Source organism: Rhizobacter sp. Root1221 (genome assembly GCF_001425785.1).
Lineage (GTDB): Bacteria > Pseudomonadota > Gammaproteobacteria > Burkholderiales > Burkholderiaceae_C > Rhizobacter.
The window spans coordinates 57,672-115,342 of record NZ_LMDI01000067.1; the positions used below are offsets into that span (position 1 = coordinate 57,672).

Consider the following 57,671-nt stretch of genomic DNA (forward strand, 5'->3'; position numbering starts at 1 on the left):
TTTCCTTCGTCCCCAAGACCATCTCGTGCAAGACCTTGCCGTCGTTGTGCACGACGAACTTCACCGTCTCGCCGCGCTTGACGGTCACGTCCGGTGGTGTGAAACGCATGGCGTCGGTCATGCCGACCGTGATGGTCTTCGTGACCTTCTCCGGATTGCCTTCCTGGCCGAAGCCGGTGGGCTCGACCTTGCTCGCGTCGAACCGGCGAGCGGCAGCGTGTTCCCCATCGCCATGGGCCAACGCCGCGCCCATGCCGAGAGCGAGCGCGGCCAAGGTCAGTGCGTTCAATGTCTTCATGGACAGTTCCTTCAGTGGCCTTCGTGGCCGGTGGGTTTACGAACTTGCAGGGTCTTGGCATCAGCCTTCGGGGCCGGCGCCCTGACCGCCTCCGGCATCTCGGCCGTGTACTCGCTGGCGAGCGTGCCGGCGGGGTGCTTGTAGGGGCCCGGGTCGCTGAAGTCCCCGCGCTGGATGTCGTCGCGGACCTTCACCACGCTGAACATGCCGCCCATGCCCACCGGCCCGAAGGGGCCGGTGCCGGTCATCATCGGCAGCGTGTTGTCCGGGATGGGCATTTCCATCTCTGCCATCTCGTGCATGCCCTTGTCGCCCATGACCATGTAGTCCGGCACCAGCTTCGAAATCTTCTTCGCGACATCGCGGTGGTCCACCCCGATCATGGTCGGGACCGAATGGCCCATCGCATTCATCGTGTGGTGCGACTTGTGGCAATGGATGGCCCAGTCGCCCGCGAGCGCGTCGAACTCGAAAGCCCGCATCTGACCGACCGCGATGTCGACCGTGACTTCCGGCCAGCGCGCGCTCTTGGGCACCCATCCACCATCGGTTCCCGTCACCTCGAAGTGAGGTCCATGCATGTGGATCGGGTGGTTGGTCATTGTGAGATTGCCCACGCGGATGCGCACCCGCTCGCCCGTGCGCGCAACGAACGGGTCGATGCCCGGGAACGCGCGGCTGTTCCACGTCCACAGGTTGAAGTCGAGCATCGTGTTCACCTTGGGCGTCGCGGCACCCGGCTCGATGTCATAGGCGTTGAGGATGAAGCCGAAATCGCGGTGCACCTTGAACTGCTTCGGGTCCTTCGGATGCACGATGAACAAGCCCATCATCCCCATGGCCATCTGCGTCATCTCGTCGGCGTGCGGGTGGTACATGAAGGTGCCCGCGCGCTGCAGCACGAACTCATACATGAAGGTCTTGCCGACCGCGATGGGCGGTTGACTCAGCCCCGTCACGCCATCCATGCCGGACGGCAAGAGGATCCCATGCCAGTGCACGCTGGTGACCTCGGGCAGCTTGTTCGTCACGAAGATGCGGATGCGGTCGCCCTCGACCGCTTCGATGGTGGGCCCCGGGCTCTGGCCGTTGTAACCCCACAGGTTGGCCTTCATGCCAGGGGCGATTTCGCGCACCACCGGCTCGGCCACCAAGTGGAACTCCTTGACGTTCTCCTTCATGCGCCACGGCAGCGACCAGCCGTTGAGCGTGACGATGGGCTGGTACGGCCGGCCGTTCGGTGGCGGTGGCGGCAGTTGCATGGCCGCGGACGACTGCGTCACCGCCTCGGGAAGCAAGGCCGCCCCTGCGCGGCTGACGGCGGCGGCACCCAACAGGGTCGCGCCTGCCGCCTTGAAGAAAGTTCTTCGATGGGTCATTGTTCTTTTCCTTCAGTGGGCTGGCTGCGCAGAAGCCGCGGCACGGCTCGCGCCCATCGCCGGCGCCGTGGCCGGCGGGCGGCCCGTGAGTGCGGATTGCAGGTTGGTTTCGGCCACCCAGTAGTCACGCAGTGCCTCGACAGCGCCGGTGACGCCCGAAATCTGGTCCTTCGCGTCCGCCAGGAGTTCGAAGACGCTGGCAAGCATGCCGTTGTATCGAAGCAGGTTCTCGTCGGAGATGCGCTTGCGCAGCGGCACCACCTCGTCGCGGTAGTGCTTCGCCAGGTCGTAGGCGGTCCGGTACGCGGAGTAGGACTCGCGCACTTCGGAGCGGGCATTGATGGCCACCTGGGCGGTGCGGCTCACGGCCTGCATGTAGGTGGCCTCGGCCCGGGCGACTCGCGCCGAGCCAAAGTCGAACAGCGGCAGCTCGAGCTCGATTTCGTAGCCGTTGCTGCGCTGCTCGCCGGTAGCGCTCTTGTTCTGGTAGCCCGCGTGCAGCACGTTGATGAAGCGGGTGGTCTTCGTCAGACCCAGTGACTTGGCGGTGGACTCGGTGGCACGCCTGGCCATCAGCACGTCGAGGCGCATGTCCATCGCGGTTTGCTCGGCATCCTTGGGCTCGGCGGGCGCAGCTGGCAAATCCGGCAGTCGGTCCGGAAGCGTGAACGCAGGCGGGTCCCCGGACAACGCGAGAACCCGATTCAGGCGTTCACGCGCCGCCACGGCCCGATGCCGGGCTCGGGCCAGTTGCGCCGTGGCGTCCGAGTAGAACGACTGTTCGCGCATCTGCGCCAGCTTGCTGAAGTTGCCCGCGGCGGCCATCCGCTTCGCCAGTTCGTTGGCAGCATCCGCCGCCTCCTGGACCTGACCGAAGTAGCCAACCAGTTGCTGCGCCGCCACGGCGTCGAAGAAGGCCGTGCGCGCCTCGCCGGCAACACCGACCGTCACGAAGGCCGCCTGCAGCTGCGTCTGCTCGAAGCGCTGCTGTTCGACCTGCCTGGCCCATGGCATGGTGAACAAGCCCAGCACATCGAACAGCACGGCACGATCGATCTCCACGAGGCCGCCACCGCTGAGACGGCCGAAGCTGAACGAAGGGTTGGCGAGCCGGCCAGCTCGCACGAGGTCGGACTCGGCGATGCCAAGCTCGGCGTAGCTGGCCTGAAGGTCTCTGTTGTTCAGGAGCGCGATCTCCACCACGCTGTCGGCGGTCAGCGGTTGCGCCAGCAACTCGGCGACGCGTGCCTTGGCCGAGTCGGCCTGCTCGCCGGTGCGCTGGTAGTGCGGGGTCTGCCCGACGCGCTCCCGGGTGAGCTGCGCGACGGTATCGAAGCCGCCATCCTGGGAGAAAGAAGCGCAGCCCGCGAGCACGAGCGATGCCAGCGCCATGGCAGTCAGGCGAATCATCGCTGGCCTCCCGGCTTCGGATGACCCTCATGCATCGGCATGGGCTTCGTTGGTATCGCCGCGCTGGCAGGCGTCGCTGGTGCCACTGGCGTCTCCATGGCCTTCATGGCGTGCCCGGTGTGGCCTGGTGCACCTGCAACGGTGTCGTTCAGCTCTCGCCAGTTGGCGAGTGGCACGTCCTTGTAGGGCTTGTAGCCGGCGAAGGCTGACTGGTAGGACAGCTGCGGAGCCGGTTTCGGCTTGGCGGCTTGTGCTGTGGCCAGGAGAGGTACGCACGTGGCGAGGACCACAGCCCAGGCTGCTTGGTTGTTTTGCATGGTTCGAACTCATCCGACGCACCGCTGGTTTGACGCCAGCGGCGGAATTCCCGTGCGATGGACGCACGAGCCCTGTTCGGCCTCTCAGCGGAGGCCTGCCGGGGTCAGATGGTTCGTGGAGGACGGTCCTGGCCGTCCGATTGGAAGGCCGGGATGCGCGCCGTGAGCGCCGCGAAGATGACCGAGGAGGCCAGGCTCGGCTCCCCGAGGGACGGGCCCGTGCCCACGATGGAGGCCATGCAGCAACCGCTCGCGCAGAAGTGGCACGTGGTGGCGTGGTCAGCAGAAGACGCGTCTTCGCTGGAGGCCTCTGCGCTCGCATGATGGTGCGCCATCGCGTGGTCCGCGTGCATCTCCGGGTCCGCATGCATGCCGTGGTGTCCCTGCCCGGCGATCACCGCGGCTGTACGCGCGCCCTCACCTTCCGGGCACAGCATGGTCGCCGCCACCGCACCCCGGATGGGGAGCAGGATGGACATCAAGACCAGGATGAGGATGCGGAGGTGTTTCACTTGGGGGATTATCGGACAGGTGGGCTTTGCTGCTGTCCAGGCAGTCTAGACCTTCCCACTGTGACAAGGTCAAGGGGCAAGCACACGATCGGTTTCAGCTGAGTTGATCGCCCGCGCGTCGCCCGCGCAGATCGTCCACCAGCGCCGGCCCGGCAACCACGGCAAGCGCCACGGCGAGAGGCAAGGTTGCCGCAAAGCCCATGGCGCGAAAGGCCAGTGCGCCCACCACACCACCCACGAAGAAGAGCGCCAGCACGGTGAGATGGAGCCAGAGCCTGTCACGGTTTGCCTTCACCGGATGAACCTCATTGTGTGCCGCAGTTCTGTTCCAGTAGAAGAGGCGCCCCAGTTCGACGCCGATGTCGGTCGCGATGCCCGTCATGTGAGTCGTCCGAAGCTCCGCCCCGGACATCTTCGTCACCATCGCGTTTTGCAGGCCCATGACAAAGCACAGCAGCAGCGCGGTTGCGGGCAGCAGGAGCATGCCCGTTGAGCTCACACTTGCGCCCACGATGCCAAAGAGCAGCAGCAGCGCGGCCTCGAACAACAGCGGAATGGCATACAGGCCGTGAAGTCCGCGGCGCCTGGCCCAGTTGACCAGGACTGCCGTGCATGCCGCTCCGCTGGTGAACGCCCCGAGCAGCGCCCCACCGCCGAGCACAAGTGGCAACGAACCGGCTGCGAGATCGTCCGCCATGGCGGAAACAACACCCGTCACATGGGATGTGTAGCGATGGATCGCAAGGAAGCCACCGGCGTTCACGGCGCCGGCGACAAAGGCAAGCAATCCGCCCAACTGGCGATTCGCCATCCGGTCGCGCCGGCTGCCGGCCAGGCAACTGAGGTAGCGGAAAGCACGACCGAAGGCCGAACGCACGTGGCCAAGCATTGACATGCAGGGAGCGGGCCCTGGTTGAGCGCTCGGCAGGCCGGCGCCCCGTTGCCCGATGCCAGTGCCTTGATCCACGAGCCCTATCGCTTCACAACGAGTTCGACATCGTCGTCCCGGTCCGCGCCGGTCGGCACGAGCGACACCCCATGGTGCACCAAGTAGTCGCGAATCAACCGGCGCACCACCTGCGATGGCGTGACATCCTGCCGGGCGCACAACTCCTCGAGAGCCTTCTTCTTCGCCGGGTCTACCAGAACCGTGAGTCGTGCGGTCTTGAGTTCCATGATTGCTCCGTATTGCAATCACATTATAATGCCGTTCACATGTGGAAGTCGCAGAACCACTTCTCCCTGCCTTCAGCCGAAGGCGCCGAAAGGACTGCCCCGGTTCAATTGCTCGGTGCGCTCTCCATGATTCTCACTGCACATCGGGCGCAGGCGACAAACCAGTAGCACTTCGGCATGGCACACATCGGCGTTGATGCGGACTCCGAACTGGTTCACGGGCAAGAGACTGCACACGCCCCATGTTGAGAGAGCCATCGCGCAACGTGACACAAAATCCCGGGATGACCGTCCGACGTGTGCCAATCCCCCAACCCGTCTACGCCGAGCGCCACCGCACGGTGGAATCGGTCCGCGGCCTCGCTGGCGGCATCGTGGCGCTTGCCCTGGTGCTGCTGTTCGCCGGCGTCGCCGTTGTTCCCTTCGGTTTGGTGCTCAGCGCCCACGATGGCGGGCTGGGCCCGTGGTTCGCGGTCGCTGCGTTCGGGTCCGCCGGCGCGCTGGGCATGGCGTGGGTGGTGCGACAGTGGCGGCGCCCGGTGCCCCACACGGTGGTCTCGGACATCGGCGTGCTCGGCGACGCCGCCGCCGGGTGGTTCAACGACATCCGGTGGGACCAGTTGCGGCGCCACCCAAGCGGCGGCGTCGATGTCTGGGTGGCCACATCATCGCGAAGCGAGGAGACGCTGCAGTGGCTGCACTTCTTCACCGCGGAGCGCCCCACCCGCCCGCCCACCGAACGCAAGCTCAGGCTGCTCGTGCCGCAGACGCTCGGATGCCTGTGGTACGGCAACGCGTTCGCGCTGCGGCGCGCGCTGCTGCTGCAGCTGGCCACGCGCGCCGAGCCGCCGTTGCGTTTCGATCCGATGTTGTTCGTCCAGATGGGCCTGCACCCACAACGCTGGACGCGAATGCCGTGGCCCCGTCGTGTGTTCGTGCTGCTGATGCTGGTGCCCGTGGCAGCGCTGTTCGCCGCGTTCTTCCTGCAGCTTGACGCGCTGCCGTCGGTGTGGTGGGGCGTCGGCATCCTGGTGGTTGGCATGCTTGCCATCGCGTTGATCGCGGTCGCCGTGTTTTCCGCGCTGTACCCCCAGTTCAGTGGCGATCCGTACGTGTTCGACCCGCCGAACTGATGCAGACCCGCGGCCAGGACGCCGCGGCGCCTGATCGTCAAGTCCACGTTGATACAGCGTCAACCGCCAGCCGTCTATCCGCATTCCCGGCAAGCGCTTAGATTGAGCGCTCGTCCTCGAACGCGGCCGTGTGCCGCTCCGCATCGCGGCGCCGCCCCAGGCGCCACGCCCCCCACAACCGGCGCAGGGAGCCCCGATGACCACACCCCCGAATGACATCACGCTGTCCAGGCGGGACCTGCTCGCCGCCGGAGCGGCCGGCACCACGGCACTCGCCGTGCCGCGACCGGCGGCCGCGCAAGCCGCCCCTGTCCCCGATGCGAACGCCGAAACCGGCGTGCCGACGCACCAGGTCGTCTTGCACGTCAACGGGCAGGTGCACGAACTGGAACTCGACACGCGCACGTCCTTGCTGGATGCCCTGCGCGAGCATCTGCACCTCACGGGCACCAAGAAGGGCTGCGACCACGGTCAATGCGGCGCCTGCACGGTGATCGCGGACGGGCGCCGCATCAACGCGTGCCTGTCGCTGGCGGTCATGCACGATGGTGGCAAGGTCGTCACCATCGAAGGTCTTGGCACGCCGGAGCGCCCGCACCCGATGCAGGCCGCCTTCGTGAAGCATGACGGCTACCAATGCGGCTACTGCACGCCCGGCCAGGTCTGTTCTGCCGTCGCCGTGCTGGGCGAGATCCGCGACGGCATTCCGAGCCACGTGAGCGGTGACCTGACAACGCGCCCCCTCCTGTCACCGGCGGAGCTTCGGGAACGCATGAGCGGCAACCTCTGCCGCTGCGGCGCCTACGCCAACATCCTCGATGCGATCACCGAAGTGGCGGGGGTGACGCCATGAAATCCTTCACCTACGAACGCGCGCGCACGCCCGCGGAGGCCGCCGCGGCCGTGGCGAAGCGGCCCGAAGCCAAATTCATCGCCGGTGGAACGAACCTGCTCGACCTGATGAAACTGCAGATCGAGACGCCGGCGCACCTGGTCGACGTGAACGCGATCGGGCTGGACCGCATCGAGCCACTGCGCGACGGCGGGCTGCGCATCGGCGCGCTCGTGCGCAACACCGACCTGGCCGCTGACATGCGCGTGCGGCGTGACCACGCCGTGCTGTCGAAGGCGCTGCTGGCCGGCGCGTCGGGGCAGCTGCGCAACAAGGCAACCACCGCGGGCAACCTGCTGCAGCGCACGCGCTGCCCCTATTTCTACGACACGGCCATGCCCTGCAACAAGCGCCAGCCCGGCAGCGGTTGCGCGGCTGTGGACGGCGCGAACCGCTCACATGCGGTCATCGGGTCGAGTGCGGCGTGCATCGCGACCCATCCGAGCGACATGGCCGTCGCGCTGCGGGTGCTGGATGCCACCGTCGAGACGGTGCGGGCCGACGGTCGGCAACGCCGCATCCCGATTGCCGATTTCCATCGGCTGCCCGGCGAGACGCCGCACATCGAGACCACCCTCGAGCAGGGCGAGTTGATCACCGCCGTCACCCTTCCCCGGCCGGCCGGCGGCGTGCACCAGTACCGCAAGGTGCGCGACCGTGCCTCCTATGCGTTCGCGCTGGTGTCGGTCGCCGCCATCCTGCAAGAGGATGGCAGCGGCCGCGTGGCGTTCGGTGGCGTGGCCCACAAGCCGTGGCGAGTCGAAGCGGCCGAAGCGCTGCTGCCGCGGGGCGCGAAGGCCTTCGCAGACCGCGCCTTCGCCGGCGCACGGCCTGCCGCCCACAACGCGTTCAAGCTGGAACTCGCCGAGCGAACGCTGGCGTCCCTGCTGCCGCGCTCGGGGAGGACCTGACCATGAAGTTCGACACACCTGCAAGTGCCAATCCCATCGACCAGGGCCGGGTCGTCGGCCAGGCTGTCGACCGGGTCGACGGGCGGCTGAAGACCACCGGCCGCGCGCGCTACACGTATGAACTGCACGATGAGGTTCCAGGCGCCGCCTATGGCGCGGTGGTGGGCGCCACGGTGGCCAAGGGCCGCATCGTGTCGATGGACCTGGCCGCCGCGCAGCATGCGCCCGGCGTCCTCACCATCGTGACGGCGCAGAGCGCGGGCAAGCTGGGCAAGGCGGACCGCAACACGGCCCGGCTGCTGGCCGGCCCCAGCATCGATCACTACCACCAGGCGGTGGCCCTCGTGGTGGCGGAGACCTTCGAGCAGGCGCGCGCAGCGGCGCAGCTCGTCCGCGTGCAGTACGCCACCGCCCCCGGCAGCTACGAACTCGCCGCCGCCAAGGAGGGTGCGGCCGCCCCCAAGACCGGCCGCGGTGCCCGCGACAGCGTGCGCGGCGACTTCAGCGCCGCGTTCGCGGCCGCACCGGTCCAGCTCGATGCCCTGTACACGACGCCCGACCAGGCCCACGCGATGATGGAGCCACATGCCTCCGTGGCCGCGTGGGACGGCGATCGATTGACGGTGTGGACATCGAACCAGATGGTGGCGTGGGGCGTCTCCGATCTCGCCACCACGCTTGGCATCCCGAAAGAAAAGGTCCGCGTCGTGTCCCGCTTCATCGGCGGCGGCTTCGGCGGCAAGCTGTTCATCCGCACGGATGCCGTCCTGGCCGCGCTCGGCGCTCGGGCGGCGGGCCGGCCGGTCAAGGTCGCCCTGCCCCGGCCGCTGATGTTCAACAACACGCCGCACCGTCCCGCCACGATCCAGCGCATCCGCCTGGGTGCCGGTCCTGACGGCAAGCTCTCCGCCCTCGCCCACGAAAGCTGGTCGGGCGACCTGCCCGGTGGCAAGCCGGAGATGGCCATCCAGCAGTCGCGCCTGCTGTACGCGGCGCCGAACCGCCTGACCGCGACACGGCTCGCCGTGCTCGACTTGCCGGAAGGCAACGCCATGCGGGCGCCGGGCGAGGCGCCCGGGCTGATGGCGCTCGAGATCGCGATGGACGAGATGGCGGAGAAACTGGGGCTCGACCCGATCGCGTTCCGAATCCTCAACGACACGCAGGTCGACCCCGAGAATCCCGAGCGCCCGTTCACGCAACGCCAACTGGCCGAATGCCTGCGCCTGGGCGCGCAGCGCTTCGGCTGGCCGCGGCGATCGGCGGCGCCGCGCCAACGCCGCGAAGGCTCGTGGTGGATCGGCATGGGCGTGGCCGTGGGCTTTCGCAACAACCAGGTGATGAACTCGGCCGCGCGGGTGCGCCTCGATGCCCGGGGCATGGTCACGGTCGAGACCGACATGACCGACATCGGCACCGGCAGCTACACGGTGATCGCACAGACGGCGGCGGAGATGCTGGGCTTGCCCATCGAACGTGTGGTGGTCCGGTTGGGCGACTCCGCCTTCCCGGTGTCTGCAGGGTCGGGGGGCCAGTGGGGTGGCAACTCGTCCACGGCCGGCGTGTACGCCGCCTGCGTGCGCCTGCGCGAGGCGGTGGCACAGCGCCTCGCGGTGCCGGTCGACCAGGCCGGCTTTGCCGATGGCATGGTGCTCGTGGGCGACCGCCGGATTCCCCTGAACGCGGCCGCGGCCGATGGTGACCTGGTCGCCGAAGACCTCATCGAGTTCGGCAACCTGACGCAGAAGTTCCAACAGTCCACCTTCGCCGGGCACTTCGTCGAGGTCGGGGTCGACGTCGACACCTGCGAGGTTCGGGTGCGGCGGATGCTCGCGGTCTGCGCCGCCGGGCGCATCCTGAACCCCAAGACCGCCCGCAGCCAGGTGATCGGCGCGATGACGATGGCAGTCGGTGCGGCCTTGATGGAAGAACTGGTGGTGGACCCGCGGCGGGGCTTTTTCGTCAACCACGACCTGGCGGGATACGAGGTTCCCGTGCACGCGGACATCCCGCGGCAGGAGGTGATCTTCCTGGACGAGACCGACCCGGCTTCGTCGCCGATGAAAGCCAAGGGCGTGGGTGAACTGGGCATCTGCGGGGTGGGCGCGGCGATCGCGAATGCGATCTACAACGCGGTGGGCGCACGCGTTCGCGACTATCCCGTCACGTTGGACAAGTTGCTCGACGCGACCCGGCAGCGTGCTTGAGCGCTTGCGCGCCGGGCACCGCAATCACCGCGCGAGTCGAGCCCGGTTCCGCAGTGACGTGGCGCGCGATTGCCGGAAGCCGGCGCAGTGTTCCAGTTGCAGGCATGGCCGAGCCGGCACCAACCGCTACAACCACCCCGCACGTCGAAATCGCCAGTAGAGAACCGAACACGTCGCGGCGATCGAGGCCAAGGCGATCGGGTATCCCCACCGCCACTTCAACTCGGGCATGTGCTCGAAGTTCATTCCCCAGATGCCAGCAAACGCGGTGGCCACGGCAAAGATGCCTGCCCACGCCGCCAGACGCTTGGTGGTCTCCGATTCCTCGATCGTCGCCATGGACAGGTTGACCTGAATGGCCGTGCCAATGGTGTCGCGAAGGCTCTCGAGGGCGGCCTGCATCCGCTCGAGGTGGTCATAGACGTCACGGAAGTACTCCCGGCTCCCTTCGCAAACGGCCGGCACGCGCCCGCGCACGAGCTTTCCGCAGGCATCCAGAAGAGGGCCGACCGCATGCTTGACGGTGGTGATCCGCTGCTTGAGGCCATAGAGCCGCTTCACGTTCTCACGCGCGCTGCCGACTTCGAAGATGTGTCCCTCGATGGCTTCAAGTTCGCCCTCGAGCGCATCGATGACGGGAAAGTAGCGATCCACGACTTCGTCCATGATCGCGTAGAGCACATAGCCGGGGCCGGTCTTCAGCAAATGAGGCTCTCTCTCGGCGCGCTCCCGTACCGCGATCAGGGCGTGCTGGCTGTGGCTGCGGATCGACAGAACGAAGTTGGGCCCGGCAAAGACGGCCACCTCGCCGACGCGCAGATCGTCGGTTGGGGTGAACTCAACGGTGTGCATGGCCGCAAACACCGTCGACTCGTACTCATCGACCTTGGGCCGCTGATGCCCGTGCTTCGCGTCTTCGATGGCCAAGTCGTGAAGGCCGAACTCTTCTTGCATCCGGGCCAGTTCGGCGTCCGTCGCGTCGCGTAACGCCACCCACACGAAGGATCTTTCATCCCGAAGATAGTCGCTGATCTCCGCCGGTTGGATGTCCGCCAGCCTACGTCCACCTTGGTAGACAACACAGTTGATCAACATGCGGTGCGCCGCTCCATGCCAATGTTGCCTTGGCCGCCCGGAGAGCGGCTGTCCTTGGTTGAAACACTCGCAACGCCTTCCACTCGGGTCATCTCCCGGGAGTGCGGGCCAGGCGCCGGAATCACGAGATCACGAATCGGTACCCGATACCTGTCTCGGTCAGCAAATGCCGAGGCTGCGCCGGGTCCAGTTCGATCTTCTTTCGCAGCTGCCCCATGTAGACCCGCAGGTAGTGGGTGTCCTCCGCATGGTTCGGTCCCCACACGGCCTGAAGCAGTTGCTTGTGGGTGAGCACGCAATCCGGGTGGGCCGCGAGGTGGGTCAGCAAGCGGTACTCGATGGGTGTCACATGGAGACCCTGCCCGGCCTTCGTGATCGTGCGGCGTGCGAGATCCATCTTCACGTCACCGAACTCGACGACCGCCCCGCGGGCCACCGTGGCGCGCCGGCGCAGGTGGGCCCGCACCCGTGCGAGCAGTTCGCCAACGCCAAACGGCTTGATGAGGTAGTCATCCGCGCCCGCGTTCAACGCCTCGACCTTGTCGGCTTCATCCGTTCTCGCCGAAAGCACCAGCACGGGGATGTCGGACCACGTTCGCAGCTGCCGGATCAGGTCCACGCCTTCTCCATCGGGCAGGCCCAGATCGAGCACGACCATGTCCGGGCGGCGGGTGCTCGCCTCGATGAGACCGCGCTCGACGCTACCCGCCTCGAACACCTCGAAATTCTCGCGTGTCAGTGTCAAACACACGAAGCGGCGAATCTCGGTCTCGTCTTCAACGACCAGGATGCGCTGCATCGATTCGCTCATGACGGTTCTCCAATGGGCCCGTCGGCCTCGGGCATGTCCAGGCGCGGTGGTTCGCCGCGCGGAATGTCGATGATAAAACGTGCTCCGCCACCCGATCGGGTCTCGCCCCGGATCGTGCCGCCGTGCGCTTCGACGATCGCACGACAGATGGCCAGGCCGAGGCCCACGCCCGGGGTCGCACTTTCCTTCCTGCCGCGTTCGAACATCTCGAAGATGACCTCTTCCCGCTGGGCAGGCAGACCCGGCCCCTGGTCGTCGAGAACGATCCGGATGCGGTCACCCGCAACGGCTGCCCCGACATCGATCGAGGTACCCGGCGGCGTGTACTTGGCCGCGTTCTCCAGCAGATTGCAGAGCACGCGTTCGAACAGCGCGGGATCGACGTGGACCAAGGGAAGATCGTTCGGCAACCTGACCCTCACGCGGCCCGGGTCCAGCGTGCTTTGCATGGCACGGATGGCGCCGCCCAGGGCCTCTTCGAGAGGCAGCCATTGAAGGCGCAGCTGCACCTGGCCCGATTGCAGCCGGGCCATGTCCAGCAAGTTGGACACCTGCGAACTCATCCGGAATGCAGCCTCCCGCATGGCCTGCGCGATCTCCGCGGGACGCCCGCTCCCGCCTCCAGCGGTCATTGCCAGGGTATCGGCCATGCTGACGAGCGCGGCCAGAGGTGTGCGAAGGTCGTGCGAGATCGCGGCAAGCAACGAATGCCGCAATCGTTCCGACTCCATCTGCACGATGGTGGACTGAGCCACATCGACATAGTGGATGCGCTCGATCGAGATCGCGAGGAGAGAAGCGCACGTTTCCAGCAACTGCCGCTGCTCGGGACCCGCAAGCCGCGCCGGATCGCGGGGGCCGATCACGAGCACGCCGCGCATCCGCATCGGCGCCTTCAGGGGCAGGTACAGCACGGGTGACGCAGGCAGCGTGTTGGTGCCGTGCCCGGCAGCCTCGGCATGGTCGAACGCCCACTGGGCCACGCCGGCCTCGATGCCGTCGGGAAGATCCGCCACCGGAACGGGCGATGTCACGCGGTCGTCGGGCCCCGCCACCATCAAGGCCACACGGGCGCCGAACTCCGATTTCAGGAATCGCGCCGCGATTTCGGCGATCTGCTGCGGCATCAATGCGCCAGACAGGTCTCGCGACATCTCATAGAGCGCGCGAACGCGTTCCTCGCGAGACGTCGCGACGCTGGCCTGGAACTTCAGGCCGGCGGTCAGTTGCCCGATCACGAGCGCGACCACCAGCATGACCGCGAAGGTCAACAGGTACTGGGCGTCACCGACACTGAACGTGAACCGGGGCGGCACGTAGAAAAAGTCGAATGCCCCCACGCTGAGGAACGCCGCGAGCACCGCCGGGCCGCGGCCGAACCGCACGGCGACGAACACCACCGCGAGCAGGAAGAGCATCACGATGTTCGTCAGTTCGAGCATCGAGTGCAGCGGCGCGGTGAACAGTGCCGCGCCGCCGCAGACGGCTGCGCTCCATGCGTAGGGCAACCACGGCGACTTCGGTTGCGGCCCCGGTGAGGCGGAGGCGGCATCGACTGGCCTCTGGCTTCGTTCGCGCGCCGGCAAGGCGATCTGGATGACGTCCAGGTCGACCCCCATCGCGCCAACGGCTTCGGCTAGCGTGGATCGCCAAGGGGGGACGCGGCGTTGGGTATCCCGCCCAAGGACGATCCGCGAAAGGTTGTGCTCGTGGGCGTACTTGACCACGGCCGCCGGCAGCGAACTGCCGGCCATGGTCGCGGTGTCGGCGCCCGACTCCTGGGCCAGCTTCAGCATGCGGAACACGTACTGCCGCGAGGCCTCCTGCAGCCGTTGCAGGCGCGGGGTCTCGACGTAGATGCAATGCCAGGGAACGTCGAGCTGTGCCGCCATGCGCGCCGTGGCGCGCACCAGCTTCTCGGTGCGGTCATCCGGACCGATGCACAGGAGGAGTGCCTCCCGGGTCTGCCAAACGGGCGCCACCGACCGGGAGCGCCGGTAGTCCAGCATCTCGTCGTCGACACGGTCTGCGGTGCGGCGCAGGGCAAGCTCTCTCAGCGCGATCAGGTTGCCCTTGCGAAAGAAGTTCCGCACGGCCGTCGCTGCCTGCTGCGGCATGTAGACCTTGCCTTCCTTCAGCCGCTGCAGCAAGTCGTCCGGCGGCAGGTCGACGATGACCACCTCATCGGCTTCGTCGAACACCCGGTCAGGCACGGTCTCCCACACCTTGATGCCGGTGATGCCGCTCACCACATCGTTGAGCGTTTCCAGGTGCTGGACGTTGACCGTGGACCAGACGTCGATGCCAGCATCGAGCAGCTCTTCCACGTCCTGCCAACGCTTGGGATGCCGGGACCCTGCGACGTTGGAGTGCGCCAGTTCGTCCATCAGGATCAACTGCGGCGCCCGTTGCAGGGCGCCATCGAGATCGAACTCGGTTAGCGTCCGCTCGCGGTACGCCACCTGCCTGGGGGGAAGAATCTCGAGCCCGTCCACCAGGGCCTGCGTTTCGGCGCGGCCGTGCGTCTCCACGACCCCGACGACCACGCCGACGCCTTGAGCGCGGGCGGCCCGGGCGGCCGACAGCATCGCGAAGGTCTTCCCCACCCCGGCGGATGCACCGAAGAAGATCTTGAACTTGCCCCTGCGGGCCTGCACCTCCTCTTCCTTGATGCGGGCCAGCAATTGATCGGGGTCCGGGCGCTGATGGGTCATGGGATGCGCGGCAGCGGCAGGGGACGCGGCCCGTTGGGATGGCAGGAGTTCATTTTCTGCTTCTGAGGATACGCGAGGCCTTGCGAGTGGCCCCGGAGGTCCCGATAAGCCACCAGGCACAGACCAGCGGCACGATGGCCGCCGCCAGTGCCAGCAAGATGCCCTGCCAGTCGCAGACCTGCAAGGGCGTCATGGATCAGGCCGGCCGCTGCCGGTCGAGTTCGATGTTCAGCATGAGCACATTGACCCGCGGCTCTCCGAGCACGCCGAGGAACCTGCCTTCCGTGTGACGTGCAATCGCCTCCTTGACCTGGCCGGGAGACAGCTTTCGGACCCGCGCCACACGTTCGGCCTGGTACGCCGCGGCCGCCACGCTGATGTGCGGGTCGAGCCCGCTGCCCGACGCGGTGACGAGGTCCACCGGTACCGGCCGGCCGTTCGTGGGGTCGGCCGCCTTCAAGGCCTCGACGCGGGACTTCACGGCATCGGTGAGTGCCGGGTTCAGGGGACCCTGGTTCGAGCCGCCCGAGCCCGCCGCGTTGTAGGGCATCGGGCCCGTGGCGGACGGACGGCCCCAGAAGTACTTGGGGTCGGTGAAGTTCTGGCCGATCAGCGTGGAGCCGACGACCTTGCCGTCCACCTTGATCAGGCTGCCTGCCGCCTGGTCGGGGAACACGATGGAGGCAGCGCCCGTGACCAGCGCAGGATAGGCCAGCCCGGTCACGACCGACATCAGCACGAACAGTGTCACAGCGGGACGAATGAGGTTCTTCATGTTCTTTCTCCAGATCAGGCCAGGTGGGCCAGGCTCAACAGCATGTCGATCGCCTTGATGCCGATGAACGGAACGACCAGCCCGCCCAGGCCATAGATGAGCATGTTCTTGCGCAGCAGCAGCGCCGCCCCGAGTGGCCTGTACGGCACGCCCTTCAGCGCGAGCGGAATCAGGAAGACGATGATCAGGGCGTTGAAGATCACGGCCGAGAGGATGGCCGACGACGGACTCGCCAGCTGCATGACGTTCAGCGCCTGGAGTTGCGGGTAGGTGGTGATGAACGCCGCAGGCACGATCGCGAAGTACTTGGCCACGTCGTTGGCGATGCTGAAGGTCGTCAGCGCGCCACGCGTCATCAGCATCTGCTTGCCGGTCTCCACCACTTCGATCAGCTTCGTCGGGTTGCTGTCGAGGTCGACCATGTTGCCGGCTTCCTTGGCCGCCTGCGTGCCCGAATTCATCGCCACGGCCACGTCGGCCTGGGCCAGCGCCGGCGCGTCGTTGGTGCCGTCACCCGTCATGGCCACCAGCTTGCCTTCCGCCTGGTACTGGCGGATGAGCGCGAGCTTCTGCTCGGGCGTGGCTTCGGCGAGGAAGTCGTCCACGCCCGCCTCGGCGGCGATGGCCGCGGCGGTCAGCCGGTTGTCACCCGTCACCATCACGGTCTTGATGCCCATGCGGCGGAGTTCGGCAAACCGCTCCTTGATGCCCCCCTTGACGATGTCCTTCAGTTCGATCACGCCCAGCGCCTTCACGCCGTCGGACACCACCAGGGGGGTGCTGCCGCGCCGCGACACGTCATCCACCACCGCGGCCAGGGCGGCGGGGAATGCGCCCCCCAGGCTCTCCACGTGTTTGCGGATGGCCGCTGCGGCCCCCTTGCGGACCTGGCGCATCTTCGCCGGATGCGTGTCGCTGCCCACCACCTGCCGCTCCTGGATGACCAGCGGCAGATCGACGCCGCTCATGCGCGTCTGGGCCGAGAAGTGCACGAACTGGGCACCGAGGGCGTTCACGTCGCGCTCGCGCAGGTTGAACTTCTGCTTGGCCAGGATCACGATGCTGCGGCCCTCCGGCGTCTCGTCCGCCAGGGAGGCGAGCTGGGCGGCGTCGGCGAGCTCGGCTTCCTTGACACCCGGCGCCGGCAGAAAGGCCGCGGCGTGGCGATTGCCGAGCGTGATGGTGCCGGTCTTGTCCAGCAACAACACGTCCACGTCACCCGCGGCTTCCACGGCACGGCCCGACGTCGCGATCACGTTGGCCTGCATCATGCGGCTCATGCCCGCCACGCCGATGGCCGACAGCAGGCCCGCAATCGTCGTGGGAATCAGGCAGACCAGCAGCGCGATCAGCACGGTCACGCTCACCGGTTGCCCCGACTTCGTGGCGTCCACGCTGAACAACGAGTAGGGCAACAGCGTCACGGTCACGACCAGGAACACGATGGTCAGGGCGACCAGCAGGATGGTCAGCGCGATCTCGTTGGGTGTCTTCTGGCGCTTGGCGCCTTCGACCATCGCGATCATGCGGTCGACGAAGGTCTCGCCAGGATTGGCCGTGACACGCACGACGATCCAGTCCGAGAGCACCTTCGTGCCGCCCGTGACGGCCGAGAAGTCGCCTCCGGACTCACGGATGACCGGCGCGGACTCCCCCGTGATGGCGCTTTCATCGACCGAAGCAACGCCTTCGATCACTTCGCCATCCGCCGGGATCACATCGCCGGCCAGCACCATGACCACGTGGCCCTTCTTCAGCTCGCTGGACTCGATCGGGTGCCACTTGGCACCGAACTTGGGCCCTTCCATCAACTTGGCCCAGGTCTGCTTCTTGAGGCTGCGCAGCGAGGCCGCCTGGGCCTTGCTGCGCCCCTCCGCGAGCGCTTCGGCAAAGTTGGCGAACAGCACGGTGAACCACAGCCACAAGGCCACGGCCATGATGAAGCCGGCCGGGGCCTCGCCTTTCCCGATGAACGCCTGCACGCACAGCAGCGTCGTGATGATGCTGCCGATGTAGACGACAAACATCACCGGGTTGCGCCACTGCACACGCGGGCTGAGTTTCCTGAATGAATCGGCGATCGCCGGCTTGACGAGCTCGGGATCGAACAGGGTGAATGTCTTGCGAGTCATGTTGTTTCGCTCATTTCCACAGCATCAGGTGCTCGGCGACCGGCCCGAGGGCGAGTGACGGCACGTAGTTCAGCAGACCGACCAGGAGCACGGTGCCGATCAGCAGCGTGACAAACAGCACGCCGTGCGTCGGCATCGTGCCGTCGGTGACGGCCAGGCGCTTCTTCGCAGCCAGCGATCCGGCAATGGCCAGCACCGGCACGATCACGCCGAAGCGGCCGAACCACATCGCGATCGCCAGCATCACGTTGTAGAAGGGGGTGTTGGCCGACAGGCCGCCGAAGGCACTGCCGTTGTTGTTCGCGGCCGAGGTGAAGGCGTAGAGGATCTCGGTGAACCCATGGGTTCCCGGGTTCGCCACGCCAGCGCGCCCGGCGTCTGCCATGACCGCCACGGCGGTGCCGAGCAGGACCAGCAGCGGCGTCACCAGGATGGCCATCGACGCCATCTTCATCTCGTGCGCTTCGATCTTCTTGCCCAGGTACTCTGGCGTGCGCCCGATCATCAGGCCGGCGATGAACACCGCCAGGATGGCGAACACCAGCATGCCGTACAGACCGGTTCCCGTGCCACCGAAGATCACCTCGCCGAGCTGCATGTTGACAAGGGGCACCATCCCGCCCAGCGGCGTGAACGAATCGTGCATGCCGTTGACCGCCCCGCAGGAGGCCGCCGTGGTGATGGTGGCGAACAGCGCGGACTCGGCAATGCCGAAGCGGGTCTCCTTGCCCTCCATGTTGCCGCCGGCCTGGACAGACGTCACCGACTGGTCGACACCGAGCGCGGCAAACTGCGGGTTGCCCTGGGCCTCGAAGGCCGTGGTGGCCACCACGCTGGCAATGAACATCACACCCATCGCCGTGAGGATCGTCCACCCTTGCCGGGAATCGCCAACCATGCGGCCGAACACGAAGCACAGGGCCGCGGGGATCAGGAAGATGGCCAGCATCTGGATGAAGTTGGACAGTGGCGTCGGGTTCTCGTACGGATGCGCGGAGTTCGCGTTGAAGAACCCGCCCCCATTCGTGCCCAGCATCTTGATGGCCAACTGGGATGACGCCGGCCCCATCGCGAGGGTCTGGGTGGACGTGACCTGGTCCTCGAGCACCGGCTCGCCTGCGGCATTCTTCAGGGGCTGCCCATCCTGATCCAGCTTCGGCGTCTGGTACTTCACCGGCTCCAGCGTGGTCACGGATTGATAGCTGTCGAAGTTCTGGATGCCCCCCTGTTGCACCTGCACCAGGGCCAGCAGGAACGACAACGGCAGCAGGACCCACAGGGTGATGCGCGTCAGGTCGACCCAGGCGTTGCCGATCGTCTTGACGCTGTGGCGTGCGATGCCGCGGATCAGCGCGATGACAACCACGATGCCGGTCGCGGACGACAGGAAGTTCTGGACCGTGAGGCCGAGCATCTGGGTGAGGTAGCTCATGGTGGATTCGCCGCCATAGCCCTGCCAGTCGGTGTTCGTCACGAAGCTGATCGCCGTGTTGAACGACGAGTCCGGCGTCACGTTGCCCATGCCTTGGGGATTGAGCGGCAGCCAGAGCTGCAAGCGCTGCAATGCATAGATGGCCAGCACACCGAGCCCGTTGAAGATGAGGAGGGCCAGCGCATACTGCAACCAGCCCATCTCGGCTTCGGGTTTGATGCCGCACAGGCGGTAGAGAACGTTCTCGATGCGCGCCACCGCCTTGAAGCGGCCTTCCATCACGTGGGCGATGTAGCGCCCCAAGGGCAGCGAGAGCAGCAGCAGCGCGACGCTGAACGCGGCCAGCAAGGCCCAGGCATGGGCGCTCACGAGAATTTCTCCGGTTGCAGAAGTGCTGCCACCAGGTACACCAGCAGCGCGGCGGACACGAAGCCGCCCAGGATGACCATCCCGCTCATGTCTTGCTTCCTTCCAGCTTGGCGCAACCCACGGCGAAGCCGACCATCACGAGCCAGACTGCCACCGCGAGTGCAAGGTAAAAAGCGTCCATCGTTCGCCCTCCAATACAGAAGGCTTCATCGTAGGAAGGAGCGCATCAAGATCGTGACAATTTGCGGGCGCCGGCCATAAAGAAAGCATCAAGACGCACGGCGCCGGCACGGCGAGACCTTCGCCATCCCGGCGCGTTCGCGGTCGGAAAACACATGGCCTTCCAATGTCACTTCGAGGTGAGGGAGGACGTTCTACGCTGTCGAGAGAAGCGTTGAGGCGGAGCGATCAGGCCAGATGTGACCGGAACCTCGCCGCGCCCGGACGCAGTGGGTCCCGGCGTTCGCCCACTGCTGTCCGGGGAAATTCAACCCGAATGGCTGCGTTGCCAGCAGGCATCGAAGGTACAGCCGATTCACCGATGGGTCGACTCGATCGCAGCGTTGTCATCCCGGTGAAAACCGGGACCCACTGGCAGCGGGACCAAACGTTCGACGCTGTCGAGAGAAGCGTTGAGGCGGGGGGTATCAGGCCAGATGTGACCGGAACGTCGCCTCGCCTGGACGCAGTGGGTCCCGGCGTCCGCCGGGATGACCCGAGATCTTCCCCGGACATCAGTGGGCGAGCACCGTGCCCTCAAGACCCCCGGAGCCGGGTGAAAAGCCTCATATCTGCACACGCGTCCCCAACTCGACCACGCCGTTGTGCGGGAGTCGCAGGAAATCCCCCACGCTGCCGGCATTGCGCGCCATCGTGGCAAACATGGCCTCGCGCCAGAAGGCCATGCCTGCGCCGCGTGTCGGGATCACGATCTCCCGGCTCAGGAAATATGAGAGGGCGGACTGGTCGATGGCGAGCCCTTCGCGCATGCAAAGGCGCAGTGCACGCGGGACGTCGGGCTCGTCCTTGAAGCCGAAGTTCACTTGCACCCTCCAGAATCCCTCGACCAGAGGTTCCACTTGCAGGCGCTCCTCCTCGGGCACCCACGGCACCTCCTGGAAGCGCACGGTGAGAATCACGTTCTGCTCGTGCAGCACCTGGTAGTGCTTGAGGTTGTGCAGCAGCGCCTGCGGCACCGTATCAGGATTGCCCACTGCATAGACCGCGGTCCTCGGGGTGCGGCGCACATGCTCGTCGTCCACCAGTTGCCTGATGAAAGGCAACAGCTCCGGGTCGTCGCGCCGGATGTGCTCGATCAGCAATTCGCGGCCACGCCGCCAGGTCGCCATCACCGCGAAGATGACGCTGCCGAGGACGATGGGAAACCACCCGCCCTGCCAGAACTTGAGCGCGCACGAAATCACGAGCACGGCATCGACCAGCAGGAACGCGCCGGTCGCCGCCCAGGCGAGTGACAGCGGATACCCCCAGGCATGCCGAACGACAAAGAACGTGAGCAAGGTGGTGATGAACATCGTGACCGTGACCGCGATGCCATACGCAGACGCAAGCGCGGAAGAGCTTCCGAAACCCACCATCGCAAGCAGCACCGCCACCATCACCACCCAGTTGACGAGGGGAACATAGATTTGCCCGACCTCCTTGTCCGAGGTGTGCAGCACTCGCATGCGTGGCAGCAGCCCCAGCTGGATCGCCTGCTTGGTCAGTGAGTAGGCACCGGAGATCGTGGCTTGGGATGCAATCACCGAGGCCAAGGTCGCAAGCACGACCGCGGGAATCAGCCAGGCCGGCGGGAAGAGCCGGAAGAATGGGTTTTCGAGCGCGGTGGCATCGCTCATGAGCAGAGCGCCCTGCCCCATGTAGTTGAGCGCCAGCGCCGGGAGCACGAAGGTGCTCCAGGCCAGGCGGATGGGTTTCTTGCCGAAATGCCCCATGTCCGCATACAGCGCCTCGGCGCCCGTCAATGCCAGGACGATCGACCCCATGACGAGAAACAGGTGCCACCCGCGCGCCTGCATGAATTCAATGGCCCGCAACGGATTGAGGGCCGCCAGGATGGCCGGGTACTGGACGATCTGCACCACGCCGGTGATGGCGAGGACAGCGAACCACACGACGACGATGGGGCCAAACAGCTTGCCGACGATCGCGGTGCCGTAGCGCTGCCCGAGAAACAGCCCGATGATCACAGCCGTCGAGATGGGCAGCACATACGGTTTGAGCGCAGGCGTGATCGTTTCCAACCCCTCCATGGCACTCAGAACGGAAATCGCCGGCGTGATCACGGCATCGCCGTAGAAGAGCGCCGCACCGAGGACGCCAATCAGAAGGAGAATCGTGTGACGCTTGGGCGTGCTCCCTGCCGCCTTGGCCGCGAGCGCGGTCAGCGCCATGATGCCGCCTTCGCCTCGGTTGTCGGCACGCAGGATCAGCACCACGTACTTGAGCGTCACCACCACCATCAAAGCCCACAGGATCGTCGAAACCGCACCCACGATGTTCGCGGCATCGAGGGCGAGCGAATGGGCCGGGTTGAAGACCTCCTTCATGGTGTACAGAGGGCTCGTGCCGATGTCACCGTAGACGACCCCCAGCGCGCTCAGCGTGAGAACTCCTAGACCCTGTCGAGTTGGCTGCATTCTCTGCTTTCCATGGTTGTGGGGGCCGTGGCTGTAGTTGTGGTTGGGCTAGATGTGAGTGTCTTCGACCGGATCCCCGTCTTCCGGCACGAACACCATGCCGGTCTTGGCGTTGTAGTCCATCAAGCCCGCGTAGCGGCCCCAGGCGATCATCGTCTCGAAGATCTTCTCCGGGTTGTCATACGGCAAGGCGCTGCCGATGTCCTTGATCACGCGCTCGGCCTCGACTTCTTCGTACTCCTTGAGCAGCGCGATGATGATGTGGAACAGCCGGAGCTTGAAGACCTGTTCCTCGAAGATCGCGCGCTTTCCGAGGCGGTCGGCAGCGACAAACTTCCGCCCGAGCTCCGTGAAGCGCACTTCCTGCCGGGGCGTATCGATCAGCTCGAGGATCTCGGCGGCCTTGAGGATGGTGATGGTCTCGCCAAACTCCTTTCCGATCTCATCGGAAATGTCATAGATGTTGGACAGGTCCGGCGAGTCGCTGAGAATGCTCATCAGCCCCAGGATCTGCCCCACGGGCACCAGTGGAATCGATTCCATGCGCGTGCGGGCGCGCGAGACGGGCTCGCCCTTCACGGGCGTCTCCGGCGGCAGGTCGGGCAGCGTCATCGTGGTGATGCATTCGTGGATCACGCTGACCAATCGCTGGAACTCGGGGTCCTTGCTGTCGCGCGGATAGGGCAGCTTGTTCTCGAGCACGAGGCCGATGCGCCCCGGGCGCGGAAACACCACCACGATGCGCGTGGCCATCTCCACCGCCTCTTCGATGTTGTGCGTGACCATGAAGACCGAGCTCAGATCGCCGCCCGGGTCGCGCCACAGGCTGATCAGCTCCTGCCGGAGGTTCTCCGCCGTCAGCACGTCCAGCGCGCTGAAAGCCTCGTCGAGGCACAGCAGCTTGGGCTGGGAAACCAGCGCACGCGCAATGCCCACCCGCTGCCTCATGCCGCCCGACAGTTCGCGCGGGAAGGCCGAGTGGTAGTTGCCCAGCCCGATCAGCTCGATCGCCCGGTCGACGGCCGCGTCGCGCTCGGTGCGGCTGATCTTTCTCGACATCAGGCCCACCGCCACGTTCTGCTCGACCGTGAGCCACGGATAGAGCGCGAAAGTCTGGAAGACCACCGAAGCATCGGGATTCACGCCGTTGAGCGACTTGCCGTTGGCCAGCGCCCTGCCCGATGTGGGCACGATCAGGCCCGTGAGGCAACGCAGGATGGTCGACTTGCCCGAACCGGACTGCCCCAGCAGCGCAAGGAACTCGCCTTCGCTGACGGCCAGGTCGATGTTGTCGAGCACCTTGAGTTCGTGGTTTCCCGCGGTCATGAAGGTCTTGGTGACGGCGCAGAGCTGGGCCACCGGCACGGCCGGCTCCCGCAATGAAGGCGTGGGCGTGTTCATGTTCAGTCCAATCTGAATCGGTGCTCGGCAAAGGCATACAACCGGCGCCAGATGAGCTTGTTCATCAGCACGACGAAGATCGACATCACGCCGATGCTCGCGATGATCAGCGGTGTGTCTCCCGTCCGGGTGACCGTGGCGATGTATGCGCCCAGGCCATCGGCCTGCAGGCTCGTGCCGCCCCACGTGGCGACCTCGGCCACGATGCTCGCGTTCCACGCGCCTCCGGCGGCCGTGCAGGCGCCCGTCACCCAGAACGGAAAGATCGCCGGGAGGATCAAGGTGCGCCAGAGGCTCCAGCGGCGCAGGCCGTAGACGCGCGCGGCTTCCTTCAAATCGTTCGGGATCGCCATGGCGCCGGCGATCACGTTGAACAGGATGTACCACTGCGTGCCCATGGCAATGAGCAGGATGCTGCCCCAGTTGAGGCTGACGTGGCTGGCCACGAAGAAGCCGACGACGATCGGGAACGTCATGTTCACGGGGAACGAGGCACCGATCTGCGCCAGCGGCTGGGCGAACCGCGCAACGCGCGGCTGGAACCCGATCCACACGCCGACCGGCGTCCAGATCAGCGTGGCCAGGACCGTCATGGCCGCGACGCGCAAGGCCGTCAGGAAGCCGAGCCAGACGATGTGGCCAACGTGGGCCGAAGACAGCGCGCCGTGCAGCGCGGCAGTGGCCGCCGCCACGGCCCTGAGAACCTCGATGCCGATCCAGACGGCAAGCAGGATGCTCGTCACTCGCCAGAGTGACTTCTTCCAGGACGCCTTGAGCCTCACCGGCAACCGTGCCATCGGCACCCGCACCTGGAACACCTTGTCGACCAACGGGCGCCAGAGGCGTTCGCTGATCCACGTGAACAGGTAGGCGCCACGCAGCAGGTCGTAGACCCAGGAGGTCGCCGGGGTGGTTGACCCCGTCAGCTCGATCTTGAACTTGTCTGCCCACGCAAGCAGGGGGCGCCAGACCAGCTGGTCGCTGGCCAGGATCAACGCGATCATGGCCACCACCGCCCACAGGGCGGCCGTTCCGTCGCCGGTCGAGATCGCCTGCACCATGTAGGAGCCCAGGCCTGGCAGCTTGATGTCCTTGTTCATCACGCTGATGGCCTCGCTCTGCGCAACGAAGAACCAGCCACCGCCGAAAGACATCATCGAGTTCCAGATCAGGCTGTGCGCCGAGGCCGGCAGCTCGACGGTCCTGAAGCGCTGCCACCGGGTGAGGCCGTAGGTCGACGCGGCTTCCTGCATGTCGGGGGGGACGGTGACCATCGAGTGATAGAAACCGAAGGCCATGTTCCACACCTGCCCGGTGAAGATGGCGAAGATCGCCGCGCACTCGACGCCGAGCAGGCTGCCGGGGAACAGTGCCATGAACCCCGTCACCGTTGCCGACAGGAACCCCAGCACCGGCACCGACTGCAACACATCGAGCGCCGGCAGGATGAAGGCGCGTGCGGTGCGGCTCTTTGCGGCGAGGTAGCCCACGGAAATGGCGAAGAACAGCGAGAAGCCGAAGGCGATCCACATGCGCATCAGGGTGCGCCCCGCGTAGTAGGGAATCAGGCTCGGCGAACTGTCGACCTGCTGCACCGCGGCCGGATCGAAATGCACGAGCATGCCCTTGCCGAAGTGCAAGGCGCTCCACAACAAACCCAGCAAGGCCAGCATGACCAGGGCATCGACCCAGCCGAATGCGCGGCGTTCTTCAATGACGGTGAGTTGCGGGGCCGTGCTTTTCATGTGGGGCGGTAACGCTTGTCAATGGGAGGGCTACCAGCCAGGACGTGTTGCAATGCGGCCATGCGTTGAGCGACGGCTCGATGCGGCCCGAGTATGCCTGAGCCAGATTGCGCAAGAGAGTTCCGCAGCTGGCCCATTCAAGGGCTCGCCGCGACGTTCATGTGGCCCGAGAAATGCGCTCGCTGCAGGAGCGCGGCCGTCGATGGCCTTGCCGTTGCCCTCGGGGCCTCAGCGTCGGTCGAGGCAAAAGCCCCGGTAGTGGTCGAGGCTCAGTTCGGGATGCAAGGGCAGGTCCAGATGCTTGCCAAGGTTGGCCCAGGAGTCTCTCAGCGCGTAACCCAGGCTGGCGAGTCCGCTGACCAGTCCGGCCTGCGTTTGAACCCGGTAGGCACAGAAGGCCGTTCCGATGCTGTTGACCGTGAAGAACTCGGTGTCGGGATGGATGGGTGTGATGTTGATGATCACGCGGCGAGGCAGTCGCTTCCAGCTGCGAAGGTAGGTGTCGAGCGTGTGCGGGAGGTATTGCAACGAGCCCGAGGCGAACAGGATCTCCGAGCCGTCTCCGGCCGAGATCTGGTCGTTGAAATGCAACATGGGGACGACCCCGCGCTCGGCCGCGAGCGCTGCCCCCTTGCGGACGGCGGCCGGCACATCCACGACCGTCCAGTCGGTGTCGGGAGGCAGCGGGATGGCGTTTCGAAAGGCGTAGAACTTGATGCCGACGCTGCCCCCCAGGTCGAGCACGCTGCGCATGCCGGCCTCGAACGATTTCTCGAGCCAGAACATCGCGGGGTAGTCGTGTGCATCGGCGCGCATGTGGGTGAGGTACATGTCGGCCGAGGCCTCGTTGTCGTACCCCACCACCCCGTACGTCGCCGCACTGGCCGCCGCCGATTCGAAGGTGTCGAACACGTCGCAGAACAGGTTCTGCCCGCGGTTGCGGACGAACTCCTTTCGATACGACGACAGGACGAGCCGACGGACACCTGGGGCCGACGCCCCGCGGTCGATCGTGGTGTGGATGCGCTGCAGAAGGTTCATGGTCAATCCGCCAGTACTTCCGGTGATTGCCAGGGGCAGGTACGCCCTTCCAAAATTCTCTCTCCGGTGGAACTTTCGCGTCAACCAGGGGGCCATGGACCCCTCACTCAAACGAGGTGATCACACCCCATGGACGTCGAACGCAGCCCGCGCAACGCAGGCTTGTCGACAGGCCCATTCTCCCGGCGGGGAAGTCCGTCTACGATGCGCCTGCGCCGAATGGGTTCGGCTGCAGGAGAACATCCCCTTGACCACCGCTTCAACCACCCGCCGCGCGGCCGCACTCGCCGCCGTGTTCCTCGCGCTGATCCCGACCGTGGCGCCCGCGCAAGGGGACCCCTACCCGACCAGGCCGTTGACGATCATCGTGCCGTTCTCGCCAGGCGGCGGTGTCGACGTGATGACACGCCTGCTGGCGGAGAAGCTGAGGGTGTCGCTGGGTCAGGCGGTCACGGTGGAGAACAAGCCCGGCGGCAGCGGCATGATCGGCACCGTCGCGCTGGTCCGGGCGCCCGCCGACGGCTACACGCTGCTGATGGCCACGGCGGGCGAGGCCGCGATCAATCCGCACGTCTACAAGGCCAGGATGCAGTACAGCCCCGAGAAGGACCTGGCGCCCATCTCGCTGGTGGTCAACGTGCCGAACGTGGTGGTGGTCAACCCGGCCCTGCCCATCAAGTCCATGGCCGACCTCGTGTCGTACGCGAAGGCCCATCCCGGGAAGGTCAGCTACGGCACCAGCGGGATCGGCAACCCCCAGCACCTGGCGGGGGAGTTGCTCGGCCAGCTGGCGGGAACGCCGTTGACGCACATCCCCTACCGCGGCGCGGCCAACCAGCTCACGGACACCGCGGGCGGCAGCCTCGACATGACGTTCGTGAGCCTCGCGGGTGCCAAGCCCTTCATCAAGGACAACCGGGTGCGGGCCATCGCCCTCACCTCGCCGGCCCGCTCCCCGCTGGCCCCCGACGTGCCGGCCGTGTCCGAAACGAAAGGCCTGGAAGGGTACGCGCTGGAGAACTGGTTCGGCCTCTTTGCACCCGCCGCGACGCCGCCGGCCGTCGTGCAGAAACTCAACGCGGCGGTGACCCAGGCGTTGAAGGACCCGGACCTGGTCAAGCGGCTGCAGGACCTGGGTGGTGAACCCGCGCCCATGAGCCCGGCCCAGTTCAAGGGGTTCATCCAGGCCGAGTCCACCCGGTTCGCGAAGGTGGTCGAGGCTGCCAGGATCACGGCCGAAAACTGATCCCGCCATGTTCGCCTACGTCGGCAGCCGCACCACCCGGGAGCGCAACGCGCGTGGGGACGGCATCAGCGTGTACCGGGTGGACCCTCGCGATGGCGGCCTGTCGCTGGTCGATGTGGTGACGGGCCTGGTCAACCCGTCGTACCTGGCCCTCTCGGACGATGGCGCGTTTCTCTACACCGTGCACGGCGACCAAAGCGACGTCAGCGCGTTTCGTGTCGACCGAGCCACCGGCCGACTGACCTTCCTGAACCGGCAAGGCACCGAAGGCCGCAACCCGGTCCACCTGGTCATGGACCCCACTCAACCCCGGCTCATCGTCACCAACCACCTGGGCGCGAACGTGGTGGTGTTGCCTGTGACAACCGACGGCGCATTGGGCACGGTGACGCAGCGCATTCCCTTTTCCGGCCCCGTGGGCCCGCACCGCATCGAGCAACAGCAGGCCAAGCCCCATTTCAGCGGCTTCGATCCATCGGGCCGGTTCCTGCTGGTGCCCGACAAGGGGCTGGACCGCGTGTTCATGTTTCAGCGCGAGGGCGACACGCTCGTGCCCACCCCCTCGCCGCACATCCAGGCACGCGAAGGCGCCGGGCCGAGAGGCCTGGTCTTCCACCCGGCCGGGTCCCACGTGTACGTGGTCAACGAACTCGATTCGACGGTGACCACCTGCGCGTTCGACCGGGACACCGGCGCCGTGACCCCGCTTCAGGTCTTGTCGACACTGCCGTCCAGTTTCACCGGCAACAGCCGCGCCGCAGGCATCGCGATGGATGCGGCGGGGCGCACGCTGTACGCCTCCAACCGTGGCCACGACAGCATCGCGGTGTTCCGGGTGGATGCCGCGACGGGGTTGCTCGCGTTCGTGTCGGCCGAACCCTCCGGCGGCCGGACACCGCGGTTCTTCACCTTGTCACCGGACGGTCGCGTGCTGTACGCGCTCAATGAGGACAGTGACACGATCGTGCCGTTCGCCGTCGATCAGCGCCACGGCGCCCTGACCCGTTCGGGGTCTGACGTGCGGTGCGGGAGCCCGGTGTGCATGGTGTTCGCAGGCTACCCGCTCGCAAGACCTTGAAAGGGGTGGGTAAACCCCTCTTACCGTCACAGATGCTTTTGCGTTCCTCCTCTGCGCAAGATGCACCTGATTCAGCCTTCTTCTTGTCTTTTCAGCCGAGTAGGAGGACGTCGAAAATGAACAGGGTCGCGCAAAAATAGCTGGAAACAAGATGGCACAACTGGCGTGGGAAGACGAACGCCCGGGCGCAACGTCCGGCACCGGGACGATCGGAGCCGGCAGCGCGCTGTTGGCCCGTCGCACCAGGCGTCGCATGCGCCAGGTGGCCGCGCGCTCGGGCTGCGCGGGTCTCTCGATGTGGCCCCTGCTCTGCGCGGTGGCGCAATCCACGCTGCCGAGCCAGGTCGTGCCGGGCAGCCTGCGACCGCCCACGACCGACTCCGCAGCGCCGACCGAGCTGCGTCCGCGCCCGAGTTCCGACCCCGCCGCCGCTGCACCACAGGGCCCGCGCGTGGTGATCGAGCGGATCGACGTGGTGGGCGGTTTCCCCGCGCTGACCGGCGCCACCCAGGCCGTCGCGCAAACACTGCACGGCCGCGCGGTGTCGATGATCGACATCCAGCGCGCGGCGGCTGAACTCGAGCGCGCCTACAACGATGCCGGCTATGTGCTGGCCCGTGTCATCGTGCCGCCGCAACGGCTGGTCGATGGCAGCAGCCTGTCGCTGAGGGTCATCGATGGCTTCATCGAGGAGGTCGTCGTCGATGCCGTGCCCGAGGACTTGCGTGCGCCGGTGCGTGAACGGCTGCGCCGGCTCGTCGGCCAGACGCAGCTCACCTCCGCGCAACTCGAACGGGAGGTTCTGCTGGCCGGCGAACTGCCAGGCCTGCGCCTGCGCAGCGCGCTGGTGCGCGGCTCGCAGGAGGGCGGCACGCGGCTGGTGGTCGAGAGCGGCTTCATTCCGATGGCGCTCCAGGTGCAACTCGACAACGGCCTGTCCGACGCGCTGGGCCGGACGCAACTCGGCGCCACCGTCGCCTTCAACTCACCGCTCGGCCGCGGCGAGCAGTGGTACGCCGCGTTGGTTCATGCGCCGGGTCAGGGCGTCGACAGGCCCGCGGCGCTGCGCACGCTGGGCGTGGGGCTGGTGGTGCCGCTCGGCACGCGCGGCACCACCCTCAACGCCGAGTACACGCATTCGAGCACGGCGCCGCAGGCCGCACCAGGGATCCTTGCCACCGTCGGCGAGTTCGAGCGGGCGTCCGCGCGCTTCGCGCAGGCGCTGCTGCGAGGTCGCAACGGACGGCTGGAACTGCACGCCGCATTCGAACACATCTCGCAGACGCTCACCGCAAGCGCCTTCGCGGTCGACCTGAACGAGGACCGCTACCGGGTTCTACGGTTCGGCCTGGAGGGCGGCTCTACGCTGCCGCACGGCATCGCCGCGCGTGCCGACGCCTCGCTCGACACCGGCCTGGGCGGGCGTGACGCTGACAGCAGCGCGGCATCGGGCCTCCCGACCTCCCGCCAGGGCGCCAGCGCGCACTTCGCCAAGGCCACGTTCGGCGCGGACCTGCAGCATTCATCGGCCGGCGCCTGGCGGTTGGCCTGGCGCACGCGCGGCCAGTTCGCCGCGGGCCGACCGCTGTTCACGCCGGAGTCACTCGCGCTGGCCGGTCCGGACACGCTGTCCGCCTTCGATCCGGGATCGCTGAGCGCCGACCAGGGGCTGGTGACGCGCCTGCAGATCGGCCACGCCCTGAACCTCGGCGCGCCGGACGGCAACACCGGCCTGCTGGCCTACGGCTTCGTGGCCGCCGCCCGCGGTCACGTGTTCGAGGCCACTGCGGCGCAAAGCGACACGATCAAGGCGGCGGCCGCGGGCATCGGCTTGCGTCTGGAGCACTCGGCAGATCAGGGCCGCTCGCTGTCATTCGCGCTGGAAGCAGCCAACGGGCGATCCAACCAACTCACGCAGCGACGCCCCGCGCGCATCGGCCTCAGCGTCGCGCTGCGTCTATGACGTTCGGACGCAGGACCACCCTCCCATGCGAACCCCGCGCCAACTGCCGATCGCCCTGGCCGCGCTCGCACTGCTGAACCTGCGCTCGCCCGCCTCGGCCGAGCAGGGCATGCCCGGCGGCGGCGCCGTCGTTTCGGGCAGCGCGACGATCGGCTCGCCGGCCTCGGACCAGCTGACGGTACGGCAGAACTCGCAGCGCGCCATCATCGACTGGCGCAGCTTTTCCATCGGCGAAGGGCAATCAGTGCGCTTCGTTCAGCCCGGCACCGCCGCCGCCGTGCTGAACCGCGTCACGGGCAGTACGCCGAGCACCATCGCCGGCACGCTCAGCGGCAATGGCCAGGTCTTTCTCGTCAACCCGAACGGCATCGCGATCATGCCGACCGGCACGGTGCAACTGGGCGGCGGCTTCGTCGCCTCCACGCTCGACATTCGCGACGCCGACTTCATGGCCGGCCGCCTGGAGTTCAGCGCCCGCGACGGCGCGATCGGCCGCCTCGCGAATGCCGGCACCGTGCAAGTGGCCCCCGGTGGCTTTGTTGCACTGCTGGGCGACCAAGTCTCGAACGAGGGCCGGATTTCGGCGCCGCTCGGGCGCGTGGCCCTCGGCGCCGGCACCCAGGCCACGCTGGATCTCAACGGCGATGGCTTTCTGCAAATCGGCTGGACCGGCGACTCGCGTGCGGCGGACTCCGGCGTCGACGTGTCGGGCAGTGTCAAGGCCGTCGGCGGGCGTATCGAGCTCAAGGCGGCCGACGCGCGGGCCGCGCTGCGCTCGGTGGTCAACGTTTCGGGCAGTTTGGTGGCGACCTCTGTCTCGGGCCGCGACGGCGCCATCGTGCTGGAGGCTGGCGCGGACGGCAGCGCGCAGGTGTCGGGCCTGCTCGATGTCTCGGGCCAGGCCAGCGCCGGCCGCATCGCGATCAGTGGCAACTCGGTGGCGCTCGACGGCGATGCCGCGCGCCTCGACGCGCGCAGCGCGGATGGGCACGGTGGCGCCGTCAGCGCGACGGCGCACGATGCGCTGACGCTCGACCGGGTGGTGATCGACGCCAGCGGCGCCAGCGGCGGCGGCAGCGTGCTGCTGGGCGGCGACCTGCGTGGCGGCGGCACGCTGGCTCATTCACGCACGACCGCCGTGCAGGATGGCGCCCTCATCCGCGCCGACGCGCTGGTCCAGGGCACTGGCGGCAAGATCGTGCTGTGGTCCGACGAGCACACAGCGTTTCAGGGGCGGCTGAGCGCACGCGGAGCGGGCGCGGGTGCGGGCGGCATTGCGGAGGTCTCCAGCCAAGGCGTGCTCGGCTTCGGCGGCAGCGTGGACCTGCGCGGCGCCAGCGGGCGCAGCGGCGAGCTGCTGCTGGACCCGTACAACATCACCATCTCCACCGGCACCGACAACAACCACGACGCATCGTTCACGGCCACTGGCAACTCGTCGGTCATCAAGACCACTACCTTGCAGGCCGCGCTGGCCAGCGCCAACGTGACAGTCTCCACCGGCAGCTCGGGCACCCAGTCGGGCGATATCACCCTGGCCAGCGCCTTGACCTGGGCCAGCGGCACGACGCTCACGCTGTCGGCTGCGCGCGATGTGATTTTCAACGCCACCGTCACTGCCACGAACGGCGGCGGCCTGACCGCCACGGCCGGGCGCACAGTGTCGGTCAACAGCAACTTGACCGGGTCGGGTTCCGCGTTCAACGTCAGCCTGCAGGCGTCGGCCAGCAGTTCGGGCTCGGTCAACCTCAACGGTTCCACGGTCTCGACCAACGGCGGCACGTTCACCGCCAGCGCGGCGCAGTCCACCACGAGCGCGACGGCAGTCAGCATCAGCAACTCGACCATCGACACAGGCGGTGGCGCGCTGACGATCTCGGCGCAACACACCAAGGCCGGTGTCAGCGGCAACAACTCCAAGGCCATCAGTCTGTCGAATGCATCGCTGCAGATCGGCAACGGCACAGCGTCGCTCACGGGTGCGGTGACCCTGAGCGGTGCCGGAAACTTCGCCGACGGCATCTACGCCACCAACAGCCTGACGCTGGGAGGCACCGGCACCTTCAGCTTGACGGGATCGGCTGCGGCCAGCGCGAGCAGCACCACCGCGATCGGCATCGAGTTCTACAACGGGTCGCTCACGGTCGGTGCGAGCAGCACCACGCTCACCGGCAGTGGTGTTCGCGGTTTTGTCTCGGACCTTCACCGGACCATCACCGTCAACGGTGGCAGCCTGAACGTGGTGGGGACGGCCACCAACGATTCCGGTGTGCAGTTCAAGTCCGACAACGCGCTGGTCAACAACGGCGGCACGCTCAACTTCTCGGGCACGTCGGCTTTGTACCGCGGACTGGATCTCATCTCGGGTGCCACACTGAACGTGACCGGCACTGCGACGCTGAGCGGAACCAACATCTGCGCGAGCGGTTGCCGCGACACTGCGGGCGTGCACCTCGCGGACGGCATCACGCTGAACAGCGGCAATCTGTCGATCTCCGGCAGCGCTGTGATCGGTCCGGGCGTGCGCTGGGTCAACGGCAACACGGCCTCGGCGAGTTTCTCGAATTTGGGCGCCGGGCTGCTTGGCATCACCGGCAGCAGCAACAGTGGCATCGGCTTCGAGTTCGCGCGCACAAACAGTGGGAAGACGGCTGGCGCAGTCACGTTCTCTGGCAGTTCCACCAGCGGCAGTGGGCTGAGCCTGCAGGCCGGCGCGGCGCTGACGCAGTCGAGCGGCAACCTGGCCCTGTCGGGGGCATCGACCACTGGACTGGGCGTCGACCAGGCGAGCGGCTCCACGCTCACCAACGCCGGGGCCGGCACCCTGGCCCTGCAAGCCGGCAGCCAAGGCATGACGCTGGCCGGCTCGGTCAGTTCCTCGGGAGGCGGCGCGCTGTCGCTGACCGGCGCCGGTGCCATCGGCCAGGGCAGCACGGGCACGATCGGAGCCAGCGCGCTGCTCCTGGGCGGTGCGACCGCGAACTATGACCTGAGCGCCGCCGGCAACCAGATCGGCACCGTGGCGGGCACCGCCGCAAGCCTGTCGCTGCGCAGCACGAGCAGCCTCACGGTGGGCGCCGTGCAGGGCACGTCGAGCCTGACCACCAGCGGCGCCGTGACGTTGCGCTCGGGCGGCGACGTCACGCTGGCCAGCGGCGCCAGCGTACAGGGCAGCAGCCCGGTGATTGACGCGGCCGGCCGCTTCGTCAATCAGTCGGGGAGCAGCGCGCTCATCGCGACCTCGGGCCGCTGGTTGATCTACTCGGCAGACGCGTCGGGCAATACCTTCGGTTCGCTCGACAGTGGCAACACCGCGCTGTGGAACGCGACCTACGCCAGCTTGGCACCGGCCAGCGTCACGGCCAGCGGCTCACGCTACGTGTTCGCCCACCAGCCGACGCTGACGTTCTCGTCGGTTGCGACCAGCAAGGTCTACGGCGACGATGCAAGTGCGTCGCTCGCCGCGCGCTACACCGTATCGGGCTACGTCGCCGGTGTCGCACAAGCGTATCTGACCGATTCTGCGAGCACGGCATTCAGTGGCGCTCCTGCGCTGAGTTCCACCGGTTCCGCCGCGACGGCGACGGTCACCGGCGGACCCTATGCCATCTCGATCGCGCAAGGCACGTTGACATCGACCGCGGGCTACGCGCTGGTGTTCGGCAACAGCGGATCGCTGTCGGTCACGCCTCGGGCGCTGACGGTGCAGGCCAACAACGGCACGCACGTCTACGGCAACGCCCTGCCCTTTTCAGGCACGGAGTTCAGCACGACCGGCNCGGTCACGCCTCGGGCGCTGACGGTGCAGGCCAACAACGGCACGCACGTCTACGGCAACGCCCTGCCCTTTTCAGGCACGGAGTTCAGCACGACCGGCCTCGTCAACGGCGACTCGGTGGCCTCGGTCAGCCTGACCAGCWCGGGGGCCTCCGGCAGCGCCAACGCCGGCAGCTACGCGATCACCGGCTCGAGTGCATCGGGCAGCGGCTTGTCCAACTACAACGTCAGCTACCTCGATGGGACGCTGGCGGTCACGCCTCGGGCGCTGACGGTGCAGGCCAACAACGGCACGCACGTCTACGGCAACGCCCTGCCCTTTTCAGGCACGGAGTTCAGCACGACCGGCCTCGTCAACNAACGTCGGCAGCTACGCGATCACCGGCTCGGGTGCATCGGGCAGCGGCTTGTCCAACTACAGCATCAGCTACCTCGATGGGACGCTGGCGGTCACGCCGAGGGCGCTGACGGTGCAGGCCAGCAACGGCACGCACGTCTACGGCAACGCCCTGGCCTTTTCAGGCACGGAGTTCAGCACGACCGGCCTCGTCAACRGCGACTCGGTGGCCTCGGTCAGCCTGACCAGCWCGGGGGCCTCCGGCGGCGCCAACGTCGGCAGCTACGCGATCACCGGCTCGGGTGCATCGGGCAGCGGCTTGTCCAACTACAGCATCAGCTACCTCGATGGGACGCTGGCGGTCACGCCNAACGTCGGCAGCTACGCGATCACCGGCTCGGGTGCATCGGGCAGCGGCTTGTCCAACTACAGCATCAGCTACCTCGATGGGACGCTGGCGGTCACGCCCCGCACCTTGTACTACGTCGCCGACGTGTCGACGCGCCCACTCGGCGTGTCCAATCTTCCGCTGAACGGCACGCTCGCTGGCTTCGTCAATGGCGATACGGCGGCGAGCGTGTTGGCCGGATCGCTCCGGTGGTCGACAACGGCTGGGTCCAACACGGCGGCAGGTCTGTACCCCATCGTCGGGTCAGGCTTGCAAGTACCCAGCGGAAACTATGTGCTGGCGCAAGCCACATCCAACGCGGTAGGCCTGCGCATCACGGGCACGCCGCTTCCGGCAGCTCCGAGTCTGTTCCTCGAGTCCGCGCGCCCGTCTTCGGAAATCGGCAACGGCACCTGCCAGCCCGGCCGGCATGAGGCCCAGGGCTTTTGCCACTGTTGCAACAAGGATGCCGCGATCAGCAACGCCGCGCCGGGGATCGCAGGTCCAACAGCCAGCGAATAGATCTGAGGGCTGCGGACATGCCCGCGAGCCAGGCGCCGTTCGCCTCCCGGTCAGGCCACCGCCGGTGCCTCGCGGGTACGCCGGCGCCACTTGAAGGATGACCGGCATGCTGTACGCGCTCAACACGCTCGTGCCGTTCGCCGTCGATCCGAGCCACGGCGGCTTGGCCCGTGCGGGGGCGAACGTGCGGTGCGGCAGTCCGGTCTGCATGGTGTTCGCCAGGGCCTGGCCCGAAAGCAGTTGGGTGCCCAGCCGGGTATCGGCCTGGATCGGGTGAACGCTCAACGGCAGTTCGCGGATCTCCCGCTCGACGGCATAGGGTCTCGGCCGCACCGATCTGGGGCGTGGCTCTCGGCGCGAGTCGTCAACCACGCCAATCGGTGTCAGTTCTCTGGCGTCACGCGCCGTCAGCCGTTACCCTACGCGGCAAGAGATCAAGCCGTACAGAACAACCTGGTCCGAATCCCAAGGAGGGCTCGTGAAACCACCACGTTTGCCACCGGGAGCACCGTCGCTGACCGGGATGTCGACGATCGTGCTGACCCTGCTCGTCGTGCTGGTCTGCACCCGCTTCGGCGGCATGTTTTCGCTCGCGCCCAGCAACATTTCAGCGTTCTGGCCGGCCAACGCGGTGCTCTTCTCGGCTGTCTTCCCGATGTCCGGCCCTTGGCGCCGCACTGCGCTGCTGCTGGCGATCCCGACCTATGCACTGGCCGAACTCTGGATCGGGTTTCCGGTCCTCAACGCGGTCATCTACGCCGTGGCAAACGTGGCCGAAGTCGGCCTGCTGCTGTGGCTGCTGCAAAAGGCCGGAACCGCTTCGCTGGTGTTCGACAACCTGAAGGACCTGTTCACCCTGCTGTGCGGTGCCGGTTTGGCCTCGCCGCTGGGCGGGCTGATCGGCGCCGCCGGCGCCGCGCAGGCCGGCGCACCGTTCGCACCGGTCTTCCTGCGCTGGAGCCTGGCGGACTTCTTCGGCTACTGCCTGTTGGCGCCGCTGGTACTGACGTGGCCGCAATGGCGGCGCTACTTCGGCTTCCAGTCGCCGAACCGGGCGGCCGAATTCGCGGCCCTGCTGGTGGTGTTGCTGGTCGTCACCGAAGTCTCGTCGGGCACCACGGTGCTGGGCCTGTCCGTCCCGCTCGGGGCGCAGTTCCTGCCGCTGCCGCTGCTGCTGTGGGCCGCGCTGCGCTTCGGTCCGCCGGGCGGCGCCCTCGCCACCCTTGTCGTCGCGTGTGCCGCGTTCTTCGCCACGGCGCGCGGAACCGGCTTGTTCGCGATCGGCACACCCGAGGAGAACGTGACTTCGCTGCAGCTGTTCTTCGCGTCGGTGGTGGTCTCCGTGATGACGATCGCCAGCCTGAATGCCGAGCGCCGGCGATCGCTCGAGGCGCTTCACGAACAGCACCGGACCCTTGAAGAGCGGGTCCGCACACGCACGGAAGACCTCGAGCGCGCGCGAGCCGATGCCGAGGCCGCGGCGCGCGCGAAGAGCGAGTTCCTGGCCAACATGAGCCACGAGATCCGCACGCCGCTGAACGCCATCATCGGCATGTCGGCGCTCGCGCTCGACGGCGATCTGGCACCGCGCGAGCAGTCCTACGTCCGCAAGACGCATGCTTCCGCCGAGTCGCTGCTCGGCGTGATCAACGACATCCTGGACTTCTCCAAGATCGAGGCCGGGATGCTGACGATGGAGGCCCACCCCTTCGAGCTCGGCAACGTGCTCGAAAACGTCATCGACGTCGTCGGGCTCACCGCCGACGCGAAGGGCCTGGAACTCATCATCGCCACGCCGGTGGACCTGCCGACGGCGCTGGTAGGCGATGCATCGCGATTGCGGCAGGTGCTGCTCAATCTCGGCAACAACGCCGCCAAGTTCACCGAGCACGGTGAAGTCGTGCTGTCTGTCGAGGTTCAGGACCGGACCGACACGGCGATCCTGCTGCGCTTCGAGGTGCGCGACACCGGCATCGGCATGAGTGAAGAGCAGCTGCGCAGGATCTTCCAACCCTTCGCGCAGGCGGACTCGTCCACGACCCGCCGCTACGGCGGCACCGGTCTCGGCCTGACCATCAGCCGAAACCTCGTGACACTGATGGGAGGCGAGCTGAAGGTCAGCAGCGAGCTTGGCCATGGCAGCCGCGTCGCATTCGACATTCGCTTCACGCTGCAGTCTGGCGGTCAAGCGGACACGCGCGCGACACCGGCAAGCGCCCGCGACCTGGGCCGCCTGCGTGTACTCGTCGTCGACGACAACGCCACGGTGCGCGAGATCCTCGCGGCCATGGCCAGCGGGTTCGGTTGGCAGGCCACCGCCGCAGCCAGCGCTCCTGAAGCGCTGCGCTGCATCGAGCAAGCAGACGCCACCCACCTGCCCTTCGACCTGATGCTGCTGGACTGGAGGATGCCCGACATCGACGGCATCGAATGCCTGCGCCTGCTGGCCCGGCGCGAACGCCCTCTTCATCCGATGCCCACGGTGTTGATGCTGACGGCTTTTCGTCGGGAGGAAGTCATGCAGCGCCTGGCCGAAGTGCAACTCGCCGAGCCAGAGATCCTGACCAAGCCGGTGACGCCGACGGCGCTGCATGATGCCTGCGCCATGGTCCTGGGCCATGCCCGTCTGGGGCCGACACCCAGCACGCGCCGGCAAGAGGCGCTGGCGCAGGCTCAATCGCAACTTCGGGGTGCGCGTGTGCTGCTGGTCGAGGACAACCCCTTCAATCGGGAAGTCGCAGTTGACATGCTGGACAAGGCAGGCATCGCGGTGACCATCGCCGTCAACGGCCAGGAGGCACTCGACTGGCTCGGTCGGGCGCGGTTCGACGGCGTCTTGATGGACTGCCAGATGCCGGTGCTGGACGGCTATGCCGCGACACGGGCACTGCGCAAGGTCCCCGAATTGCGCGAGCTGCCGGTCATCGCGATGACCGCCAACGCCATGGCCGGCGATCGTGAGAAGGTGATTGAAGCGGGCATGAACGACCACATTGCCAAGCCGGTCAACTTCGAACGGATGTTTGCCACGCTGGCGCGCTGGCTGCAGCCGGCACCTGGCGCGGAGGTTCGTGGTGAAATTGCCGCGTCCTCGCTGGCGGCGCATCGGTTTGACGCGAACGCCGGACTCCGGAACGTTGGAGGGAACGAAGCGTTGTTTCGACGCCTGCTCGCCATGTTCATGGAGCGGGAAGGCGACTTTTTCCAACGCTTTGGCGCGGCGCAGGCCGCCGGCGACATGGTGGCGGCGACGCGCGAGGCGCACGACCTCAAGAACGAGGCCAAGACGCTGGGCATGCCAGCGCTGTGCGAGGCGGCAACCGCGCTGGAGCAAGGGTGCCGCTTGGGTGTCGGCAGCATGGAGGTGCAGGCCCTGGCGCAACGTGTGACCGAGCAGCTGGAGCCTGTCATGGCAGGCCTGCACGCCCCCCGTGCTGCACCAGATCGCAAACAACGGGCTGGCTGATCGTTGGTCAACTTGCTCGGTGCGGGCGGGCGAGGCACCGATGGCGATGGATATCCTGGCCGGTCAACATACCGTGCGAGCGGAAAGGCCGGGATCTGGGCTCAACCCCCGCATCAGGGGTTGCAAGCGCAAACCCGATTTTTTTCCCACGACGACGTGTTCGATGACGTCGCGTGATCAGCGCACCTTCGCCCGCGAAGGCCGCCGTCAAACTACCAAGCCCGCTGATGGCTGTCGTCGAGGTGAATTTCACCGGCGTGCAAGCGTCGCCGCAACTGGCGGTAGACCCAGAACTCGCAGCGGTCGGCGTTCACGCCAGTCGGCTCGCCAGCGGCGTCGAAGGACTCGCGGGATCGACGCTGTCGGGCCCAACGCCTCGAACATCGGCGCAGGGGCCTGGCTCTACTCGTACTCAGCCATGGCGTGGCCGCTCAAACTGCTTGTGACACGTTCCTTGAGACTTCGTGAAGCGACACCAACCGCATGGTCGCTCAATATGTTGAGAGTATTTGCTTTTACCAACTTGTAATCGGCCTGTGGTAAAACACTTGCAAGCCACGCAAAGCGAACTTCCAACATGCAGTCTCCGCTCTTTTGAGGTGTCATGGGTCTGGTGGCCCGAATATCCCTGATGGACGGTTCCATGCCGTAGCTTTTCATCCAATGAAATACAGATGCTCCGGCTGCGGCATCGTCCCAGTCGCGGCGAGGCATTCGCGAATCAGTGGACGGTTCAATGGTGTCAGTGGCAAGCCCTGCCAACATCCTATGCGCACCCCACATCGACGTAGATCCGGATATTACAAGCGGATTATGGCGACTCGCGAGGCAAGCACTCCACCCATTTGAGTTGAAGATGCTTACTTGCGCTTCATCGTTTCCAAGATTGGTCACTGAGACTCCCAGTGCATGTCCGTCGCCGCGGTTTTTTTGACCAACGGAAAAGAAGACGTGCCCGCCTTCGACCATACTCTCCAAACTCGTGGCCAAGGGGTCGTCCAAGTCACCGCCGGGGTTTACACCTGAGAATAAAGTCGTGTCAACGCTCAGCCCGCCTTCGTACTTGCCGGTATATGGATTCTGGACAGGCTTAAAAAAGTATGGAGTTCCCGCCTGCAAAGCATCCGCTGCCCCACGAACCGCGCTCGGGTTATCGCATTTCGAAGCAAGACGACTGAGTACGATTGCCACGATGATGCTAAAGGCGTTTCCCTCTTTACTGTCCAATCCGCTTGTTGTTGTTCCTGCTGCGACGCGGGCAAGATGTGCCATGAACCCCCTGTCGAATGGCAGTTCGAGTTCGGCCCTTCTGAGCAGTTTTGGTCTGACGTCTTGTAGTTGAGCCCCTGATGTGCTCGCGGCCGATTCCACTGTGATGGCGCGTGACGTCTGTGATCGGTTTGGTTTGTTGCAGCGCGCCGCCAATGGGCCAGCGATGGCTGCCGGCTCAAATACCAGTTCCGATGTCTCGGTTTGTGCCAGTACACCCCGAGTCCTCTCACCGTTCGGCCAACGCAACACCGCGTTGCGGGGGGGCATGCTGAGGTTCGGGCTTGAACGATCTGGTGAGGGACTGGGCATTCCTCCCAAATGAAAATGGCTGCTTCTCTCTGGCGATGGAGTCGCGGATCGCTGGGCCGTTGATTCAGCTTCGGTGCGGCCAGGACTGGCTGATTGGGACGGTTTGCTGGAAACGCCATTTAACCTGGAAACGCAACTACCCACAATCTCTCCATGAAGGGCGCGGATGCGCGCCTCGGTATGAGGAAGTCTATGGGCCGTCCAATCCTTGCGCGCGCGTCGCGCGAAGTGAGAGACGCTGGAGCGAACCGCAACGAATCTGCCTTCATGCGTTCGATGTCGCGAAGGCGGGCGTCGATGACCGCGGCTTCGATGAAGTCTGCGGTGCGCGGGCCTTTCTTTCAGGGCCGCCCGCCGGAAGAAAGTCGGGTTTGCGCTTGCAACCCCCATCAGGTGGGGCGCAACGCTCGATCCAACCCGCCGTGCGCAGCATGCGGGATCCACCGCAGCAGGATGTCGAGCACGCCCTCGGGAATGAGCGGCTTGGCCAGATGGTCGACCATCCCGACCTCGAAGCATTGCGCCCGGTCCACCGGCAGCGCGGCCGCAGTCATCGCGATCACCGGCAGCGAGGCCCAGTCCCTGCGTTCGCGGATGCGCCGCGTCGCTTCGAGCCCGTCCATGACGGGCATGTGCAGATCCATCAGCACGGCGTCGAACGGCCGATCGGTGACGGCATCGAGCGCAGCAAGCGCCTGTACGCCGTCGCCGACGACGTGCACGTCCAGGTGCATGCGCTCCAGGATGCGTTGCGCGACGATCTGGTTGACGACGTTGTCTTCGACCAGCAGCACTCGCGCGCCAGCCAGCGGCGCGGCGCGGGCCAGCAGCCATTCGGCCTGTGTGGCGGCACCGGACGGAGCGGCAATCACAGCGCCGACCGGGTTCGTCAGGCCGTGACTGTCTCGGCGCCCGGCGATGGTCTGCAATGCCGCGAGCAGCGGCGAGGCCAGCACCGGCTTGGCCAGCACGACATCCGGCAGCAAGTCGGCCGAGGCGTCTTCCGCCGTCTTGCGGGCGGACGACATCATCACCAGCGCCGCAGACCCGACCACGCCGCCGCGGCCCACACGCCGCAGCGAACGCGCCAGGGCAATCCGTTCTTCCACCGCCAGCGATTCGTCGAGCAGCACCGCATCGAACGGATCGCCCAGACGACGGCCCTGCTCGATGGCTTGCAGTGCCGCGCCCGCGTCGGCGGCCCGCGTCACCGGAACCTGCCAGGCAAGCAATTGCGCCATGTTCACCCGGTCGGCCAGTGAGCCACCGTCGACGAGCAGCACGCGCAGGCCCGCCACGTCCGGCTGCCGCAAGTTGGGGTTGGCTGACGTATCGCCGCGCAGCAGGTTGACCGTGAACCAGAACTCGCTGCCGCGTCCGGGTTCGCTTCTCATCCCGATCTCACCGCCCATCATCTCGACCAGCCGCTGGCAGATGGTCAGACCGAGGCCGGTGCCGCCGAAGCGGCGCGTGATCGAGCTGTCGGCTTGCGTGAAGGCGTCGAACAGGCTCGCATGCTGCGCCGCGTCAATGCCGATGCCGCTGTCGAACACCGAGAAGTGAAGCAGGCAGCGCTCAGGCTCCGTGGGGGGCAATTCCCGCACCACGACATGCACGTGGCCTTCTTCGGTGAACTTCACCGCATTGCCCACCAGGTTGTTCAGCACCTGCGACAGTCGCAGTGCATCGCCTATCACCTGACGCGGCAGTTCGGCCGGGAGATCGACCACGAATGAGAGGCCCTTCAGGCCGATGCGCACGGCGAACACGTCAACCGTTCGCTGCAGTGTCTGTTCGAGATTGAAGCCGAGCTGCTCGAAACGCAATTGTCCGGCCTCGATCTTGGAATGATCGAGCACGTCGTCGAGCAGACCCATCAGTGCGGACGCAGCGGTGTGGACCTTGTCGAGGTCATCGCGAGCGCCCTTCGGCAGCACGTCTTCCAACGCGAGCCGGCTCAGCCCGACGATGGCATTCATCGGTGTGCGGATCTCGTGGCTCATGTTGGCCAGGAAGGCGCTCTTGGTGCGGGTGGCGTCCTCGGCCAGGTCGCGCGCTGCAACCAGCGCTTCCAGGACCTTGCACTGCTCCGTGATGTCGTTGGCGAACAGCAGCAGGTGGGGCTGGCCGTCGCGCAGGATGCGCGCCAGCCTGCAGTCCAGGTGCACGGTGGCGACGTCGTCGTTCAACGCGCCCGCCAGGTCGAACTCGCAGCGTCGCACCCGGCCATCCTCCATCGTGGATCGGGCTGGCCCGGCCATCAGCGGCGCCCGCTGTTCCAGCCAACGCCAGAGCCCCAGAATCTTGAGCCGCTGCATGTCAGCGCCGAGTGCGCTGTCGAGTGCCCGGTTTGACATGACGCAGTGCCCGTCGATGTGGTACACCCCGCAGCCAACCGGGTCGTTGTCGATCACCGCCTCGGCGAACTGAGCCGATTCCTCGGCACGCGACTGGGCGTGCCGGATCGCGCTGATGTCGGTCGCGGTGGCGTAGAAGCCGCGCACCGCGCTGGTGTCATCGAGGTCGGGCCGCAGGTTGAACTGAACGTGTCGCGCCACGCCGTTGGCCGTGGCGAACTCGCGCTCGAACGCCTGCACGTGTCCCTGCAACACGGCATCGATGCGGTCTTCGTTTCGTGCGAAGTGCAACGGCCCGATCACGTCGCGCAGATGCAGTCCTGGCAGGGTTCTCGGGTTGATCCCCAGCCAGCCTCGATGGGCCCGGTTGCCGAAACGGTTGCGCAGCTTGGCGTCCCAATAGCTGATGACGCTGGGTGTGTGGTCGAGGATCGCGCGCAGGTCCCGTTCACGCTCGACGATCTGCAACGCCTGCACGTCGACACGGTCTTGCAGCTGCGTCTGCAAGGCTTCGATCTCCAGCAGCATCTGCTGGTGCTCCAGAGCACGGTGGATGGCGCTCGTCAGCACTTCGGTGCTGAGCTGGAACTTGGACAGGTAGTCGACCGCACCGTTGCGCAGCACCTGCACTGCCAGCGCCTCGTTGCCGGCGCCGGTGACCATGATGATCGGGCAGTCTCGCAGCGACTCGCGGTGCAGCGCAGGCAGGAGTTCCGCGCCGCTGGCAATGCCGAGCTGGTTGTCCAGCATCACGCAGTCGAATTCGTGTTCGCGCACCATGCGCAGCGCGTCTGCGCCGGTCGCTGCCTCCATCGTCTGCAGGTTCAGGTTCGATCTTGTCAACATCCGCAGCACGCGCTCGCGGTCGACGTCATCGTCGTCGACCACGAGCAGGTGGATCGACAGACGCTGGGCCGTGCGCACCGGCGAGCCATCGGCCGCGGCAGTGTTCATGGGAATCTCACCGCCAGCCGATAAGACTGCAGCAGCTGCGCCAGCTTGGCGAACTGTGGGCCGACCGAGGCTTTGACCATGTAGCCGGCGACGTTCTCGTGATAGGCGCGGGTGCGGTCGGCATCGGCGTCCGAGGTGGTGAGCACGAACACCACGTCGTCGCGCAGCGCCGGGTCGGCGCGCACATGCTGCAGGAATTCGAAGCCATTCATGCGCGGCATGTTCAGGTCCAGCAGCACGACCCGGGGTCGCTGCGCGCGGCGTTCGGGATCGGCGCCGCGCAGCACCCGCAGCGCCATCTCGCCGTCCGGTGCCCATATCACGGGAGCAGTGACGCCGCTGCGGGTGAGGCCGCGCATCACCGATTCCGCAGCCACGTCGTCGTCTTCGACCAGCACGATGTTGAGGTTGAGGGTTTCAATCATGGGTTGCCACGCAGGGGTTGTTCAAGGCCGGCAGACTCGGGAAACATGGGCCACCAGAAGCGGAAGCAGGCGCCCCGCCCCGCCGCGACCGGAGAGATCAATTCGATGCGGCCGCCGTGCACCTCGATCAGCCGTTTGGTCAGCGCCAGGCCGATGCCGCTGTTGCCGCGCTCGGTGACGCTCAGCGTCTGGAACAGCTTGAAGATGCGCTCGCCTGCCTGCGGCGGAACACCGGGACCATCGTCGACAACGCTGATCTCGCAGTAGTAGCCATCGCGCCGCGCCTCGACGCGCAGCCGTCCGCCCACGCCGTCATGGTGCTTGATGGCGTTGCCGAGCAAGTTGCGCAGCGCTGTCTCCAAGGGCGCAGCGATCGCCTGGAAAGGCCGCACGCCGATGGCCAGCTCGACGTTGAATGCGGATGGCGCCGGCTGGATCTCGAGGATGCCTCGCACCATCGCTTCCAGGTCGACGCGCGAGCGCTCCGTCGCGGCGCGACCGGCATGCGCATAGCTCAGCAGGTCGTCGATCAGGCGCTCCATGCGCACGATGCGCTGGCCGATGCGGTCCAGGTTGCGCTTCACTTCGCCCGGCGGTTCAGCGCCCAGGTCGTCCGTGATCCATTCGACCAGGTCGGCGATGCCACGCAGCGGCGAACGCAGATCATGCGAGGCGACGTAGGTGAACTCCTGCAGGTCGGCATTGGCGCGACGCCTCTCCACTTCCTGGTGATGACGGTGCCGCTCGACTTCATCGGCCAGCTGCTTGCGGACGGTGTTGTCGGTGCCGATCAGCAGATAGCCGATGATCCTCTCCTCGGCATCGCGCAGGGCCGTCACCGAGACGACCGCCGGAAACTGCGTGCCGTCCTTGCGGATGTAGGTCAGTTCGTAGATGTCTTCGATACCGCGCGAAGCCTTGAACACCAGCGCCTCGAATCCTGGCGAAATGTTCGTCGAATACTGGTTGCTCAAGGTCTGGGCACGCACGATCAGTTCGTTCGGATCGGAAATGTCGGCGGGTGTGACCTTGTCCATCACCTCGGCAGCCGAATAGCCCAGCATCCGCTCGGCGCCGACGTTGAAGATCTGGATCACGCCCTTCGCATCAGTGGCAATCTTCGAGAAATTGACGCTGTTGAAGATGGCCTTCTCCAAGGCCCCGGCTTTCACCAACGCGGCCTCGGCCTGCTTGCGGGCCGTGTTGTCGGTGCCGATCAGGAGATAGCCGATGATGGCTTCGTCCGCGTCACGCAACGCGGTAACCGACACCACGGCAGGCAGGCGGGTTCCGTCCTTGCAGATGTACGTCAGCTCATAGATGTCTTCGATGCCGCGTGACGCTTTGAACACCAGGGCCTCGAAGCCCGGTGCGATGGGAATCCCGAGTTCGGCGCTGAGCGCTGCTGCGCGAACGATCAGTTCCTGTGGATCGGAGATGTCGGCCGGCGTGATCTTGTTCGCCACGTCGACGGCCGCGTAGCCCAGCATGCGCACCGCGCCCACGTTGAAGATCTGGATGACCCCCTTCGCATCGGTCGCGATGCTCGAGAAATTGGCGCTGTTGAGAATCGCGCTCTGCAGCGCGCCGGTGCTGAGCAGGCTCTCTTGACGGCGCATCTCCGCGATGTATTCGACCGGCGGGGCCGAATCAGCATTGACGAGGTCTGGAACGTGCGTGGCCATGGCCCCACCCCGCAAAGCGGTAAAAGCGTTCGCGAATCGCGCGTTCGAAGATGCAATGCACCTGCGTCGGTTATACGCTCATCGTGCCTCCGGGGTATTGTTCGATTGTGGATAGATTTGCCGAAGGCAGCCCCACATACGGCGGCGCGGCTTCTCTGTACTGTTTGCCACTTGCACCCCTATGCTGGAACAGCATTGGCATCACGTCTGCTGAAACGAGGCCGCATCACATGAGTATTCGCAATCTCGACCGGCTGCTCGAGCCCCGGTCCATCGCGGTGATCGGCGCGTCCGATCGCGCCGGCAGCGTCGGCGCCACCGTCTGGCACAACCTGCGTGCCGGCGGCTTCCGCGGTCCGATCTACGCGGTGAATCCCAAGCACCGATCGCTCGACGGCGAAACGGTGTTTGCGCGGCCCGCCGACCTGCCCCAGGTACCGGACCTCGCGGTGGTGTGCACACCGTCCGCGACCGTGCCTGGCCTGGTTGCCGAAGTGGGTGGCCTCGGCACGCGGGCCGCGATCGTCATGAGCGCCGGACTGGACGCGGCGACGAAGCAGGCCATGCTCGACGCCGCGCGGCCGCATCTCCTGCGGGTGCTGGGGCCGAACTGCCTCGGCCTGCTCTCGCCGCACCTCGGCCTGAACGCCAGCTTCGCGCACACCGAGGCGCTGCCGGGCGACGTGGCCTTCGTCTCGCAATCGGGGGCGCTGGTCACCGCGATGCTCGACTGGGCGAAATCGCGGCGCATCGGCTTCTCGCACATGGTGTCGCTCGGCGAACGGGCCGACGTGGACTTCGGCGATCTGCTCGACCACCTGGCCAGCGACGCGCGAACCCGCTCGATCCTGCTCTACATCGAGTCGATCGAGGAACCGCGCAAGTTCATGTCGGCTGCACGTGCGGCCGCGCGCAACAAGCCGGTCATCGTCGTGAAGGCCGGGCGCGCGGGAAACGGCCTCAAAGCGGCCGCCTCGCACACCGGCGCGCTGGCCGGCTCGGACGTGGTGTTCGATGCCGCCATCCGCCGCGCCGGCATGCTGCGCGTGGACACGATGCAGGAGCTGTTCACCGCCACGCAGACACTGGCCCGCTTCAGCAGCAACCGCGACGAGACGCTGACCATCATCACCAACGGCGGCGGTGCGGGCGTGATGGCGGCCGACGCCGCGGCGTTCGCCGGCATCGGCCTCGCCGAGCTGAGCGCCGGCACGCGCGACAAGCTCGGTGCGGCTCTGCCAAACACCTGGTCGCACGCCAACCCGATCGACATCATCGGCGACGCGCCGGTGCAGCGCTACACCGACACGCTGCAGGCCCTCCTCGACGACCGCGACAGCGGCGCGCTGCTGTTCATGCACTCGCCCACCGCCATCGTGCGCAGCGACGACATTGCGCGCGCCTGCGTCCCGCTGCTGCGGCAGGCGACGGGCCGGGTGATGGCCTGCTGGCTGGGTGACTCCGCAGTGGCTGACGCCCGGCGCATCTTCGAGGACGCCGGCATTGCGCAGTACGCCACGCCCGAGGAAGCCGTGCGTGCCTTCGGCATGCTGCGCACCTACCGCCGCAACCAGGCCTTGCTGACCGAAGCGCCCACCGCGACCGAGAACCCGCCCGCCGATGTCGCCACGGCACGTGCCGTGATCGACCGCGCGCTGGCCGATGGGCGCGAGATGCTCGACGAGCTGGAGGCCAAGGCGGTGCTGCGCGCCTACGGCATCCCTGTGGTGCCCACGGTCGAGGTGGGGCCCACGGCCGATGCCGCCGCCGCCGCCGCGCGCGAGGGCGGTTTTCCGGCGGTACTGAAGATCCTGTCGCCTGACATCAGCCACAAGTCCGATGTCGGCGGCGTGCGCTTGAACCTGCACGACGAAGACGCGGTGCGCCACGCCGCGCTTCAGATGCTGGAGCGCGTGCACACGCTGCGGCCGGAGGCGCGCATTCGCGGCTTCACCGTGCAGGCGATGGTCAAGCGGCCGCTCGCGCAGGAGTTGATCGTCGGCGCCAGCGTCGACCCGGTGTTCGGGCCCGTGCTGCTGTTCGGCCAGGGCGGCATCGCCGTCGAGGTGCTGGCCGACCGGGCGATCGCGCTGCCGCCGCTGAACCGCGCGCTGGCAAGCGAACTGGTCTCGCGCACCCGCGTCGCGAAGCTGCTGGCCGGCTACCGCGACCGCCCGCCGGCGCACCTGGACTCGGTTCACGACGTGCTGGTCGCCGTGTCGCAGATGTTGGCCGACTTGCCGCTGCTGGCCGAGCTAGACATCAACCCGCTGTGGGCCGACCACGAAGGTGTGATCGCGCTCGACGCGCGCCTGCGCGTGAGCCGCGATCCCGGCGCGGGTGCCGGACGCTTCGCGATCCTGCCCTACCCGGCCGAACTGGCGGAGACCGTGCAGTGGCGCGGCCGAGCGCTGCTGCTGCGCCCGATCCGCCCCGAGGACGAAGCGCAGCACCTGGCCTTCATCGGCTTGCTCACGCCCGAGGACCTGCGGCTGCGATTCTTCAGCAGCCGGCGCACCCTGCCGCGCAGCGAACTGGCGCGCCTGGTGCAGATCGACTACGCGCGCGAGATGGCCTTCGTCGCGCTCGCTGCGCTTCCCGATGGGTCGAGCGAGACGCTGGGCGTCGTGCGCGCGGTGGCCGACCCAGACAACGTGGACGCCGAGTTCGCGATCATCGTGCGCTCCGACCTGAAGGGCCAGGGCCTAGGCCAGTTGCTGCTCGCCAAGATGATTCGCCACCTGAAGGCACGCGGCACGCAGCGCATGGTGGGCGACGTGCTGCACGAGAACCACGCGATGCGCGAACTGGCGCGGGCTCACGGCCTGCACGCCGATGAAACACAATTGAATGGCGATTCATTGCGGTATGTGTTGCCGCTGCAATCCGATCGATCGGAGAACCCATGACCAACATGCCGGCCTGGTGATCGAAGTTTCCAAGGCCGTGCGAAAACCTGGCTTGACGCAAAAGGAGGCTGCCCAGTGCATGGGCATCTCGCAGCCCAAAGTATCGGGCATGATGCGAGGCAACGTCGCCAACCTGCCTGAGCGGAAATTGATGGCCGGTCTGAATCGGCTTGGCCATGACATTGAAATCAAGGTGAAACCGGCGCGAAAAGCGGTGGGAGATTTGACGTTGGCCGTTGCTCCACGGCAAGCAAGTTGATGTCAAAACTTGGCGAAGAGAGGCAGGGATCAAATATGCAAACTGGGGTGCAACGGGTCGAGGCGAAGCTCGCGCTCATGGTTACCGCCGGCGCCGATGCCACCTCGATTGCCGAAGCGGCGTGTGCCGTTTGGCGCGACATGGCGATCGCCTTGTCTCCCATCATCGGGCAGCACGGAACTGCCGCTCTCTACAAGCGCAGCCTCCACCTGACGCGAAGCGCGCATTCCAGCTTGTCCGTGGTGCACGACGCCGCTGACGACATTGGCGACTTCACGGCATTGCACAAGGCGCTGTCAAGCCAACCGAGTTCGGGCGCTGCGGCAACCAATGTCGCCCTGCTGAAGAACTTCCATGACATCTTGTCCAGCCTGATCGGCCCGGCGCTCGCTGAGCGGCTGCTCAGGCCCGCATTGGACAAGCCTTCAACCAACCATGCCGTGCAGGACCCAAAGCCATGACATCAGGCAAAGCAACGATCAATCGCCTCGCAACCGGCGTTCCTGGATTGGACGAGGTGCTCGGCGGCGGATTGCCCGAGTTCTCGTTCAACATCATTGCCGGACCGCCTGGCTCCGGCAAGACAACGCTCGCCCACCAGATCATGTTCGAGGTGGCCACCCCCGAACGCCCGGCGCTTTACTTCACCGTGCTGGGCGAGCCCCCGCTCAAGATGCTGCGCTACATGCAGCAGTTCGATTTCTTCGACAGCGAGAAGGTCAACCACACCATTCATTTCGTCAATCTGGCAGATGACGCCGCCTCGGGTGACCTTGACAAGGTGCTCGCGAAGATCGTCGCTGCCGTCGAAGCGCATGGGCCCTCCTTGGTCATTGTCGACTCCTTCCGCTCGGTGATGCTGGCCAGTCAGGACCTCGGGCATTCCTTCATCACATTGCAGCAGTTCATTCAGAAGCTCGGCATGTTGATGACGAGTTGGCAAGCGACGACGTTCCTGATCGGGGAATACTTCACCGACGCTGACCCCAACCCGGTGTTCACCGTTGCCGATGGCCTGATCTGGCTTCGCCAGAGCGCGCAACGCAATTCCGTCGTGCGCAAGATGGAGGTCAGGAAGATGCGCGGGCAAGCCACCGTGTCCGGGCTCCACACGTTTCGCATCGGTGCGACGGGGATCAACGTCTTTCCGCCCGCACGGCCCGCGTTGCACACATCAAAGCCACGCGCTGCCGGCGACCGTGCGCGTCTCAGCATGGGGGTGGAGGGCCTTGACGCATTGATGGGTGGCGGCTTGCCGCGCGGCTACTCATTGCTGGTCGCCGGTCCTTCCGGCTCGGGCAAAACGATCATGGCCTCGGCCTTCCTGGTCGAAGGCGCGCGCTGTGGCGAAACCGGCGTCATCGCGGCCTTCGAGCAAGGCCCCGGCTTGTCCAGCGCGCAGTCCGTTGCTGACCTCATTGACAGCGGGAGCGTCGGCATCGTCGACACGCGAGAAGCGAATCTGTCAGTCGATGAGATCTCCATGCTGCTGACCGCAGAGATCCGGCGTTTGAATGCCAGCCGCGTCGTCATCGACTCACTCTCGGGGTTCGAGCTCGCACTGGCACCCACCTTCCGGGATGATTTCCGTGAATCGTTGGCGCGCATGGTGACCGCGCTGGCCAGCACGGGTGCCACGGTACTCATGACCTCGGAGCTGGAAGACCGCTACAGCGACCTGCGGTTCAGCCCGTACGGCACAGCCTTCCTGACCGATGCGATCATCGTGCAGCGCTACATTGAACTGGACAGCAGGTTGGAACGGGTGCTGGCCGTGGTCAAGGTCCGGGCCAGTTCGCATTCCAATGAATTGCGCCTGTTCAACATTGACGACAAGGGAATCCACATCGGTGCAATGCTGCCTGACCAGGAAGGCCTGTTGGGAGGCCGACCGACCAAGCGTCGAACAAGCGCGCCCACTGACTGACCCATGCGGTAGGGTTGCGAGTTCAACATGACCGATGATCTCGATAAAGTCAGGCTGCCCACGCCGGAACAGACCGCCGAAGACTATGCCAACGCGATGCGTTCGGAGTTGCTCAGGCTAAGACGCGATCTGGACCAGGTACAGCGAGAGTTCAACGACACGCGTGCCGCGCAGTTGTTGGAGGCGAACGAGCAATTGGTGCTCACCGCCCTGCGAGCGGAGGACATCGCCGAGACCGCGATGCTCAAGCTGAACGATCTGACCCACGTGACGCAGCGTGATGCCCTGACGAACACGCCCAACCGTGCGCTCATGCTCGACCGGCTGGAGAACGCCATCGCCATGGCCAAACGGCGCGAGGCACGCATTGCGGTGCTCTTCGTCGACATCGACCATTTCAAGCACATCAACGACCGGTATGGGCATGCTGCCGGAGACGCTGCGCTGCAACTTGTGGCGCGCCGGTTGGAGGGGGCCGTCCGCGAGTCCGACACTGTCGGCCGGCACGGCGGGGACGAGTTTCTGGTCCTGTTGGCCGAAATTACGCAGGCTTCGGACGCCGCACTCATCGCCACGAAGATGCTCGCTGCCGTTGCAGTGCCCCTTGAGGAAGCGCAGCCGTTTGCGGTGAGTGCGAGTGTCGGAATCGCCATCTACCCCGACGACGGTGTGGACGCCCAAACCCTCATTGAGCGAGCTGATGCGGCCATGTACCGTGCAAAGAAAGCAGGCGGCGGGAGGTTCGAATTTCACAGCAGTGAGCCGTCGCTCGACGCGAGCGGAAAGCCGCTGCCGGAGAACGGGCCTGCGCAAGGCGTGCAGGGCCATCCACAGAAGGAATTGAAGCAACACCAGTTCCACGATCTGCGGGACGCCAACGAGCAATTGGTGCTCTCAGCGTTGGCTGCTCACGAGGTGCAAGAGCAGGCCACGCAGGCGCAGCGGCACCAAGTCAAGTTCCTGGCCATGGTGGCTCACGAACTGCGCACGCCGCTTGCCCCGATCCGCACTGCAGCCGAACTCCTGAATCGCGCGCGTGCGAACGAAGAACAGCATGAAAAGCTTCAAGAAATCATCAAACGGCAGCTGATCCACATGACAAGAATCATCGACGACTTGCTCGATGGTTCACGTGTGGACATTGGCAAGTTTCACCTCCACTGCGCAACGGTCGATTTGATCCCCATCCTCGACGTGGCCATCGACTCGTGCGTCCCCGCCATGGAGGCCCAACTGCAGCGCTTGAAACTGGCGTTGCCGCATGGTCCGCTTGACGTGCACGGCGACCCCGCGCGGCTGGAACAGATTTTTCGCAACCTGCTGGACAACGCCACCAAGTACACCCACAAAGGCGGCTGCATCGCGCTGACCGCAGTGGTGATTGATCAGGCCGTCGTGATCACCGTGTCTGACAACGGGATCGGGATCGCGGCAGAAGCATTGCCACGTATTTTCGACCTGTACGTGCAGGACCCGCGTGCTGTTGCCACTCACGCCGGCGGCCTCGGCATCGGCTTGGCGGTGGTCCGCGAACTGGTGGAGGCCCACCGTGGAAGCGTCGTTGCAAGCAGCGCAGGCCATGACCTCGGCAGCGAGTTTGTTGTCACCCTGCCGATCATCGGGCACCAAGCACAACCTGGTCGAATGTGAGCGCCAAGGGCATACCTGACGCCCCCGCTGAGTACAGGCATGGCAGCACCAGCAATTCCAGGAACCCCATGCACAAGCCCAATGAGATCCCGTTACAGGTTCCACCTGGCGCCGCCTATGAGACGCTGGATGAGCGAACGCAGAAGGTTGTGAGGCACATCGCCGGACGCAAACATATCGCCCGCAATCTCGCGAACGACTTCAACGCCAAGCCCTCTTTCGGTCAGCGCGCGGCCGACGAAGTGGCAAGCTTCGGTGGAAGCTGGACTTTTGTCGGATTGTTCGCGGCCACGATGGTCGCCTGGGTAGGGCTCAATGCGTTTCTTCTGTGGACACGCGGCAGCACTTTTGATGCCTTTCCCTACATCCTTCTCAATCTGTTCCTGTCCATGCTGGCGGCAATTCAGGCGCCCATCATTCTGATGTCTCAGAACCGACAGTCTCAACGGGATCGCCTCGCCGCGGGGCATGACTACGAGGTCAATCTGAAGGCCGAGATCGAGATCATGCTGTTGCACGAGAAGATCGACCAGTTGAGGGACAAACAATGGGGGGAGTTGCTGGCGATCCAGAGAGAACAAATGGATCTGCTGCGAGTCTTGCTGGAGAAGAACCAACGAGCGACGCCTTGAACTTTGCTATGACGCTGCTCGTCCGCGAGTATCCGCATCTCAAACCGCCCTCGGCTTGTCGGGGGTGAACCGCGGCAATCCAAACCGAATCACCGCTTTGCGCATCTCGCCCGCCCAAAGCACGATGCTTCCCATCGCCAGGCAGACGGACCATTGCTGCAAACTGAGCGGCACCGTGCCGAAAGCGAGATTGAGCGGCTGCAGGTGCACTACCGCCACCTGCAGCAGCACCGAGAAGCCAATGGCGCCCCATAGCCAGCGGTTGACAAACATGCTCCGGAACGCACTCGAGGTTTCGGAACGGGCGTTGAAACAGTTGAACAGCTGAGCCAGCACCAGGACCGTGAAGCCGGCAGTGCGCGCCGTGGCCAGGTCGTCCTCACCCGCAATCAGGCCGCCGGGCAGGTACAGGTCGATCGTCAGCAGCGTCGCAAGCGCCATCACCAGCCCGACCCATACCACGCCCCAAGCCATGCGCACATCGATGGCACGCGCTCCCGGCCTGCGCGGCTGGCGCGCCATCACGTCTTCAGTCCGCGGATCGACGCCCATCGCCAGCGCCGGTCCCGAGTCGGTGATCAGGTTGATCCACAGGATCTGCGTCGCCAGCAGGGGCAGGATCAGGGCGTCACCTTCGTTCGCGCCCAGGCCGATGACGCTGGCGCCAACGACGCCAAGGAAAACGGTCAGCACCTCGCCCATGTTCGACGACAGCAGGTAGCGCAGGAACTTGCGGATGTTGTCGAACAGGGTTCGACCCTCCCGCACTGCGTCCACGATGGTCGCAAAGTTGTCGTCGGCAAGGATCATCTTCGCGGCTTCCTTGGTGACCTCCGTGCCGGTCATCCCCATGGCGACGCCGATGTCCGCCGCTTTGAGCGCAGGGGCGTCGTTGACGCCGTCACCGGTCATCGCGACGACGTTGCCGCTTGCCTGAAGCGCGGCGACGATGCGCAGCTTGTGCGCTGGCGCGACTCGGGCGTAGACCGACACGGTCCGCACGGCGGCCTCGAAGTCGTCCGGGTCGAGACGGTCGAGATCGGCGCCGGTAAGAGCCGCGCCACCGGGCTCGATGATGCCGAGGTCGGCCGCGATCCGCGCCGCGGTGCGCGGATGGTCGCCGGTGATCATGATCACGCGGATGCCGGCGCGGCGCGCTTCTGCGATGGCCGCGGCGGCCTCGGGTCGCGGTGGGTCGATCATGCCTACCGTGCCCACGAAGATCAGCCCCTGCTCGAGATCCTCTGCCGTCGCCGGATCCTCACCGTCCGCCAGTGGTCTGTACGCGACCGCCAGGGTTCGCAGGGCCGCACCGGACAAGCGGTCGACTTCGGCGATCACCCGGGCCCGGGCCGCATCGTCCAAGGCCAACACGTTCATGCCCACGCGCTGGCGGTTGCAGCGCTTCAGCAGGATGTCTGGCGCGCCTTTCGTGATGACGACGAGGGCATCGGCCTGCTCATGGTCGCGCTCGACGGTCGACATCATCTTGCGTTCGGAGCTGAAGGGGATCTCCGCCACCCGCTCGAAGCGCCGCTGCCGCCGTTCGCTGACGCCCAGCTTGCGCTCGGCCACCAGGAAAGCCGCTTCCGTCGGGTCGCCGTGGATTTCCCATTCGCCATCCGGGCGTTGCCGAAGATCGGCATTGCCCGCCAGGCTGCCGCCGCTGAGAACGACGATGCCCTCGCTTCGCGCCGGTCCGTCTGCCATCGGCTTGCCTTGCACCTCTAGTCCGCCCTGCGGCGCGTAGCCCACGCCAGTGACGCGGGTCTCGCCGGAGGCGGTCACGACGCGCTCGATCGTCATCTCGGAGCGGGTCAGGGTGCCGGTCTTGTCGGTGCAGATCACCGACGCCGAGCCCAGCGTCTCGACCGACGACAGCTGCTTGACGACCGCGTTCTTGCGCGCCATGCGCTGCACGCCCATCGCCAGCACGACCGAGAGGATGGCCGGCAGGCCCTCGGGCACGGCGGCGACTGCCAGCGACACACCGAGCAGCAGCACGGTGAGTACGACCGCGGGCGTGTGCACCTCGCTCAGGAACAGCAGCGTCGCGACGATGACGATCGCGATGACGACGACGGCGATGCCCAGCATGCGGCCGATGAGCGCCACTTCTTTCTGCAGCGGCGTTGGCTGCTCTGCAGAGGCGTCGAGCATCCGCGCGATCGCGCCGACCTCGGTGTTCATGCCGGTCGCGGTGACGACGGCCCGGCCGGTGCCTTGCGCGACCGCAGTGCCTTTGAACACCATGTTCAGTCGGTCGGCCAGTGCCGCGGGCGCCCTCAGCGGCGCGAGGTCCTTGACCACCGCCTCGCTTTCGCCGGTGAGCGAGGCTTCCTGGATGCGCAGGTCGGCGCAACGCAGCAGCCGCGCATCGGCGCCCACGGCATCGCCTTCGCCGAGCACGAGCAGGTCGCCGCGGACGATGGCGTCGCTCGGAATGCGCAGCAGCTTGCCGCAGCGCAGCACCGACGAGGTGGCCGCCGTCATTCTCGCCAGCGCCGCGACCGCGTTCGCGGCCCGCGCCTCGTGGAAGAAGCCGAGCAGGGCATTCAGCAGCACGACGAGGCCGATGACGATGGCATCGATCGGCCAGCCGAGGCGGCCTTCGAGGCCCCAGGCGACAAGCGCGATCGCGACCGCGACGAGCAGGAGGTAGACCAAGGGGTCGTTGTACTGCGCCAGCAGGCGGCGCCAGGCGGGCCGGGGTGACGTCGAGCGCAAGGTGTTCGGGCCTTCGGCGGCAAGGCGGCGCGCCGCCTCGGCAGCGTCGAGGCCACGTTCGGTGTCGGTCCCGAGCTCGGCTGCGACATCGGCGGCGGCGCCGAGGGAGCGATCGCCCGCCGGGTCAGGCTGCGTCATGTCATGCGGGCGGCGATGCCGCCGGTTTCCGGGCGAGCTTCACGCCGCGCTTTCAGGGCGTGATCGCGACCTTGAGCACACCATCGCGCTGGTGGCCGAAAAGCTCGTAGGCCGCCTCGATGTCGTCGAGCTTGAACCGGTGCGTCACCATCGCCTCCAAGTCGACTCGCCGCGCCGCGATCAGCGCCATCAGCCGGCGCATGCGCTCCTTGCCGCCGGGGCACAGTGTCGTGACGATCTTGTGGTCACCGAGCCCGGCAGCGAATGGCCCGAGCGGGATCGTCAGGTCGGTCGAGTAGACGCCGAGACTCGACAGTGTTCCGCCAGGGCGCAGCACGCGCAGGCACGCCTCGAAGGTCTGCTGCGTGCCGAGCGCCTCGATCGCCACGTCAACGCCACGTCCGTCGGTGAGGCGCATGATCTCCTCGACCGGATCGACCTTGCTGCCGTCAATGACGTGGTCAGCGCCCATCTTCGTGGAGATGGCCAGGCGGTTGGCCAGCCGGTCGACGCCGATCACCATCGAGGCCCCGCTGAGCTTGGCGCCGGCGGTCGCGCACAGACCGATCGGTCCCTGCGCAAACACCGCCACCGTGTCGCCGATCCGCACACCCGCGCTCTCGGCACCGCTGAGGCCGGTCGACATGATGTCGGGGCACATGAGCACCTGCTCGTCGCTCAGCGAATCGGGAACCGGCGCCAGGTTGGCCATCGCGTCCGGAACGAGCACGTACTCGGCCTGGCAGCCGTCGATGGTGTTGCCGAACTTCCAGCCCCCCATCGCCTTCCAGCCGTGCGCGGTACCGGCACCGTCCTGCGAGCCAACGCCGCACAGACACGCGGTGCTCCAGCCGCTGGGCGTGATCGCCCCTGCGATGACGCGCTGGCCTTCGCTGTAGCCCCGTACCCCCGACCCCAGCTTCTCGATCACGCCGACCGGCTCGTGCCCGATCGTCAGGCCCCGCTCCACGGGGTACTCGCCCTTGAGGATGTGGATGTCGGTGCCGCAGATCGTGGTCGTGGTCACACGCAGCAAAGCGTCTTGCGGACCGACATCGGGAATGGGCTTGTCGTCGAGGACAATTCGTCCGGGCTCGACGAAGATGGCTGCCTTCATCATGGTCATGAGATTTCTCCCGGTGGCGACACGCTGCCGGAAGAATTCCATGACGTGAGCAGGCAGGGTACTCCGATGCCCATACCCATCTTCACGGGTTCACGGATACATGTGGAACCAACT

At 66.3% G+C, this 57,671-nt stretch carries 42 protein-coding genes and 2 pseudogenes (2 of these 44 cut by a window edge); 19 read left to right on the plus strand and 25 right to left on the minus strand.

Features of this window, described 5'->3' with window-relative positions; all coding sequences use genetic code 11:
* The 7 genes from ASC87_RS27580 to ASC87_RS27605 all read right to left on the minus strand — a co-directional run.
* On the minus strand, positions 1–298 hold the 5' portion of the coding sequence (locus tag ASC87_RS27580) for a plastocyanin/azurin family copper-binding protein (protein WP_056670708.1). It extends 194 nt beyond the left edge of the window; only the first 298 of its 492 coding nucleotides appear in the window; its start codon is at positions 296–298; its stop codon lies beyond the left edge, outside the window.
* 11 nt (positions 299–309) lie between these two features.
* Positions 310–1,677, minus strand: a complete 1,368-nt coding sequence (locus tag ASC87_RS27585; RefSeq protein ID WP_056670711.1) for a multicopper oxidase family protein — start codon at positions 1,675–1,677, stop codon at positions 310–312.
* Positions 1,678–1,689: 12 nt separating this feature from the next.
* Entirely contained in the window at positions 1,690–3,087 is a 1,398-nt protein-coding gene (locus ASC87_RS27590) for a TolC family protein (RefSeq protein WP_056670715.1), read from the minus strand.
* Positions 3,084–3,404: a hypothetical protein gene (locus ASC87_RS32295; RefSeq protein WP_157604414.1), complete on the minus strand. Its 321-nt coding sequence runs from the start codon at positions 3,402–3,404 to the stop codon at positions 3,084–3,086. The genes ASC87_RS27590 and ASC87_RS32295 overlap by 4 nt, the downstream gene beginning before the upstream one ends.
* A 104-nt stretch (positions 3,405–3,508) precedes the next feature.
* On the minus strand, positions 3,509–3,916 hold the full coding sequence (locus ASC87_RS27595) for a hypothetical protein (RefSeq protein WP_056670718.1): 408 nt from the start codon (positions 3,914–3,916) through the stop codon (positions 3,509–3,511).
* 94 nt (positions 3,917–4,010) lie between these two features.
* Positions 4,011–4,811: a YoaK family protein gene (locus ASC87_RS27600; protein WP_369820804.1), complete on the minus strand. Its 801-nt coding sequence runs from the start codon at positions 4,809–4,811 to the stop codon at positions 4,011–4,013.
* A gap of 77 nt (positions 4,812–4,888) precedes the next feature.
* On the minus strand, positions 4,889–5,092 hold the full coding sequence (locus ASC87_RS27605; RefSeq protein WP_056670721.1) for a ribbon-helix-helix protein, CopG family: 204 nt from the start codon (positions 5,090–5,092) through the stop codon (positions 4,889–4,891).
* Between the two features lie 284 nt (positions 5,093–5,376).
* Here ASC87_RS27605 and ASC87_RS27610 point away from each other — a divergent pair, with 284 nt between their 5' ends.
* The 4 genes from ASC87_RS27610 (at position 5,377) to paoC (ending at position 10,235) form a co-directional block, all read left to right on the plus strand.
* The gene (locus ASC87_RS27610; protein WP_056670723.1) at positions 5,377–6,225 is read left to right on the plus strand and encodes a hypothetical protein; all 849 of its coding nucleotides are present in this window, start codon (positions 5,377–5,379) and stop codon (positions 6,223–6,225) included.
* A 196-nt stretch (positions 6,226–6,421) separates the two neighbouring features.
* Entirely contained in the window at positions 6,422–7,078 is a 657-nt protein-coding gene (gene paoA, locus ASC87_RS27615) for an aldehyde dehydrogenase iron-sulfur subunit PaoA (protein WP_056670725.1), read from the plus strand.
* The gene (locus ASC87_RS27620; protein WP_056670728.1) at positions 7,075–8,028 is read left to right on the plus strand and encodes a xanthine dehydrogenase family protein subunit M; all 954 of its coding nucleotides are present in this window, start codon (positions 7,075–7,077) and stop codon (positions 8,026–8,028) included. The genes paoA and ASC87_RS27620 overlap by 4 nt, the downstream gene beginning before the upstream one ends.
* A 2-nt stretch (positions 8,029–8,030) precedes the next feature.
* A complete protein-coding gene (gene paoC, locus ASC87_RS27625) occupies positions 8,031–10,235 on the plus strand; it encodes an aldehyde oxidoreductase molybdenum-binding subunit PaoC (RefSeq protein WP_056670730.1) in 2,205 nt (734 codons plus the stop codon).
* A 126-nt stretch (positions 10,236–10,361) separates the two neighbouring features.
* Here the strand turns inward: paoC and corA are convergent, their stop codons facing one another.
* The 11 genes from corA to ASC87_RS27680 form a co-directional block, all read right to left on the minus strand.
* Positions 10,362–11,330: a magnesium/cobalt transporter CorA gene (gene corA, locus ASC87_RS27630; protein ID WP_056670732.1), complete on the minus strand. Its 969-nt coding sequence runs from the start codon at positions 11,328–11,330 to the stop codon at positions 10,362–10,364.
* A 121-nt stretch (positions 11,331–11,451) separates the two neighbouring features.
* Positions 11,452–12,141, minus strand: a complete 690-nt coding sequence (locus ASC87_RS27635; RefSeq protein ID WP_056670734.1) for a response regulator — start codon at positions 12,139–12,141, stop codon at positions 11,452–11,454.
* On the minus strand, positions 12,138–14,855 hold the full coding sequence (locus tag ASC87_RS27640) for a DUF4118 domain-containing protein (RefSeq protein WP_056670737.1): 2,718 nt from the start codon (positions 14,853–14,855) through the stop codon (positions 12,138–12,140). Before ASC87_RS27640 ends, ASC87_RS27635 begins: the two co-directional genes overlap by 4 nt.
* Positions 14,856–15,051: 196 nt before the next feature.
* Positions 15,052–15,630, minus strand: a complete 579-nt coding sequence (gene kdpC / locus ASC87_RS27645) for a potassium-transporting ATPase subunit KdpC (RefSeq protein WP_056670740.1) — start codon at positions 15,628–15,630, stop codon at positions 15,052–15,054.
* Positions 15,631–15,644: 14 nt separating this feature from the next.
* Positions 15,645–17,762, minus strand: a complete 2,118-nt coding sequence (kdpB, locus tag ASC87_RS27650; RefSeq protein WP_056670743.1) for a potassium-transporting ATPase subunit KdpB — start codon at positions 17,760–17,762, stop codon at positions 15,645–15,647.
* Positions 17,763–17,772: 10 nt separating this feature from the next.
* On the minus strand, positions 17,773–19,563 hold the full coding sequence (kdpA, locus tag ASC87_RS27655; RefSeq protein WP_056670746.1) for a potassium-transporting ATPase subunit KdpA: 1,791 nt from the start codon (positions 19,561–19,563) through the stop codon (positions 17,773–17,775).
* Complete coding sequence (kdpF, locus tag ASC87_RS27660) at positions 19,560–19,652, minus strand: K(+)-transporting ATPase subunit F (protein ID WP_056670749.1); 93 nt, start codon at positions 19,650–19,652, stop codon at positions 19,560–19,562. Before kdpF ends, kdpA begins: the two co-directional genes overlap by 4 nt.
* 696 nt (positions 19,653–20,348) lie before the next feature.
* Positions 20,349–22,223, minus strand: a complete 1,875-nt coding sequence (locus ASC87_RS27665) for a potassium transporter Kup (protein ID WP_056670751.1) — start codon at positions 22,221–22,223, stop codon at positions 20,349–20,351.
* Between the two features lie 48 nt (positions 22,224–22,271).
* Positions 22,272–23,624 carry a nitrate/sulfonate/bicarbonate ABC transporter ATP-binding protein gene (locus ASC87_RS27670; RefSeq protein WP_056670754.1) on the minus strand — a complete coding sequence of 451 codons (1,353 nt, stop codon included), beginning with the start codon at positions 23,622–23,624 and terminating at the stop codon, positions 22,272–22,274.
* Positions 23,625–23,626: 2 nt separating this feature from the next.
* The gene (locus ASC87_RS27675) at positions 23,627–25,369 is read right to left on the minus strand and encodes an ABC transporter permease subunit (RefSeq protein ID WP_056670757.1); all 1,743 of its coding nucleotides are present in this window, start codon (positions 25,367–25,369) and stop codon (positions 23,627–23,629) included.
* Positions 25,370–25,597: 228 nt separating this feature from the next.
* Complete coding sequence (locus tag ASC87_RS27680) at positions 25,598–26,410, minus strand: TIGR04325 family methyltransferase (protein ID WP_056670759.1); 813 nt, start codon at positions 26,408–26,410, stop codon at positions 25,598–25,600.
* 247 nt (positions 26,411–26,657) lie between these two features.
* Between ASC87_RS27680 and ASC87_RS27685 the strand changes: the two genes are divergently transcribed.
* From ASC87_RS27685 to ASC87_RS27710, 9 genes and pseudogenes are all read left to right on the plus strand, one after another.
* Positions 26,658–27,656 (plus strand): tripartite tricarboxylate transporter substrate binding protein, encoded by a 999-nt coding sequence (locus ASC87_RS27685; protein WP_056670762.1) that lies wholly within the window; start codon positions 26,658–26,660, stop codon positions 27,654–27,656.
* A gap of 7 nt (positions 27,657–27,663) precedes the next feature.
* Positions 27,664–28,734 carry a lactonase family protein gene (locus ASC87_RS27690; protein WP_056670765.1) on the plus strand — a complete coding sequence of 357 codons (1,071 nt, stop codon included), beginning with the start codon at positions 27,664–27,666 and terminating at the stop codon, positions 28,732–28,734.
* A gap of 253 nt (positions 28,735–28,987) precedes the next feature.
* On the plus strand, positions 28,988–30,697 hold the full coding sequence (locus ASC87_RS27695; RefSeq protein WP_162255218.1) for a ShlB/FhaC/HecB family hemolysin secretion/activation protein: 1,710 nt from the start codon (positions 28,988–28,990) through the stop codon (positions 30,695–30,697).
* 25 nt (positions 30,698–30,722) lie between these two features.
* The coding region (locus ASC87_RS27700) for a filamentous hemagglutinin N-terminal domain-containing protein (RefSeq protein ID WP_235582327.1) at positions 30,723–34,475 on the plus strand (3,753 nt) is incomplete at its 3' end.
* A gap of 24 nt (positions 34,476–34,499) precedes the next feature.
* Positions 34,500–34,832: MBG domain-containing protein (locus ASC87_RS34000; RefSeq protein ID WP_369820805.1), on the plus strand; the 333-nt coding region annotated here is incomplete at its 3' end.
* A gap of 1 nt (position 34,833) precedes the next feature.
* Positions 34,834–35,180, plus strand: a pseudogene (locus tag ASC87_RS34005) (MBG domain-containing protein); the annotation flags it as partial.
* A 124-nt stretch (positions 35,181–35,304) separates the two neighbouring features.
* Positions 35,305–35,721 carry an MBG domain-containing protein gene (locus tag ASC87_RS34010; protein ID WP_369820806.1) on the plus strand — a complete coding sequence of 139 codons (417 nt, stop codon included), beginning with the start codon at positions 35,305–35,307 and terminating at the stop codon, positions 35,719–35,721.
* A gap of 106 nt (positions 35,722–35,827) precedes the next feature.
* Positions 35,828–35,998 carry a hypothetical protein gene (locus ASC87_RS27705; RefSeq protein WP_157604415.1) on the plus strand — a complete coding sequence of 57 codons (171 nt, stop codon included), beginning with the start codon at positions 35,828–35,830 and terminating at the stop codon, positions 35,996–35,998.
* 201 nt (positions 35,999–36,199) lie between these two features.
* Positions 36,200–39,187, plus strand: coding sequence for a response regulator (locus ASC87_RS27710; protein ID WP_157604416.1), 2,988 nt, complete (start codon positions 36,200–36,202; stop codon positions 39,185–39,187).
* 402 nt (positions 39,188–39,589) lie between these two features.
* On the opposite strand, the gene ASC87_RS32300 is transcribed toward ASC87_RS27710, so the two are convergent.
* From ASC87_RS32300 to ASC87_RS27725, 4 genes are all read right to left on the minus strand, one after another.
* Entirely contained in the window at positions 39,590–40,459 is an 870-nt protein-coding gene (locus tag ASC87_RS32300; RefSeq protein WP_157604417.1) for a hypothetical protein, read from the minus strand.
* Between the two features lie 698 nt (positions 40,460–41,157).
* Positions 41,158–44,079: a response regulator gene (locus tag ASC87_RS27715; RefSeq protein ID WP_056670780.1), complete on the minus strand. Its 2,922-nt coding sequence runs from the start codon at positions 44,077–44,079 to the stop codon at positions 41,158–41,160.
* Entirely contained in the window at positions 44,076–44,504 is a 429-nt protein-coding gene (locus ASC87_RS27720; RefSeq protein ID WP_056670783.1) for a response regulator, read from the minus strand. The genes ASC87_RS27715 and ASC87_RS27720 overlap by 4 nt, the downstream gene beginning before the upstream one ends.
* A complete protein-coding gene (locus ASC87_RS27725) occupies positions 44,501–46,123 on the minus strand; it encodes a PAS domain S-box protein (protein WP_369820807.1) in 1,623 nt (540 codons plus the stop codon). Before ASC87_RS27725 ends, ASC87_RS27720 begins: the two co-directional genes overlap by 4 nt.
* A gap of 296 nt (positions 46,124–46,419) precedes the next feature.
* Here ASC87_RS27725 and ASC87_RS27730 point away from each other — a divergent pair, with 296 nt between their 5' ends.
* From ASC87_RS27730 to ASC87_RS27750, 6 genes and pseudogenes are all read left to right on the plus strand, one after another.
* Complete coding sequence (locus ASC87_RS27730; RefSeq protein ID WP_056670789.1) at positions 46,420–49,098, plus strand: bifunctional acetate--CoA ligase family protein/GNAT family N-acetyltransferase; 2,679 nt, start codon at positions 46,420–46,422, stop codon at positions 49,096–49,098.
* 10 nt (positions 49,099–49,108) lie between these two features.
* Positions 49,109–49,357: pseudogene (locus tag ASC87_RS31345) on the plus strand (helix-turn-helix domain-containing protein); the annotation flags it as partial.
* The gene (locus ASC87_RS27735) at positions 49,357–49,818 is read left to right on the plus strand and encodes a hypothetical protein (RefSeq protein WP_157604418.1); all 462 of its coding nucleotides are present in this window, start codon (positions 49,357–49,359) and stop codon (positions 49,816–49,818) included. The pseudogene ASC87_RS31345 and the gene ASC87_RS27735, both read left to right, overlap by 1 nt.
* Entirely contained in the window at positions 49,815–51,284 is a 1,470-nt protein-coding gene (locus ASC87_RS27740; protein ID WP_056670796.1) for an ATPase domain-containing protein, read from the plus strand. The genes ASC87_RS27735 and ASC87_RS27740 overlap by 4 nt, the downstream gene beginning before the upstream one ends.
* Positions 51,285–51,311: 27 nt before the next feature.
* Positions 51,312–52,934, plus strand: a complete 1,623-nt coding sequence (locus ASC87_RS27745; RefSeq protein WP_056670799.1) for a diguanylate cyclase domain-containing protein — start codon at positions 51,312–51,314, stop codon at positions 52,932–52,934.
* 68 nt (positions 52,935–53,002) lie between these two features.
* Positions 53,003–53,566 carry a DUF1003 domain-containing protein gene (locus ASC87_RS27750; RefSeq protein WP_056670802.1) on the plus strand — a complete coding sequence of 188 codons (564 nt, stop codon included), beginning with the start codon at positions 53,003–53,005 and terminating at the stop codon, positions 53,564–53,566.
* Positions 53,567–53,605: 39 nt separating this feature from the next.
* Here the strand turns inward: ASC87_RS27750 and ASC87_RS27755 are convergent, their stop codons facing one another.
* The 3 genes from ASC87_RS27755 to ASC87_RS27765 all read right to left on the minus strand — a co-directional run.
* Positions 53,606–56,431, minus strand: a complete 2,826-nt coding sequence (locus tag ASC87_RS27755; RefSeq protein ID WP_056670805.1) for a cation-translocating P-type ATPase — start codon at positions 56,429–56,431, stop codon at positions 53,606–53,608.
* A 52-nt stretch (positions 56,432–56,483) separates the two neighbouring features.
* Complete coding sequence (locus tag ASC87_RS27760) at positions 56,484–57,557, minus strand: NAD(P)-dependent alcohol dehydrogenase (protein ID WP_056670808.1); 1,074 nt, start codon at positions 57,555–57,557, stop codon at positions 56,484–56,486.
* Positions 57,558–57,669: 112 nt separating this feature from the next.
* A protein-coding gene (locus tag ASC87_RS27765) for a hypothetical protein (RefSeq protein WP_056670811.1) crosses the window boundary here: on the minus strand, positions 57,670–57,671 show a 2-nt sliver of it. Its footprint extends 2,050 nt past the window's final position; only 2 of the gene's 2,052 nt are visible here; its start codon lies off the right edge, out of view — the gene reads right to left on this strand; its stop codon straddles the right edge of the window (only 2 of its three bases are visible, at positions 57,670–57,671).

Coding starts and splice junctions, on each gene's coding strand:
- ASC87_RS27585 (WP_056670711.1), bottom strand. CDS start 1,677: ATGACCCATCGAAGAACTTTCTTCAAGGCGGCAGGCGCGACCCTGTTG.
- ASC87_RS27590 (WP_056670715.1), bottom strand. CDS start 3,087: ATGATTCGCCTGACTGCCATGGCGCTGGCATCGCTCGTGCTCGCGGGC.
- ASC87_RS32295 (WP_157604414.1), bottom strand. CDS start 3,404: ATGCAAAACAACCAAGCAGCCTGGGCTGTGGTCCTCGCCACGTGCGTA.
- ASC87_RS27600 (WP_369820804.1), bottom strand. CDS start 4,811: ATGTCAATGCTTGGCCACGTGCGTTCGGCCTTCGGTCGTGCTTTCCGC.
- ASC87_RS27605 (WP_056670721.1), bottom strand. CDS start 5,092: ATGGAACTCAAGACCGCACGACTCACGGTTCTGGTAGACCCGGCGAAG.
- ASC87_RS27610 (WP_056670723.1), top strand. CDS start 5,377: ATGACCGTCCGACGTGTGCCAATCCCCCAACCCGTCTACGCCGAGCGC.
- paoA (WP_056670725.1), top strand. CDS start 6,422: ATGACCACACCCCCGAATGACATCACGCTGTCCAGGCGGGACCTGCTC.
- ASC87_RS27620 (WP_056670728.1), top strand. CDS start 7,075: ATGAAATCCTTCACCTACGAACGCGCGCGCACGCCCGCGGAGGCCGCC.
- paoC (WP_056670730.1), top strand. CDS start 8,031: ATGAAGTTCGACACACCTGCAAGTGCCAATCCCATCGACCAGGGCCGG.
- corA (WP_056670732.1), bottom strand. CDS start 11,330: ATGTTGATCAACTGTGTTGTCTACCAAGGTGGACGTAGGCTGGCGGAC.
- ASC87_RS27635 (WP_056670734.1), bottom strand. CDS start 12,141: ATGAGCGAATCGATGCAGCGCATCCTGGTCGTTGAAGACGAGACCGAG.
- ASC87_RS27640 (WP_056670737.1), bottom strand. CDS start 14,855: ATGACCCATCAGCGCCCGGACCCCGATCAATTGCTGGCCCGCATCAAG.
- kdpC (WP_056670740.1), bottom strand. CDS start 15,630: ATGAAGAACCTCATTCGTCCCGCTGTGACACTGTTCGTGCTGATGTCG.
- kdpB (WP_056670743.1), bottom strand. CDS start 17,762: ATGACTCGCAAGACATTCACCCTGTTCGATCCCGAGCTCGTCAAGCCG.
- kdpF (WP_056670749.1), bottom strand. CDS start 19,652: ATGAGCGGGATGGTCATCCTGGGCGGCTTCGTGTCCGCCGCGCTGCTG.
- ASC87_RS27665 (WP_056670751.1), bottom strand. CDS start 22,223: ATGCAGCCAACTCGACAGGGTCTAGGAGTTCTCACGCTGAGCGCGCTG.
- ASC87_RS27670 (WP_056670754.1), bottom strand. CDS start 23,624: ATGAACACGCCCACGCCTTCATTGCGGGAGCCGGCCGTGCCGGTGGCC.
- ASC87_RS27675 (WP_056670757.1), bottom strand. CDS start 25,369: ATGAAAAGCACGGCCCCGCAACTCACCGTCATTGAAGAACGCCGCGCA.
- ASC87_RS27680 (WP_056670759.1), bottom strand. CDS start 26,410: ATGAACCTTCTGCAGCGCATCCACACCACGATCGACCGCGGGGCGTCG.
- ASC87_RS27690 (WP_056670765.1), top strand. CDS start 27,664: ATGTTCGCCTACGTCGGCAGCCGCACCACCCGGGAGCGCAACGCGCGT.
- ASC87_RS27695 (WP_162255218.1), top strand. CDS start 28,988: ATGCGCCAGGTGGCCGCGCGCTCGGGCTGCGCGGGTCTCTCGATGTGG.
- ASC87_RS27705 (WP_157604415.1), top strand. CDS start 35,828: ATGCTGTACGCGCTCAACACGCTCGTGCCGTTCGCCGTCGATCCGAGC.
- ASC87_RS32300 (WP_157604417.1), bottom strand. CDS start 40,459: ATGGCACATCTTGCCCGCGTCGCAGCAGGAACAACAACAAGCGGATTG.
- ASC87_RS27715 (WP_056670780.1), bottom strand. CDS start 44,079: ATGAACACTGCCGCGGCCGATGGCTCGCCGGTGCGCACGGCCCAGCGT.
- ASC87_RS27720 (WP_056670783.1), bottom strand. CDS start 44,504: ATGATTGAAACCCTCAACCTCAACATCGTGCTGGTCGAAGACGACGAC.
- ASC87_RS27725 (WP_369820807.1), bottom strand. CDS start 46,123: ATGCGCCGTCAAGAGAGCCTGCTCAGCACCGGCGCGCTGCAGAGCGCG.
- ASC87_RS27730 (WP_056670789.1), top strand. CDS start 46,420: ATGAGTATTCGCAATCTCGACCGGCTGCTCGAGCCCCGGTCCATCGCG.
- ASC87_RS27735 (WP_157604418.1), top strand. CDS start 49,357: ATGTCAAAACTTGGCGAAGAGAGGCAGGGATCAAATATGCAAACTGGG.
- ASC87_RS27740 (WP_056670796.1), top strand. CDS start 49,815: ATGACATCAGGCAAAGCAACGATCAATCGCCTCGCAACCGGCGTTCCT.
- ASC87_RS27745 (WP_056670799.1), top strand. CDS start 51,312: ATGACCGATGATCTCGATAAAGTCAGGCTGCCCACGCCGGAACAGACC.
- ASC87_RS27750 (WP_056670802.1), top strand. CDS start 53,003: ATGCACAAGCCCAATGAGATCCCGTTACAGGTTCCACCTGGCGCCGCC.
- ASC87_RS27755 (WP_056670805.1), bottom strand. CDS start 56,431: ATGACGCAGCCTGACCCGGCGGGCGATCGCTCCCTCGGCGCCGCCGCC.
- ASC87_RS27760 (WP_056670808.1), bottom strand. CDS start 57,557: ATGACCATGATGAAGGCAGCCATCTTCGTCGAGCCCGGACGAATTGTC.